Genomic DNA, 57,671 nt, shown 5'->3' on the forward strand with positions numbered 1-57,671 from the left:
GCAATATTAAAATATTACAGGGTAGGGCTTACCCGTAGAGCTTGGTAATAATAGTAACCATTAGGTTACTACGTCCCAAGAAGCCCCCTCAAAACCGTTTTATAGGTTTAGTGGGGGAGCATGTCACGTGCAAGTGCTACAAACTTGTTTTGCTAACTAATCTGACGCTGTAAACCTTTTGCATCAAATATTGCGTATGTTCTATTACTGTAACTATATATGATTTCATTGCCAGGGCTACCATCATAGTTACGAATACCTATTAAAGTCCAATTTGCATGTTTGGTGTTGTATAACTTCATAGAATCTTTGGCATCATGGATTATTTTGATATAAGAACCACAATTAATAATAATTTCATTGCCAGCAATACCATCAGTATCGGTAATTCCACCTTTTAATAAAGACCAATTTGCATGTTTGGTGTTGTATAATTTTATACTCTCTTTTTCATGTGTTGTACCTCCTTAAAAATAATTTATTCATAAAAATAATGTTCTGAAATTTCAAATCAAATAGTTATATCTCCTTTCAATTTTTTTTATATTTATTATTATACTCTTTATTGTATTTCATTTGCAATATATTTTATTAGTATTTATTTTATTAAAACACTTTAACTATTATACACATTATTATTTGATTATTAAAATTATATTTAATATTATAGAAAATATAAAATGCAGCAGTAATAATAATTGTAATAATAGAAATGGTAGTCAAAATTTACGATAACCTCTATTTTTATGTGTTATAAATTTTCATTAATCTTAGTTTAGGCTGATAGTATCTTTAATGTTGTTAGTATTAATATTGTTGGTAAATTGTAGAAAATAAGAATAAATGGTATAATATAATAAGTATTTGATGCAAATAACAATATATACAAGGGGGAAAACTATGAAAGATTATATGGAAATTGCTAATAGCAACATTATATTCATTCTAGCAGCAGTATTGATTTTGTTTGTACTGGTACAGTCTGTTTGTTTTCTAATTATGTCATGGAAAAGAGGAATAGCGATAGGAATATCTAAGGAAAAAATGCTAAATGCAGTTAAGTCAAGTGCTATATTTTCTATAGTGCCTTCAATACCAATAATAATTTCATTGATTGCTATTGCACCCGTCTTAGGTATTCCTTTTTCATGGATGAGATTATCAATAGTCGGCTCAGCACCTTATGAACTTATTTCAGCAGATATAGGAGCCAAGAGTATGGGCGTAACTAAACTTGGAGCAAAAGGTTATACTTCATTAGTTTTCGGTAACTCAATGTGGGTAATGAGTATTGGAATAATCTGGGGTTTATTATTTTGTATCGTAGGTTTGAAATGGTATCAAAATAAAATGAAGAATATAGAAAAAAAAGATTCCAATTGGTTGGCTATATTAATAAATGCACTATTCTTCGGAATGCTATCAGTATTCATTGGACCTCCTATTGTTGAAGGAGGAATTGCATTATTAGTGTTGTTAAGTAGCGGTGCTATAATGACCATATTAACATTTATAGCTAAGAAATTTAAGTTTGATTGGATTAACAATTTTTCGTTAGCTGTTAGTATGTTATGTGGAATGATACTTGCTGTAGTATATACAGGAATATAAGGAGGTCATATAGTTGAATTATAATGATAAAGTACATAGAATAGGAAGAATAACAGGTATTATCGTATTAATTATGATAGCTATGATACCAACGATAGTGTGTCTGAAATATAATATATTTCCACCATTCATGAATCTAGTAAAAGGAATAGGTATGGTTTGTATGATATATATACCTATGTGTGCAGCAGAATTTGTTACATATACACCAATGTTAGGAACTAGTGCATCATACTTAGCTTTTGTAACTGGGAATGTAACTAATCTAAAGATTCCATGTGCTCTCATGTGTATGGAAAATGTAGGAGTCAAACCACAAACAGAAGAAGGAGAGGTTATTGCGGGAATCTCAGTGGCAGTATCCGCTATAGTAACTGTTATTGTCGTATTTATTGGTATGCTTGCAGTAGTACCATTAGAGCCGGTTCTTAATTCACCAGTTCTAAAACCTGCTTTTGATAATATATTGCCAGCTCTTTTTGGTGCATTAGGTGCTTACTGGATTCAAAAACAATGGAAATTAGCAATTGTACCTTTAACATTTGTTGTTCTTGCATTTGCATTATTTAATATTCCATCAGGAGCTGAGGGTGTCATGATACCTATAATGGGAATAATATCAGTTATATCTGCAAGAATTATGTACAATAAAAGATTTATCAAGGAAGTCTAATTAACTGATTTTTTTATTCGGGAGGAATTGATTTTGTGGATTTTATATTTATTATTAATAGTAATTATTGTCTTGATTATTATTGTAACCATAAGAACTATAAGATTTAAGAATGATGATATTATCATAAAAAATGAAGTAGATCATATTGAATATGATAAAATGGCTTGTTCAAAAAAATTATCAGAAGCTGTTAAGATAAAAACAATATCCAATAGTGATTATTCAAAAACCGATTGGAATGAATTTATAAGATATCACAAATTATTAGAAGAATTATTTCCTTTGGTACATAAAAATATTGAAAGGAAAATCATTAATAATTATAGTTTATTATATCACTGGAAAAGTAGTAATACCTCTAAAAAACCAATAATAATTACTGCACATATGGATGTGGTTCCTGTAGAAGAATCTACTGTTAAAGATTGGAAACAAGAGCCATTCAGTGGGATCATTAAAGATGATATAGTATGGGGAAGAGGAACTATAGATACAAAAGTACATATGATAGCAGCTCTTGAAGCAGCGGAACTATTATTAAAAGAAGGTTATAAACCAGACAAAGATGTTTATTTTGCATTCGGTCATGATGAAGAAGTAGGAGGTAAGCAAGGTGCTGTTAAAATAGCTGAATATCTAAAAGAAAAAGGTATAGAATTTGACTATCTGATTGATGAAGGTGGATGTGTAACAGAAGGTGCAATAAAAGAAATCGCTAAACCTATTGCTTTGATTGGAATCGGTGAAAAAGGTTATTGTAATATCAAATTGGAAGTCAAGAGTAGTGGTGGACATGCATCTATGCCTCCACAACATACATCTTTAGGAATAATTGCACAAGCTATAAATAATCTTGAGAAAAAACAATGTAAATTGAAATTGATAAAACCTGTAGAAAAATTCTTATTGAAAATCGGACCTGAAATGAAGTTGACTAATAGAGTTGTTTTATCTAATTTATGGCTCTTCAAACCATTATTCATTAGAGGATTTTCTAAAATGCAGTCAGGTAATGCATTGTTGAGAACAACTACAGCGGTTACTATGGCAGAAGGTAGTATGGAACCTAATATACTGCCACAAAAAGCATCTGTAACATGTAATTACAGAGTACTTCCAGGAGAAACAAGTAATGATTTAATTGACCATATAAAAGAAATCAATAAGAAGTTGCCAATAGAAATTAAAACCTTAAGAATTGAAAATCCTTCACTTATTTCAAATACAGAAACAGAAGGGTTTCATAAAATAGAAGATATCACTAATAGAATTTATCAAAACGTGATAGTAGCACCATATATAGTGCTTGCTGGAACTGATGCAAGAAAATATGAACCGGTATGTAAAAACATATATAGATTCTCCCCATATAAATTACATAATGATGAATTAAGAAAAATACATGGTACTAATGAAAATTTGTCAGTAGCAAATATTAATAAATGCTTAGAATTTTTCTATTATCTATTAAAAGAATGCTAATTGACATTGTTACCAATATTTGCTAATATCAATCTATAAATCAAAATAACTAAGGGGACGAAAAAATGAATAAAAGAAGAATGATAGCATCACTATTTCTAAGCGTCTTATTGATTATAGTATCAAATATTTCAGTAAAAGCACAGGAAAATAATAATGATATAGTGTATAAAAGACTTGGGAACACTTCTATGAATGCAATTAATCTCAGTAAAATTGCTTATGAGAAAGGTATTGTATATTCTTCATTGAATATTGATGATAGACATAGTTTATATAAGCATACACTTAGTACAGGGAAAACAGAAAAAGTTCTAGATAATGAAATGTATTGTCTCAATGTTTTGGATGGAATAGTATATGGGTTCATAGATAATAGCTCATATGACGATAAAGCATCAGGCATCTATAAGATTAATACTACTAATAATAACGAATTAACTTTAGTATATGAAGTTGAAAGCGCTTATAATATTCTGGTAGTTGAAGATTATATATATTTCCTTACAGAAAATGAATATGGAGATACTGATCTCAAAAAAATCAAAGTTGATGGTAGCAATTATGAAGTTGTTTTGGAGAAACAGATTAATTCGTTTACGTTCTATAAAAATAACTTATATCTATTGACTAACGAGGGATTATTAAAAGCTGAATATAACGAGGGTAATACTAATTTTACATGTTTATCCACTAATCTGGATACCAACTATATAACAACATTTACTATTTGTGAGGATTATATATATCTAAAAGGTAATCAATATAAAAATAATGATAAAACAGGTATATATAAAATCTCAATTAATGATCCTAATGATATAATATACGTTGAAAATACTGAAAAAGTGTATGACTTTGAGATAACTGACAAGTACCTGATATGTTATGATTACGATGATGCTATATTCAGAATATCTCTAGACGGAAAAGAATGTAAGAAAATATTTCAAAGTTATGAGATATCACAATTGACTAGTTACAATAATTTAATCTATATCTTAACATATGAACATATTAATAATACATATGAAGATCAGTTGTGGAAAATTGATGTTGCAGGAAATAATGAGAAAATCATTATTCCTAAGATGGGTAATGATTATCATGAGGTAAAGAATATATTAACTAAAACATCTGAATCAATGAAAAATGTTGGTAGATATGATGCTGACTTCGTAATAACTGATAATAGGATTAATGAGCAAATAGAAATTACCAATACTATAAAATATCGAGTTGACAAGAAGAATAAAATCATGAATGAAAGATTTACTTCTGAGTATAGTAAGAATGATAAGTCTAAGAAAAGTACGTTCAATCAATGGGTAGATGACAAAAATATATATTATTCCAATAATAACAAGCCATGGAGATTTATAGATTATAAAAAGGAAGAGATTCCACTGTATAAAGACATATTTAATCTCTATAACTTTATTGATGATGGAAGTGATTTTTGTAGTAAACTTAAACTAGATGAAGATGATGAGAATTATATTTTACAAGGTGAAAATTCTTTTAGTAGACAACACATGAGTATAGAGAATAACTATTGGTTGAGATTTTTCGTCAGTAATCTATACTGTGTCGATACTTATAAATATACTGTACATATTAATAAAAAAAATTATAGGATTCAGCAGGTGGAAATATCTAGTACACAATACGAATATGGTGAACCTGTAGGAGATATTACCCTGAAAGCTACCAATAAATATATTGCATCTGGTAAATTACAAATAAGTAATAGTGTATTTGATTCATTAAAAAATTTAGCGAAGGCTAATGATTACATAGAAAAGGCATCAAAGGCAAACAAAGCAGAGAATTACAAGCAAGCCATCAAATATTGTGAAACTGCATTAGATATAGATGAAGTGGCAATTTATGCGTATAAAGAAAAAGCTTTAGCTCTATATAAACAAGGCAAAACAGAAGAAGCATTAGAGCAATTGCAGATTTTACTTGATAACCGTATGTTAGAAGATATTTATGATGTTTATCTTTTGTTCATTGAAATATATGATGAACAAAATGATACTAGTACAGCTTTAGAATATGTAAATTTACTAGAAGCTTTAGATTATTTTAATAAGATACCAGAAAAAGAAACAAGTGAATATGTAAATGATTTAATTACAATAAGTGAATGTTATATTGGTTGTGATATGTATTCTGATGCATTACCTTATATAGATAGAGCATTGGAGTTCGATAGTAATAATGCCCTTGTTAAATCCTATAAGATGGCAATACTACTAGGTAATGAAGAATATGAAAAATTATTAGATTACACTAATGAACAATTAGAAAAGGATGAAGAGAAAGATAATAGATATGTATACTATTATAATGGCAGAGCCAATCTTTTATTAGGGAACAATAATAAAGCTATATTGTCCTATAACAAAGCTAAAAAGTGTAAAGAAGATATGATAGATGATTATTGTTTGTTTTACGATTATGCATTGTATTATTTAGCCTTGGGAAAATATGATTTAGCTGAAATATATACAAATAAACTAGATGGAGATTATTATTATCATAGAGTAACACTTAATGCATACATAGAAGAAAAAGAGAAATCTACATCTAGAAAGACAGGACAATTCGTATTAGACAATTATTTATATATGAATGAAGATATTGAAAGTAAAACTATTGAATTTATGGGAAACCAATATACTGAAATAGAAGATATTGAGAATTATATTAACAATATTAAAAAAGATGATGACAAATTTACTTTCTTCGTTAAAGTTAATGATACTGATAATGATGAAGAAATGGATGAGGTTACTTACAAGAAAATTGATGATTCTACTGAATATATAAAGATCGCTACATTTGCAAATGAAACCAGTAGCAAATTCATCAATTATGTTGAACAGATAAAAAGACCTTATAGAAAAACACTTATTATCGACCTAAGAGGTAATATGGGAGGGTTGACATCTGCTGCAACAGAGATATTAGATATTTTTTTGGAAGATTGTTCACCTTGTTATTTTGTAAATAGATATGGATATACGACTAATATCTATTCTGATTACAATAAAATACCATTCAAAGAAATCAAAGTACTAGTGGATAACGATTCCGCTAGTTCATCAGAGCTATTAGCATTGGGACTTAGAAAATTTGCTGATAATGTTGAGTTATTAGGTAAAACAACTTATGGTAAAGGCGTTGCTCAAGATATATATTTTGATGATGAAAATAGATTTGTACTATTTCTAGTAAGTTCCTATTGGAATATATTAGAAGAAAATATTAATGGTATAGGCATAGAACCTGATATTATCGTTGAGGGAAATGATTTAGAAGACTTTCTAAAAGTAATAAGGGAAGAGAAGAAACCTGCTAACATAGGTTAGTAGTCGAACTGGATGTAATAGTATTTTTATGGTATAGACTAAATCATAATATTATAGACTCTATCGAGTATTATTTACTAGATAGAGTCTATTTTATAAATATGTAGTTAGATTTATTGAATAATTTTGTTAACATTTTTTATTAATATTGATATTTTACCATCTGGGTTAGTTACAAATTCAACATTATCAGGATCATTATATAATTCCATAGGAATTTTCAGCTCAATTCCATTATCAGTCTTGATTTTCTGTTTTTCGAATGAACGGGTAATAGTTTTTTCTGAAAGCTTTACTACTGGTTCTTCAAGACCTTTTTTTGAGAGGTTTTCAATAAATTCCTTTTTTACTTCAATATTATTTTTGAATGCATCATCAGCAAATTTATTTAAGTCGATTTCCCCTGTTTCTTCAATGTTGTTGTATAGTTCTTGCTTTATGTCCATTTTCTTTTCTACGTTTTCATCAAAGTATTTCTTTGTTATTGAATCAGTAGCTTTTTTGACAATATTATATTGTTGTTTTGAGGAAAGATTTGTTGTGCATTTTAATAAGTGCAAAGATAGATAATATTCTTTATTACCGTCTATCTCGTATTTTTTCTCTAATACTTTAAGGTGTAAATCAGACAGATTAATAATAACAGCTTCGTTTATTTTTTGCCCCATATTAGGAAGGGTAGTCCTATGTCTGATAATACTATTGATGTTAGATTCATTTTCTACTTCTGTATAGTGGATAAATGAATTGGTATAATTCATTTTCAATAATGCTAAATACTTTTGATTTCTGCACTTGAAATTAATAAAGGCTAAATCTCCTGACGGAATATCTAAATTAGAGGACATTATTGAGAATAATTGGTTAGCGATATTTATTGACATTTCAACAAATTTATCTTCTGAGTTGGCAAATTCTTTAATGTATGTATATACCATATTATAATCTGTATTGAATTCGCAGTCCTTTAAATTGTCATCGTTTAGTGTTTTTATGATATGATTAGCAAAGAATTCTTTTATTTCATAGTTACTTTCCATTTCATCCATGGATATGACTGGTACACTTATGTTAGTATCAAGTATATGTACTATCATATCTAAAATATCTATTTCTTCTATACTATACATAATATCTCCTTTAATAAGAAACTATAATTAAATTTTTATATAATAGTAAGTTCAACTTTCTATCAATAATTAATTATAATATATAATTAAAATAAGTCAATGAATATACATATATCCATTGACTTATTATCTTACATCTCTTTTATTATTATCATTCTGTTTTGATAGCTTCTAGAGCACTTAATTTCATAGCCTTACGTGCTGGTAGATAACCAGATACAAGACCTATGAAAGACGTAAACACTAGAGCTAATATAATTAACCATGGTGGTATTATGGATAGTTGAAACTGTTCTTCTCCTCTAGAATATATACCCATATAACTCATAAATTTTGCATTTTGCAAATTGTTAAGTGCATATGACAAAATAAGGCTTATTATTATTCCGAGTAACCCTCCTAAAAGACCGAGAGTAGCTGATTCGAAAAGAAATAGTTTCTTGATGTCCTTTATGGAAGCTCCAATAACTTTCATGACTCCGATTTCTTTTCTTCTTTCATATATAGCCATAACCATTGTATTGGTTATACCTATAGCGGCAACTAGAAGTGCAATACCTCCAATACCTCCAAATACCATTTTGATTGTATTGGTTATTGATTGTGTTTGATTCAACATTTCTATATTACTTCTAGCAGTAAAACCTAATTTCTCAATTTCTTTCTGTACGTTCTCAACATCACTTCTCTTTGGAACGTAAAGATAAACCTTTTCGTATCCTAGGTCTTTAGGTTTTCTTCCATCATATGCCTTGTATGCAGTCATTTTGTCATATTTATCTCTTAGTTCGGATAATTGATCAAAATCCATAAAAATATTATCGGCAAATCTCCAGTAATCATCTTTCTTTATAGAACCTATAGCAGTTACATTTATAGGTCTTCCCATTTTTTCATCTGAGTCGTTGTTGTATCGATATCTCCTATCAAAATTAAGTTTAATTCTATCTTCTAGGGGATTAACTTTTGGTGGCTTACGTTCTCCAGTAATTGGGTCATAATCATCATCCCATCTTGAAAAACGTTGATTAGGATTATAAAAACGATATGGTATTTCAGAACCATATATATAGCCATTTTTATCGTCTTTCGTTAACATTCTTCCTCCATCAATTTCGATACCATAAAGTTCCATAAAATCAACATTCATACCTACTATATTACAACTAGTTTCATATTTTTTACAAGTTAAGGATGCATCATATTCAATTATCGGTGTTGCATTTTCAACACCTTTAATTTGTTTGAAAGAAGCTAAATCTTCTTCTTTTATATTATTTTTTTCTTGTTCTTTAGTTGTACTAGTATTATCTGAGTATATGGACATGGACATACCTCCATAAAAACCATTGTCTGAATTACCATTGGAAGGATAAATTTCGACAATGTCTATATTACCCATATTACTTAACTGCTTATCCATACTTATCTGCATACCCAAACCAATAGATATCATTACCACGATTGAAATTGTACCTATAATAATACCAAGAGTTGTAAGAAAGGTTCGAAGTTTCCTTCGAAATAAATTCTTAAGTCCCATCCGTATTAAATCAATTCTATTCATCGAAGTTCAATTCCTTCTTCTTTTTTATTTTTTTTCTTACAATTATAACAACTACAACTACAGCTACAACTGCTACAGCAGCAATTATGATTATTAATTTGGTATTGGATTTTTTTGCTTCTTCTGGTGGCATGAAGTTGTCCATATTTCCTGCTTCCATACCTGCATTATTATCAATCTCCATTGCCATAACTGTTGTTTTGATTTCTTGTTTACGTGATTGTGGCTTACCATCTGGACCTGTATAAGAGAATATTATGTTACCAGTTATTTCGCCTTCCTCATTGGAAGATAAATCAGTGTCATAATAGGTTGTATTTCCTCTTTCAAGGTTACCTAAGTAGGCTCTATTATTGGTTGCTTCAAAACCTTCGATTTCAACAGTAAAGTTGTCTAGAGTAGTTTTACCAGTATTACTTATTTCTAAAGATATACTAAAAGGTTGTCCTACAAATGTTTGTTCAGGTATTTTGAACTCATTAGTGATAAAGTTAGAAGGTTGAACAACTGTTACAGGTATTGTATCTTTTATAGTTTCAGTTAGTGTTTCATCTTCGTTAGTATATTCATAATAAATATCAAGATTCAAATTATGTACTTTTGATGCTGCATAAGGTATAGTGAACATTGTTAATTTTTGACCTATTGATTGTTGTGGTTTTATTTCATCAATGAAAAATGTACTACTTGTGTCAACAGGAGTAAATACACTACCACTTTTTTCTTTATCAGTATCTTGATTTTCTTCTGCAGCTAAAGAAATTTTAATATTTTTAACTGTTTTGGTTTTATGAGTATTTTTGAATGATATATCTACATCGAAATTTTCGCCTGCATTACATATATCAGGATTTAAAGTGAAATTATCTATAATGATAATTGGTTTGCTTGTATTATTCTTATCATCTTTTTCTTCTTCTTTTGCTTTCACATATACACCAACATATTGACTCATAGTTGGAAATTCTTCTTCAGTTTTACCCTTTATTTCTATTTTGATTAGGTGATTTTTTGTTGTTGCTTCTTCTGTTGGTTTGAATTTATATGTTAAATGTTTAGTTGCTCCAACTTCAAGTTCATTGATAGTATTGATGTTTTGAGACATCGGTACTACTTCTTCATCCCCATTTACTGAGACATAGAAATTTTCAGCTTTTTCTTCACCAGTGTTAATAATATCAAAAGATATGTCAAAAGATTGATTATAATTTATTTGACCTGTTGGAGATACGATGTTCTTAACAGTCACTTCAGTATTTCCTTTATCTTCGTCTTCGCTACCTTCACTCATTAAATATAATTTCTTTTCAACAGTCTTTTCAGTATTAGAACTGTCTTTATATTTAAGAGCGATTGTTACGGGATAACTTCCTTTTTTAAGTTCTGATGATGCAAAAAGGTCAAAGGTAACTTTTTTTCCTTCTTTGTCAGGACTTAAATTAGTAATTTTACAGCTGTTGATACCATTCATTATTGTAAAATAATTTTTTGCATTTTCATCATCTTTTATTGAAACATCTACTGATTTAACATTAGATGAACCATAATTATTATTTACTGTAAAGCTGAGTTGAACTTTTTCTCCAGGTTTAACTACTGAAGGAGTATAGGCTATGTCTGTTAATTTAAGGTCTACATCAGGAATGCCTTTTCTGACTTTTATGAATAAATCTTGAGTTGTTGTTACTGGTTGTTTTGCATTTATAGGATAATATGAATATTTTATCTGGCATTTATAAGTTTTTGCAGGTGTAGAACCATTTAAATAAAAAGAATATTTTAATTTAGCTGTTTCATTTTTCCTTAGTTGTGGAATATTATTTACTAGGTTAAGTATTGAGTTTGTCTCAAAATCAATTTCTTCTGTTGGTAAAAATTCTACTTTTATATTTTTAGCTGTATAAAAACCAGCATTTTTTAATTCAAATGATAAATCTACATTACTACCAGCAGTAATAGTTGGTATTTTTTGATCTTCTACTACTAATTCAGTATTATATCTATCTGGATTGGAGTCAGTTCCACCGCCACCTCCGCCACTGCTACTAGTATTTGCTAAGTCAATTGAAATTGTATTAACAGATGTAATTGTATTAGTATCATCTTCTTTATCTGTATAGCTAAAAGTTATATTTATTGTCCCATCAGAGCCAGTACATTTCATTGGTATAGTGTATTTATCTCCTGTTGTACCTATATTAATTGGTAAACTTTTATTCATTACTATAAAACTACTTGATTGTACGTTTAGGAATATATTTTTTCCTTCTGCATTACTAGGTCTATTAAAATGAATAGTAAGATCAAATTCCTTACCACTGTATATCTCATCTTCGTCAGTATCATAATTATTTATTGTGATGTCAGTTGTTGGCGTTACTTCTTTGTCACCACTGGATTTTCCTTCATCGCTAGCTGATATATCAACTCCCACCACATTAAAACAAATCACCAGCGCACAAATATATACTAAAAATTTCTTCATTTTTTTATTAAGCCTCCTGTTTACTTTCTATTTCCTTATTTTCTATTTTTTCTACAAGTCCGTCTCTTACATGAATGATTCGGTTTGCATATACGGATGTTTCTACATCATGGGTAACAATTATTAACGTTTGATTATTATCTTTGGCAATATTTGTTATTAATTCCATGACTTCCATAGTTGTTTTTGTATCTAGATTTCCTGTAGGTTCATCAGCGAAAACAAGTTCTGGAGAACCAACAAATGCTCTTGCGATACTTACTCTTTGCTGTTGACCACCACTCATTTGAGAAGGTCTATGATGGAGTCTTTCGCCTAATCCAACAGCAGTTAACATTCTTTTTGCTTCTTGTTCTCTCTTTTTCTTAGATATGCCACCAAATATCATGGGCATAGCTACATTTTCAAGGGCTGTTAGATTAGGTAATAAATTATAAGATTGAAAAACAAAACCAACATATTTTTGACGAAATTTAGTTACTTGTTTTTCATTCATCTTTTCTATACGCTTGCCTTTGATTTTAATTTGTCCCTTAGTGGGTTTTTCAAGGCCAGCAATCATGTTAAGCAGAGTAGATTTTCCAGAACCTGAAGTTCCTAATATACAACAGCATTCACCTTTTTTTATATTGAGGCTAATATTGTCAAGGGCTATAACACGTTCGTTTCCCATTCTGTATATTTTCCTTAGGTCTTTAATTTCAATTAAGTCACTCATTATACTCCTCCTTTCCTATAACGTTTGATGTTGTTTTTGAGATTATATAACCCACTTATTTTATATATTTTTTATTAATTTATTACTTAATTTTCCACATGAATATTTCAATAGAACAAATAAGATCTACTAAAGATAGAAAAATATAGGTGTTTCTATATTCTATTCTAAAAGATAACCTATAATCTTTTATTTGCTACATTAATTAAAGGTAGTGGAAGTTAAGTTTATTAAAAATATATTACTCAAAAACATAAAATTCATTAAATTGTAATGTTACGGTAATTATAAGCTTTGAAAGAAAAACCTAAATAATAAATTAGATAAACAACATAATATGCATAATTTAGCCATTTATCCCTTTATTTTCCCTTAACACTAATCATTAAAAAGTATAGCACTTTTTATATAATATTACTATACTAAAAAAGTCATACAAACTAATGGGAAAACTAAATGTTAAATGAAATTAACATTTTTACCACTATATATTGATGAAAAATATGAATTATATACCATATAATGTATAATATGATAATCGACATAATTTTTTATGTGAAAGTAGTTAATGAAAAGTTAACAATTTATTTAAGATTTTATGTCGTAGGGTGTTTATAAACGTAACAAGAGATAATCAATAATTATGATAATCAAAAAGTAACATTATATTTCAATTTTTTTAAGTTTATTTATGATATAATTATTATATATAGCTTATAAGTTAATTCTAATAACAAAAAGGGGATTATTATATTTTGGAAAGGGTGAAATAATGGGAAAGGTAACTTGGTGTACAGATAAATATCTGGACGTTAAACCCATAGTGGCTTTATTAGAAACAGAATTATTTGAGATTAAGCTGTTCTACAAAACAGAGGATATTAGAGATTTAAAACCTAAATATCTCAAATACATGACTAAAGATGATAATTTCAATATAATCTATAGTCTGATAAAGACAAGAGAGACATTAGTAAAAAGTTATTTTTTCAAAATAATTGATTGGTTATGCGATAATTATGCTATAGATATAAGCGATTATGCTAAATATAAAGTATGTGAGAAGACTTTTTATTTCTCATATGAAGATTTAGTTATAGACATTGAAAAAACAGGTATACATTGTAAATATAAATTCGATAATCTATATTTATCAGATAAGAATTATTGGGACATGCTTGATTATATATTCATTGATAAAGGCTATAATCTAAAAAGTGGATAAATATATTAATTGATTTCTATAAAATATTAAGTTAAAATTACCTTATCAAGATATAGATATATAATGAAGTAATACATAAAAATACTAGTTAGAGGTGTTGAAATGATACATGCTTTTTCAAGAACAGAAATGTTGATTGGTAGAGAAGGATTAGAAAAAATAAAAAATAGTAAGGTAGCCGTGTTTGGAGTTGGCGGTGTCGGAACATTTGTTATTGAAGGATTAGCAAGGTGCGGAGTAGGAGAAATAATATTAATAGATGATGATGATATATGTGTAACCAATATTAATAGGCAGTTACATGCAACACTTGATACTGTAGGACAATCCAAAGTTGATGTCATGAAAAAAAGAATACTGTCTATAAATGATGAAGCTGTTGTTACAACCTATAAAGAGTTATACAATGCTAGTAGTGCAGATAGATTATTGTCGGATGAGTATTCATATGTTGTGGATGCTATTGATATGGTATCTTCTAAACTTGATTTGATTGAACGTTGTAAAAAAAGAAATATAGCTATTATTAGTAGTATGGGAGCAGGTAACAAACTTAATCCTGCCATGTTTGAAGTGGCAGATATATATGAAACTTCAGTATGTCCTCTAGCTAAGGTTATGAGAAAAGAATTGAAAAATAGAGGTATAGATGGCTTGAAGGTAGTTTATTCTAAAGAAAAACCATTGAAGCCTATTATTAATGAAGATATTGAAATTAATAATAACGAATCTGAGTCAACTAAGATCAAAAGACAGACTCCTGGAAGCATTTCATTTGTTCCTTCAGTTGTTGGATTGATTATTGCATCAGAGGTAATCAAAGATTTACTTAAGAATTAGCATAATAAGGAGATTGATATGAAAAAATTAATAGACGAACTTAAGGATAGTAATAATTTATCTCCTGATAAGTTATTACTATTACTCAATAATATGGATAATGAAAATAAGCAGTACTTACATACAAAAGCCGATGAAACAAGATTACATATCTATGGTGATAAGGTTTATATGCGTGGTCTTATAGAATTTACTAATTTCTGTAAGAACAATTGCAAATATTGTGGAATTAGAAAAGGTAATAGACAGGCACAACGTTACAGATTGAGTAAAGAGGAAATAATCGGGTGTTGTGCTGAAGGTTATAGACTGGGTTATAGGACTTTCGTTCTGCAAGGTGGTGAAGATAACTTCTATACAGATGAAAGAATTATGGATATAGTATCAACAATAAAATCATCCTTTGATGATGTTGCTGTTACATTATCTATAGGGGAAAAAACTTATGAAACCTATAAAAAGTATTTTGATGCAGGTGCAGATAGATATCTTTTAAGACATGAAACTAATTCTAGAGAACTGTATGATAGATTACATCCAAACATGAGCTATGATAATAGGATAAGATGCTTATATGATCTAAAAGATATAGGATACCAAATAGGAGCAGGATTCATGGTTGGACTTCCAGGTCAAACTAATGAAGATTTTGTAAAAGATCTTGTCTTTTTAAAAGAATTACAACCCCATATGGTAGGTATAGGACCCTTTATGCCTCAATCTGATACACCATTAGCTAATGAAAAAGCAGGGACAGCTGATAAAACATGTATATTATTATCGTTAATCAGACTTATACTTCCAGAAGTATTGTTACCAGCAACTACTGCATTAGGTTCAATTGATCCCAAAGGAAGGGAACAAGGACTAAAAGCAGGGGCAAATGTCGTTATGCCTAATTTATCACCAATTGGTGTAAGAGAAAAATATTCATTATATGATGGTAAAATATGTACTGGGGATGAAGCCGCTCAGTGTAGACATTGCATTGAAAATAGGATAAAATCAGCAGGATATCAGGTTGATATGTCAAAAGGAGATCATATATCTCTTCAGAACAATTGAATATATTAACTTATTATTGATGTATTGAATATAATTTATTAAGAGTAAAATAAGGAAAGATTATATGCAAATACATGTTGTAAGTCCTGGAGAATCCCTTTTCAGAATCGCAAGATTATATAATATACCTGTTAGTGATATTATTGAGATAAATCAGCTAGACAATCCAGCTAATCTTGTAGTAGGTCAGACATTATTAATACCCACAACGGGATTATTCTATACTATTAAACCGGGAGATAGCTTATATTCTATAAGTAAAAGGTATAATGTTACAGTATATATTATTCAAAGAGCTAATGATTATCTGGATCCATCTGATTTGAAAGTTGGTACTAGGATATTTATACCTAGTCCTGAGAAGCCTATAGTGGAAGTTGCAGCATATGTTGATCTTGAAATCACAGGTGAAGATTCGGCGGCATATGTGGAAGAGGTTGGGGATAGCCTAACATATATCAACGTATTCAGTTATCAGGTTAATGAAGATGGAATGTTGACACCTCTAGATGGTGTAGAACCAGTAATAAATGCAGCTTATAGTGAGAGAGTAGCACCACTGATGGTAATAACTAATATTGATGATGGTGGGTTCAGTATTGACACAGCGACAGCTATACTGAATGATGAAGAAGTACAAGATAAGTTATTGGATGAAATCATTGCCACTATGAAAGAAAAAGGTTATCTAGGAGTTGATTTTGATTTTGAATTCCTTGGAGCAGAAAATCGACAGCCATATATTGATTTTTTGAAGAAAGCCAAGAAAAGATTGAAAGATGAAGATGAAAAATATACTTTATCAGTTGCCTTAGCACCTAAAATTAGAGATGACCAAGTAGGTATATTGTACGAAGGGCATGACTATAAGGCTATTGGAGAAATAGTGGATTTCATATTTATTATGACCTATGAATGGGGATGGTCAGGAGGACCTCCAAGAGCGGTAGCTCCAATAAATGAAGTGAGAAGAGTTATGGAATATGCATTAGATAATATTGATGAAGACAAAATCATGATGGGTATACCTTTATATGGCTACGATTGGACACTGCCTTATGTTGAAGGAGGTAAATTTGCAAAAGCTATTGGATTTACCCAAGGACCAGAATTAGCAAATAAATATAATGTAGAGATTCAATATGATGAGAAATCACAATCACCGTTTTTAACATATACTGATGAAGAAGGAAAACAACATGAAGTATGGTTTGAAGATGCTAGAAGTCTTCAAGCTAAGTTTGATTTAGTTAAGGAATTAGGTTTAAGAGGTTTCTTCTATTGGGTGTTGGGAAGAGAAACTCCACAGAACTGGGAATTGGTAGAAGATAATTTCATAGTAAATAAAATCATATAAGATATAGCGGAATTCAATGTATTTTAAAAAGAGCATTACTAGGGGAGATAAAATGCTAACCTATGATGCTCTTAATATAGTAGAAACATTGTTGTTTATTTAATACAAATGTAGCTTTTTTGTTATCAGTTAATTGATGTATCTTGTTTAAAATAATCGTCAACTAGTTGAATGTATTCAATTGTAAAATTCTCGACGTTTTCATTTAAGTCAATATGTTCTTTTGATGATTCTTTTATAAGCCATTCTATATTTTCACTGGTAACTATTTTATGACTAATGGAGTAAAGGAAATTATTCATTTCTTTTAATAATTTCAATGCTTCATCAGTGTCTATCACTTCATCTTCATACGATAGATTTTTGAAAAGTGGGTCATAAGCTTCGATTAATAGACGGTTCATATTAACTGATAGGTCATCTGTAATAACAGTGGGAGTAAAATTATAACATAATTGATTAACGAACATTCTATATAAAGCAGCTTCTTTAGAGTTACTATTAATGTAATTCTTATCAATAATTTCACACATTCTATTCAATTGGTACCATTCATTATTAATATGGTCAAGTGTTTGGTTTTTTAATTTGTTATATCTGTTATGTAAGATTATAGTACTAGATATGAATATCAATAAGGTTATGATTAATAATAAGATAATTTTGTTTTTTGTAAATGAATTTTTAATATATTTCATAATAGCCTCCAAATAGAAATAGTATTTACCTGCATTAAATTAAAGGTGGGAAAGTTGAATCATCAATAAATATATTATAAAGATTTATTACAGTTTAATCAAATTAAGTGTATTATATACTGTTTAACATTATTAATCAATTAATGACTTAACAATACAATTATGTGAACAAAATTTAATTTTGGGTTTTATAGGAATAGAAAAAAAGTGTGCATTTGCACACTTTCTATGTCTCGATATAAGAGTTTCCATCCAATGGTATTAGAAGTTCAAGGTATGGATCACCTTCTACTAGACCAATTGCGTATAATGAGTAAAAAGCTTCAGGAAGTAATCGTATATTAGGTACGAATAGAACTGATTGTTTCGTTCCAGTAGGTACTATCTGAACGGTATAAGTGTTAGGTAATAAACTCATATAATCGGTAATACCTTTATAACTTACATCTTTAAATAGTATTGCTCCATCTTGATCTACAACATCAACTGCCGGAGCATCTGGTGAAAGGTGAATAAATCTTAGTTTGCTGGTATTTGGTTGTATAGATTCTTGTGGGTCTTCTACTACAAATAATTCTAGATTAGGTAATTCTCCAATAGCTGCAATGGTAGCTATTGTTTTTTCTGGAACATCTAATTCTTTAGTTAAAATTGGCATATCTGAATTATTAGCAGGATATACGTCGATAGTATAACTTCCAGGCATAACTGGAAGATATGGTGTGAATTCTCCATATGATAGATCATCTGCTAAAATATTGTCTCCATTTGCATAAATATCAACTGCTGGTGCTTTTGGGGACGCGTGAAGTAGTCTAATGTATGATGTTTTTTTGTTTTGCACAAAGTCACCACCTAATAATTAACTTAGTACAATATATGTCTATTTAGGACAAAGGGTTACTAGGTTAATAAAATAAAAATAATTTGAATTTATGTATTTCAATTATATTGAAATATATAATATATAAGTGTTATAATGACTACAGAATAGATAGTTGCGAAAGGAGAAAATAATCATGATTGAATACAGTGATAAATTATACAAAAAAGTTAGTGGTGCTGGAAAAGTTGGAATATGTTTAGGAATTATTTCAATAGTAACTGGTATAGCAGTTGGGATTATATCAATAATCTTTGGTTCAATACTTCTTAATGTTAGAAACCAGTTAATTGATTAATATTAAATTACTTTAACTATATCAACAACTTATAATCTATATAAGCATATAATATATAAAGTGCTGGAGGGGTGATAAGTTGGATAAGAAAGTAAGAGTATATAATTGTAATTTATCAATGAACCAAGGGTCAAGGATGGATGGTAGAGTCATCGGTAAAAATTTATCTAGAGACGAGATTAGTTGTGTATTAGAAAAAGAACCTCAAAACGGGAGAATTGAATTGACTACCAATGGTTATTGGTCTTATATACCTGATATCAATTTTATTGGTACAGAGGAATTTGTAATAAAGGTTTATATTCGGGGAGTAGGAGAAAAATATTCAACTGTTAAGATAGATGTTGAAGAGCAGGAAGTTAGTACTAAGATATCTAAGTTTTTACAGTTTGAAGATAAACTCAAAATAGATAATTATGAAGATGAAATCGTAGAAATTAAAAACATAGTCTTAGCTGTTTTTATAAATGATAAAAAATTAATAAAAAATGATTTTAATCACACTTCTAAATTAAGACTTGCTGGTACTCTTAAGTACCTAATTAATTATGATGTAGGTATAGTGCCTGTTAATAAGAAAGTATCGACAATTTGGTTTGATGAAGAAACAGAAGAGATAAGTGAATATGTACCAGAAAAAGAAATACACGTTGAGAAAGAAACTGATTTCAGAACAGAAATTTACTTGGGGGATTATGAAGTTGAAGATGATGTTATTATAGAATATGATATTAAGTACCAGAATTATAGATTGATTAATTATGATGTAATTAATCATTATTGTGCGATAGAACTTATTATTAATAAGTAAGGCACAGATATACTGTACCTTACTTATAATTCTGAGGAGGATTTTTCAGACAAGTCTTACTTGCCTGAGTAATTGATTAGCAATTAAGTCTAATATATGTTGTCCTAATTTAGTATATGTACTTGTCTATATAGGTGTTACAATAAATAATAAATTTATTTATAATTACAAATTTAATTTTATATAATATAGATTGTTATACATTAAAGACTGTTAAATAACTAATTATTGTTATTTAGCAGTTTTTTGATTTTTGGTTTTCTTATATGTCATATGGTTATATTGAAACATTTATATGGATATGATTTCATAATTAGTCAATATAGAATAATTGAAACAGATAATGGGATAATATTTAGTAAGTGTATAAAAGTTTATTCATATAAGGAATGAAATATGATGAAGAAATCGAGATTCGTTTTAGTATATATCATTACATGTATTATTCTTGTTGGATGTTGGGATTATAGAGAAATAGAAGAAGTAGAAATAGTATTAGGTCTAGCTATAGATTCGCATATCATTCCATCTGATGAAGTGGATCAACTCTCCCAGAGTCAATATCTTGTCACATATGAAATTGTAGATATTGAGAGTGAAGAGGGTCAATTAAAAAGTAGAGTCTTGCAAGATGATGGTAATACACTATTTAGAGCAATTAGGAAAATAATTGAAAAGAATGGTAAACAAACTTATTTAGCTCATAATCAAATACTTATTATCAGTCAAGAATTAGCATTAAACGGAATTACAGAAATATTGGATTACACTATGAGAGATGGTGAATATAGACCTGATGTTCATATTTTAATAACAGATGGTTGTGAAGCACAAGAAATGTTTTCTGATGAATCTACAGATGTTGCCAGTATGAGATTAAATGATTCATTCAGAAATCAAAAAGGAATAGGTACATTTGAATCTACTACTGTATGGAATGTCATTGATAAGTTGACTAAAAAAGGACTTGAACCTGCTATTCCACTAATTAGACTTGATGAATCCCATGATGACGGAAAATTGCAACATACAATTGGTGGAACTGCAGTCTTTAAAGGTTCTAAAATGGTAGGAAAATTAACGGAAGATGAAACATTGTATTATCTTTTTATTGATGATGAGATAAAAAATCAACCATTATCGATGGAGTATTTTTTTGAAGAAACACTTGGACATATATCTCTTGAAATATTATTTAATGAAACCAAGATTACTCCAATAGTAGATGGAGATGAAATAACAATGAAGATTGATGTTAATTGTAATGTTGCGATAAATGAAATGAGTAATTATCTAGATATTCTTAATGAACAAGATAGAAAAGATGTGGAAGACTATGCGAAGAAAACCATAGAAGAAGGTATACAAGAATTAATTACTCATGTCCAAAAAGATTATAAATCAGATATATTCGGTTTTGGTGATTTGCTAAAAAGGAAAAACAATAAAGAATGGAAAAAGGTTAAAGAAAATTGGGATGATATTTTTCCAAGTGTTTCAGTTGAAACTAATGTAGATGTTTATATAGAAAGATCAGCTTTATCATCTAAATCAATAGAAATAGATAAATACTAGAACTGGAGAATTGAATATGAATAATATAAGCAAAAATATAAGATATAATATTAAATGGTTTGAGAGAGAATTTAAAGACGATGATAGTATTGTATATAGATCATTTCAAAACAAAACAAGTAAAAGGGAAATGTGCATTATTTACATTAAGAATATGGTTAATGATGAGATAATGTCAGAAAACATATTAAGACCAATAATGAATGCTGAATTAGAAAAAATGGAAAATACTGAAGAATATATGGATTTTATCATTAATAAAGTAGTGAGTGTTAACGAAGTGGAAAAATCTACAGACTTTAATACTTTAGTTGAAAATTTATATATAGGCAAAAGTATATTCTTTATTGATGGGTTTGCAGTAGGAGCTATATTAAACACGCTTGATTGGTCAGCTAGAGCTATTAATGAACCAATTTCTGAAACAATAATCAAAGGTCCAAGAGAAGGATTCAATGAAGTTATTTATACTAATATTTCATTAATAAGAAGAAGAATAGTCTCAAAACAGTTGAAAGTGAAATTTTTCGAGATAGGAACTATAACTAAGACAAAAGTGTGTATATGTTATATAGAAGAAATTGCAAAAAAAGAGATTGTAGAGGAAATAGAAAAAAGACTAAATAAAATAGATATAGATGGTATATTAGATTCGGGATATATAGAGGAATTTTTAACTGATGAACCAATGTCTATTTTCAAAACATTATTTTCTACGGAGAAACCAGATACAGTATGTGGGAAATTACTGGAGGGAAGAGTTGCAATTGTATGTAATGGATCACCTTCTGTTATTACTACCCCATTTATTTTCTTAGAATATTTTCAAGTTGATGAGGATTATTATCAGAATTTTTATTATGCTACTTTTAACAGACTTCTTAGATATTTAGCTTTTTTCCTTACTACAAGTGTTCCTGCAATTTATATTGCTCTTACTAATTATCATCAGGAATTAATACCGACACCATTAATATTAAGTATTTATGAAGCTAGACAAGGTATACCTTTTCCTACATCTTTAGAGGCGTTTATTATGATTATAATTTTTGAACTGATAAGAGAATCAGGAATCAGAATTTCAAAATATAGTGGTTCTGCAATAAGTATAGTAGGTGCACTTGTAGTTGGAGAAGCAGCGGTAGAAGCGAGACTGGTAAGTCAGCCTATGATAATAGTAATAGGAATTACTGGTATATCTAATTTTTTACTACCCAAGATGGCTAATTCAACTATTTTGATTAGGATTGCATTTGTAATTCTAGCGTCTGTTTTAGGATTATATGGATATATTTTCGGAGTTATATTTTTAACATTACATCTTTTTTCTATAAGGAGTTTTGGAATTCCCTATATGCTTAGTGTTGAATCTATGCAAAGTATGAGTGGTATTAAGGATACTTATATCAGAGCTCCGTGGTGGTATATGGATATTAGAGGAAAATTAATATCAAAGAAGAGAAATAGAAAAAAGAATATAGCTAAGAGTTAAAAAAAGACAGGTGAGTTTATGTATTTAAATATTTTGATTGTCATTATAATTTTTACTGTAATTGGTATTACTGAAATTGTACCAATTAAAAAGAATAATACTAAGAAAGAGCTTACTATTTATGTTTTGTTCTTCACAACAGCTTTTGTATTGATGACTTTATATGGTGTGGGAGTAAAAATTCCTAAAATCTCTGAAGGATTAGATATGATTATTGAAAAAATAATATGATATCAAAAATAAAGGAATGCAATGGAAATGAGGATTTATAATGGAAGAAGTTATATCAAAACGACAATGCATATGTATGATTATATTAATAATGCTATCCGAGTCATTTGTCATAGGTCCTATAAAAGGAGCTAAATCTGACATATGGATAGCGATACTAGTAGCTATTGTGATTTCATGTTTAATTTCTCTTATATACGCTAGAATTATGGATAGATATCCAGATAAGAATTTATATGGAATTCTTATAGAAGTTTTTGGTAATATAATTGGTAATATCATAAGTATATTATATGTACTATATTGCTTTTACGTAGGGGCTCTAGTATTAAGTACTTTTATTTTATTTACTGGTGTTATTGGGTTACTCAACACACCTGTATCCGTAATAGCTTTTTGTGTAATAGTATTAGTTATTGCTGGTCTTAAGAGAGGGTTGGAGGTGTTAGGGAGATGGTCAGAATTTTTCACTAAAATCATATATCCTATAATATTAATAACAATACCTCTTATGTTATCAATGGTTGAATCATTTAACTTAGAACCTGTTTTAGCTAATGGCATTAAGCCAGTAGTACAAGGAGCTTTTGAGATGATAACTTTTCCATTTGCAGAGATTTTTACCTTTATGTTCATAATAAATGTTAAAAGTATTAGTAAAACCAAAAATATCTATAGAATATTTTTGATAGGGATACTATTGGGCGGAGTGATAATGTTTAGTTCTCATGTAAGTGCATATCTATGTCTGGGAGAATTTGCTTATACTAGTAGTTATTTTCCTATATATAGTGCAGTGAGCAGGATAAATATAAGAGATATATTGCAGAGAATCGAATCTGTAATAGCAATAATTTTTATTTTGGCTGGTTTCATAAAGATATGTATCTATTTATTGGCTGGATGTAAAGGGGTTGCATCCATATTGAAATTGAAAGACTATAGGTTTATTGTTACTCCATTATGTATTATAACTTTTATAATATCTCTTACTACTGTTACAAGTATAATTGAAATGGAAAATCATGTTCATTATTACAATTATTTGGCAATTCTAATGCAGTTTATTTTACCGGTTTTTATTTTAATAGGTGTAGAGATAAAATCAAGAGTGGTAAAAAAGAGTAAGTAACTAATAAGTAACCAATTATGTAAAAATTACCTAGTTTATAGTGCATGTATGTGATATAATAAAATTTGAATGACTACTGACCAGAATATTTTTAGGGGGTTATGATGAGTAATAATGCTTCAGAAGATTTTAAGAGATTTTTTAGAATAATTAGCTTTATTCTTTTTATTATATATTTGATGTTTTTAATCAATGTACTTTTTTTAGATGAAAAGTATGGTAGAGTTACAGGTGTTAAAGGTTATAATCTAGAGTTTTTTAAAACTATCAAAAATTATATTAAGTATAGTGGAACTAATACCATAATGAGAAATATTTTCGGTAATATAGTAGCTTTTATGCCTTTCGGGTTTTTTATACCTGTTTTACTTAGGAAAACAAGACATTTGATTATCATGATTTTGTTAAGTGGATTAATGAGTCTATTGGTAGAAGTTCTTCAGTATCATTTTGCTGTTGGAAGTTTTGATGTAGATGATATTATACTTAATACTGTTGGAGGATTTCTAGGATATTTAATTTATAAAATATGTTATTATATTTATTATGGATTCAAATATTTACATATTCAAAAATAATCATGATAGAGCAATAATATTAGTTTATGGATTAAAGGAATGATAGTATGGAAGATAAGAAAATCACATTAAGATTAAATAATAGAAAACAGACTGGACTTGGAATAGTTTCCTTTATTTTAGGGCTTGTATCGTTAGTTTTGTTTTTAGGTGCTGTTGGTATATCGGCTTTCGCTGATAGGACTTATAACATAGTTTTGGCAATAGGACTTATGGAAATGATAGGATTTATTGCTTGTATAGTGGGTGTTATATATGGAATTATGGGAGAAATGAAAAAAGATACTTTTAAAACTTTCGCACATATAGGCATGGTAATAAATTTAATATTAATGTTATTTCATGTAATGGTTATTATATATGGATTTAGTGGATAGGTTACATAATTATATGCAATTCAAAAACTGTCTTGTAATAAAGTTGATTAGGCGATTATAGTCTGAATCAGATTATTACAAGGCAGTTTTTCTTATTCTAAAAACATTGTAAAGGAATTGATAATTTACTTTTATTAAGTCCCATGACAATAAGTTGAGCGATAACAAGACCAACTATAAATTGTATCATGTTCAATGGTATGGAGAATATTGGTACTATATAATTGCCGGTCAATATATAAGATGCTATATAGTAGCAGAATACCATGAAAGTACCAGATATTACAAATCCGAAAGTATAAGCGGGTTTGAATTTTATTTTATTTAGTTTTGATATTAACAAAGATAAGACTAAAATTATTATTGGTATTAAGATAGTTATTACAAAAAGTGTTGTTTCAACTCTGCTGGAAAGATTAATTAATTCTTCTGTAGAATTTAATTCTAATTCAGTTAGAAGATTGCTAGTGATATTAGATGAATCTAATATTATTTTGTTTGTTAGTATATTTTTTAGTATTAGATTAAATACTGCAAAACCACCTGCAAAAATTATAGTTAAAATGATATACATTTTTTTCCTGTATTTTTCACTTGCACATATTCCAATTATTATAGCCATTAAAGCTTTTATTATTAAAGTAGGTACAGCCCAATGAGCATATCCTCCTATTACATCTGCTAAAGCAGATCCAACTCCGGCAGCAAATGCTCCATATTTCCATCCTAATAGAATAGCTGCTAAAAATACCATGCTGTCTCCAAGATGAATGTATCCGTTAGTGAATGATACAGGGATTTTTATTACCAGTGTCGCTAGTAGAACGATAGCAGTCATTAAGCCTGTATAAGTTAATTTCCTGATATCATCATTTCCTAGATATGTATTTTTCATATTGTCACCTTGCCTTTTTTCTAATTTTATATATACTATATAGTATGGGTGTATATTTTGAAAGTGACAGTTTTAAGTAAAACAAAAGGGACAGTTATTGAAAGGGTGGTTATATGATAGATTTAGTTCCCAATTTAGATATTGATTCAAACAGACCATTGTATGTACAGTTATATGAATATATCAGGGATGAAATACTTAATGAACGAATTGCTAAAAATGAAAAGCTTCCATCTATAAGGCAATTAGCAAATAGTCTTGATATAAGTAAAACTACTATAGAAAACGCATATCAGCAATTATCGGTAGAAGGGTATCTATATAGTTTGCCTCAAAAAGGATACTATGCAAGTTCTTTTGATAAGACTTTTGTTACAAGTAAAAAGGATACATATGAATCAGTGAGAGAACAAAGAGTTAAAAAAATGATTAAATATGATTTTAAAAATGAATATGTGGAAGAAAATAACTTCGATTTTAATTTATGGAGAAAATATATGAACAGAGTACTTAGTTATGATTACAAAAAATTGTATACAGTAACTGATGTGCAAGGGGAGTTAGAATTAAGAGATGAGATTGTTAAATATGTCAGGAGATCAAGAGGGGTATCTGCTAATACCAATAGAGTGATTATTGGTGGTGGTGTACAGTATTTACTTAATATTCTTAGCACGTTAATGAAAAAAATTAATATTAATGAATGTGCTTTTGAAGACCCTGGATTTAATAGAGCCAAAAATATTTTTATGCATAATAGTTTTAATATAATTCCTATACCAGTAAGAGAAGATGGAATTGATCTGAATGTTTTAAAAAAATCTAATACAAAATTATGTTACGTCAGCCCATCTCATCAATTTCCTACTGGTACTGTTATGAGTGTAGATCAGAGGATTAAACTTCTAAAATGGGCGAGCGAAAATAAAGGTTATATCATTGAAGACGATTATAATAGTGAGTTGCGTTATTCGGGTAAACCTATTCCTTCTATGCAGAGTTTCGATAAAAATGAAAATGTCATTTACTTAGGTTCATTTTCTACAATATTGGTACCTTCAATAAGAATAAGTTACATGATTTTACCTGATAAGTTAATTAACCTTTATAATGAAAGCAAAAACAGATATATACAGACAACATCTAAAACAGAGCAATTAGCTTTAGCGTCATTTATGAAAGAAGGCATGTTTGAAAAACATATAAGAAAGCTCAAAAAAAATTATGCCAAAAAAAATCAACTATTAATTCAAGCTATAAAGAATTACATGGGAGATAAAGTAGATATCGGTGGAATTGACTCAGGTCTTCATATGGTGCTTAACATAAATACTGATTTATCAGAGAAACAAATAATAGAAAAAGCATTGCACAATGAAATATTGCTATCTGGTATTGCAGAATATACAATTGTAAAAAGATGTAAAGACAAACCTATTATTATTTTATCATATAGAGGAATCGATTATGATAATATTGAAAAAGCTGTAAATCTGCTTAGTAAAATTGTTTAAATCAAATAAATTTATAATAAAAATAAGCTATCTGTGATATACTATAAGTATGTGAGTATTAATAGTAGTTATTATATTTTTTGAATCAAACAGGAGCTGATTGATGTGAAAAAAAGAGCACTACTTGTCAATGATTCTAGATTTGAAAGTCTTATAATGAAAGATATGTTGAATAATCTAGGTTATGATGTTGAACTTGCTGATGAGTTTGATGCGTTGTACGAAGCTGAACAGTTTGAACCTAATATTGTTATAGTCAATTATATTATGAGGAAAACAAAGGGTGATAAGTTAATTAAAGATATAAAAGATAGTTTGCCAGAAAGCAAATGTCTACTATCTTCAAGTAATTCTATTAGATACGAAAAAATAGAAGATAGTGTAGATGGTATTTTGCATACACCATTATCAATGTTTACATTGAAAGATAGTCTGAAAAGAATAGGGGAAACAGAAGATATTATCCGTTTTATGGGAAAAGAAGATAAAGCCAGTACAAATCTAAATTATTGTCCTTATTGTGCGAGTAATTTAAGTGAATTTGATAAAGGTATAATCTTTTGCCCATACTGCGGTCATACCATAAAACAAAAAGCAAAATGAATCAATGGGGACGGACCTTTTTGATTCATTTTTTTACGATTGACAATATTTTTGAAGGTTATTTAATTAATAAATTAGGATGAGCCATTTGAAAAAGGTAACTAAATATTTATTATAAATTTGAATCAAAAAGGTCCGTCCCCAATGATTCACAAATGGGGGTTGACAATATGGATTTATTGCTATATAATTAATACTAATTTAATAATAAAATTCGATGATTGAAAGTAGTAGGAATTGTTTGTAATTATAGAGAATCGGGGATGGTGGAATCCTGATATTAACAATGATTCTGAATGGATTCATGAGAAGTATGGTGAACGTTTGTTGCAAGTAGCTAATACCGTTTTTCCTACGTTATAAGGATAGGATATGTTAGTATCTGAAAAAGTTAAGCACATAATAGGTGGCATAGCGAAATGTAACTTCGTCCTAATAAAGACGGGGATTTTTTGTTTTTTAGGAACATTTTTTGAGTATAGCTACAAAACCTATTAATATGTGTTTGAAGTTGGGTGGTACCGCGAGTAACACTTCGTCCCAATAATGGATGAAGTGTTTTTTTATTGCCTTTTTAGATACATCTCATCGAATAAAAGTTAGATGCATTATATTAAATTCAAAAATTATTAGAAGGGATGATGAATTATGAAACATCAATTTGGAAAATTTGGAGGACAATATGTACCAGAACCAGTAATCAATGCTTTAAATGAATTGGAGACAGCTTTTAATGAAGCTATGAAAGATGAAGAATTCAAAAAAGAATATATGTATTATATGAAAGATTATGTTGGAAGAGAATCTCCATTATATTATGCAGAAAACATGACTAAAAAACTAGGTGGAGCTAAAATCTATCTGAAAAGAGAAGATCTTAATCATACAGGAGCACATAAGATAAATAATGCCATAGGACAGATATTGCTTGCCAAAAGAATGGGTAAGAAAAAAATAATTGCTGAAACTGGAGCAGGACAACATGGAGTTGCAACAGCTACAGCAGCAGCTATGTTCAATATGGAATGCGAAATCTTCATGGGAGAAGAAGATACTAGGAGACAGAAACTTAATGTATTCCGAATGCAATTATTAGGTGCAAAAGTCACACCAGTCACAAGAGGTACAAGAACTCTAAGTGATGCGGTTGATGAGGCAATTGAAAAATGGGTTGAAAGAATAGAAGATACTTTTTATTTATTAGGTTCAGCAGTCGGACCACACCCATATCCAACTATGGTTCGTGAATTTCAAAAAATAATAGGCGAAGAAGCATTAAGACAGATTAAAGAAAAAGAAGGACGACTTCCTGATTATTGTATTGCTTGTATAGGAGGAGGAAGTAATGCAATAGGTTTATTCCATGAGTTCAATCAATATGAAGAAGTTAATCTTATAGGTGTTGAAGCTGCTGGAAAAGGGATTGATACAAATTATCATGCTGCGACTATGGCTCTTGGAAAAGAAGGGGTTGCTCATGGTATGAATACTCTTTATATTCAAGATGAGCAAGGTAATATGTGTCCAGTTTATTCTATATCAGCAGGACTTGATTATCCAGGAGTCGGACCTGAACATGCTTATCTAAAAGAAACAGGTAGAGCTAAATATGTATCTATCACAGATGATGAAGCAGTCAATGCATTTTTATATCTATCTCAAACAGAAGGAATAATACCTGCTATTGAGAGTTCACATGCACTTGCATACACTATGAAATTTGCACCGACTCTTGATGACGATAAAATTATTATAGTGAATTTGTCAGGTAGAGGAGATAAGGACGTTGAAGCAATAGAAGATTATTTGAAAGCAAATAACAAGCCAATCAATCTATAAATTATATGTTTTAAAAAGGTGGGAAATTATTATGGATATTATTCTAACAGGAGACAGACCCACAGGTAAACTTCACATAGGACATTATGTTGGATCATTAAAGACAAGAGTCTCCATACAAGGGAAATATGATAAAAGTTTTATTATGATAGCAGATACACAAGCATTATCAGATAATGCACTTAATCCGGGAAAAGTAAGAGATAATGTTATAGAAGTAATGCTAGATTATCTATCTATTGGTTTGAAACCAGAATTAAATACTTTTTTCATACAATCTCTAGTACCAGAATTAGCAGAGCTTACTATGTATTATATGAATTTCGTTAATCTTGGAAGGTTATCAAGGAATCCAACGGTAAAAGCGGAAATGAAGCAAAAAGGATACAATGATAAGATTCCCGTTGGATTTTTATGTTATCCGATTAGTCAGGCAGCGGATATAACCGCTTTCAAAGCTAATTTAATCCCAGTTGGGGATGATCAGCTTCCAATGATTGAACAGACGAATGAAATAGTAAGGCGAATAAACAATCATTTTAATAAAGATATCCTAAAAGAATGCAAACCATTACTTTCAGGTGTTCAAAGATTACCAGGAATTGATGGAAGAGCTAAGATGAGTAAATCTCTTAATAACGCAATATATCTTAGTGATAGCAGAGAATGTATAATAAAAAAAGTAATGAGTATGTATACTGATCCTAATCATATCAGAGTAGAAGATAAAGGTAATGTGGAAGGAAATGTCGTATTCAAATATTTAGATGCATTTGATACTAGAAAAGATGAGGTAGAGAAGCTGAAACAGCATTATGAAAAAGGCGGTTTAGGTGATATTACAATTAAGAAAAGATTAATTGAAGTCTTAGATGAAGAATTAAGTCCAATAAGATTAAGAAGAAAGCAATTAGAAAAGAATAAAGAAGAATTATTGATTATGTTGAAAACAGGAAGTGAACATGCACGAAATATAGCAGCAGACACTTTAACCGAATTAAAAAAAGTATTCTGTCTGGATTATTGATAATAATAATTAAATAATAATAAGTATTTAATACATTATGCCTAGATGTCTTGTAAAATCTAGGCATAAACTTTATAATGATATTATTATGTTGTTATAGGGAGAATGTCTATGGAATGGTGTAAAATTATGATTGTAGATGATGAATACCTATTAAGGCAAGGTATCATACATATGCTAGAATGGGAAAAGTATGGGTTTAAAGTTGTGGGGGAAGCAACTAATGCTACACAAACATTAGAACTGATAGAAAAAATACATCCACATATAATTCTATGTGATATAGTTATGCCTAATATTGATGGTATAGAGCTGTCTAAGATTATTAAGAAACGTTATCCTAATATTGAAATTGTTATATTAAGCGGTTATGATAACTTTGAGTATGTTAAAACTGCATTTAAACATGGGGTTGCAGATTATGTTTTGAAACCAACTTTAACAGCAAATCAATTATTAGATATATTGATACCACTACAGAAAAAGTTTGTTAAACCTGTTTGTCCTGTTGAAGAAAAAAACAGTATGGATGAACAACTTCTTAAAATGTTGGAAGATAAGGTAATAGATGAACATATATTGAATGATTGTTTCAATAAATCAGAGTTCACTATAATAGGATATCAGCAATTAAAGAGTGATTCAGTTGATAATAATCTAGTTAATGATAAGATAAAACAAATCTTCTCAAATTTTTTTTGTATATACATAGGTAAATCACAAGATATACATATTTTTATAATTAATCATGATAAAGAAGATATAAATGAAATCAATGACAAATGGGATTTATTGACTAACAGCTTGAAACCCGAGATAATAACAGTTTTTTTAATGAAGATAGAAGAAATAGGTTCTTATGCTAGTTTACTGATAGCTTATGATGAAATTAAGAATTTATCACAATATCATTTTTATGGTTATGAACAGTCACATATCAGTATTTCATTTAAAACATATAAAACAAGAAATAAAATAAAGTTTGATACTAAACAATTTATGCAATTGGCTTCTTCCGAACCAGTTAATGCTCTTGAATATCTAGAAGATTATCTAGAAAAATTGACGTTTCAAAATGGATTAAAAGGTAGTGAAATAAAAGCTATAGTACAAAATGTAATATATAATCTTTTTAACATTATCTTAATCAACGAAGAGAAATATGAAGAAGTAAATACTAAAAAAATAATTTTTTTCAATAATATATCTAACGCTACAACTCTAGAAGACATAATAGAATATTTCAATGACATTAAAAAATATATTGAATCATTAATTGAAGTAGGAACAACAGATAAAATGATGAAACAGATTCTGGATTATATTAATATTAATTATGAGAAACAAATTAATCTACAAGAAATTGCTAATGAATTTCATATAAGTTATTCATATCTGTCAGCCTATTTCAATAATAATTATAAAGAAAGCTTCAATGATTACCTTAATAGAGTGAGAATACAAAAAGCTAAAGAATTCCTTGTAAACCCTTCTATTCAGATATCCTATGTAAGTGAATTAGTTGGATATTCTTCCCCTAATTACTTTACTAAAGTTTTCAAGAAATTAACAGGTTATACACCTACGACATATAGAAGGATGTATATGAAATGAAGCTAAAGAGAAAAATAGGTGATACATTTAAGCTGACTTTATTTACTAAGATTGTATTCGTAACTTTATGTAGTCTAATAATATCTACTATTTTGGTAGCTACAGTAACAATAAGTACAGGAGAAAAATTATACATCAATACATATAATACATCTAATCAAAAAATAGGAGATAGGATAGTTGATGAACTTGAAAATCTTAATTATAGAGCATACAATTTAATGGAAGAATATAGCCAGAACAATAACTTGAAGGTGTATTGTACTGAGCATTTACCTTCCTCAGAAATTTTTTATAAAAAATATAGTTTACAGAATGAACTTCAAAGGATTAATTACAATTATGGAATGACCATGTTCAATATTTTTGTCATAGGAAATAATTTTAACTACTATACAGATAATTATATAGGGGTTACTTCAAAAACAAAAGAAAAAATAATGTCAATGGATTTCTATCAATTATATAAAAAAAATCCATCCAATACTTATCACTATATTTCTAGTGGATTTAATGGATATGCTTCATCTGAACCATCTATTGTAATTACCAAGGGGTTGGTAGATCCCATAGACAATACTTTTTTTGGAGATATGTTCATTAGTATTACAGAAGAAAATTATAGCACATTATATAAAAAATATATGGTAAGGGGTAACGATGTAATAATATTAAGTAAAACGGGACGAGTTTTATCAGGTAGCATGAAAAATTACATTGGCAAAGATTGTGATGATATACTTTTAATGGTTAAAGAGTCAATTAAAAGCTCTAAATATGTACGAACTCAATTTAACGAAAAACCTTATCTACTGACAGCTAGATACTTACAGGATATGGACTTTTATCTAGTCATATTAAGTGATACGAGTATTGTATCAAAAGTCTATCTAGAATCAACACATCGTATTATACTTTTGGCAATAATTATTGCACTACTTACTTGTTTTATAATACTCATAATAACTAAGAGAACTACTAGTAAGTTAACTAAATTGGTTGATACAATGGAAGTAGCAACAGAATCTAATTTTAAGCAACAAGTTCCAATAGATGGAGGATATGAAGTTAGAAGGTTAAGTACTGCTTACAATCAGATGGTTTTGGAGCTTCAATCCTATATTGATAAATTGATGAAAGAACAGGAGCAACGAAGAGTTGCAGAATTATCTGCCCTACAGATGCAGATAAATCCCCATTTCATGTATAATACTCTGGCATCAATTAAATATCTGGCATGGCAGGGAGATAATAATAAAGTAGATGAAATGATAAATGCTTTTATTGCTCTATTACAAAATACAATATCCAAGACAGATGAAATGGTAACGGTTCAAGATGAAATAAATAATCTTAAGAATTATGCCAAAATAAATAGTATGCGTTATGGAGAAAGGATACAGGTATCTTATTACATAGACGAAAAAGCATTAGAGGTATTGATACCTAAACTATTGCTACAGCCACTAGTAGAGAATGCATTCTTTCATGCATTTTCAAATAAACAAAAAGGTGAAATTAAGATATTTATTTCTTTATTCAATGATATATTAACATGTGAGATTATTGACAACGGTGATGGTATAAATAAAATATCTAGTGAAAAGACTAATTTTAAAACATATTGTAAAAGTATAGGACTAGATAATACAAGACAAAGATTAAAACTAGTGTATGATGATAAAGCAAAATTATATGTGCAAAGTACACCTAATATTGGAACATCAGTTAAAATAGTAATAGCTGTCAAATAAATGACAGCTTTTTTTCTACTTTCAATTTTCTTGAAAATCTTTTATGAGTCTTTGTTCTTAATCTATCAAACATAAATATTTACTAATATTATAAAAATATTACTATAATAACCATTAAATTACAATAAAATAGTAAAAGATTACTAAACTACAATAAAAAATTACTAAAACAGCTATAAAAAAGGTGGTAAAATACTAATTACAAAACAAATAATTTATTAGAAATTAACAATAAGGAGGAAGTTTTATGAAAAAGATTATGGGATTATTGTTGACAGTTGTATTAGTCATGGGTTTATTTGTAGGATGTGGTTCTAAAAATAAAGAAACTGAACCTACAGGAGGTAAAGATAATAATCAAGTCAGTGATGAAGGTAAAGATTCTACTGAAGATGTCTCAACAGATAAACCAAAAGTAGGAGTAACAATCTATAAGTTTGATGATAACTTCATGACTTACACAAGAAATGCTATGACATCAGCAGCAGAAGGTAATGCAGAGCTTATTATGAATGATTCACAAAATAACCAATCAGTTCAAAATGATCAGGTTGATGTAATGATCAGTAAAGGCGTGGATTCTTTGGTTATCAATCTAGTTGACCCAGGAGCTGCACCAACAATTGCAGACAAGGCAAAGGCTGCTGGTATACCAGTAATATTCATTAATAAAGAATATCCTGATGGAACAGATAAAATAGATTATGATAAATCTTGGTATGTAGGAACACAATCAAAAGAATCAGGAGATATTCAAGGAAAATTAGTAGCAGAGGCATGGAAAGAGCATCCTGAATGGGATCGTAATGGTGATGGAAAGATGCAATATGTAATGATTATGGGTGAACCAGGACATCCTGATGCAGAAGCTCGTACTAAATATTCTGTAGAATATATTAAGAGTGAAGGTATTGAAGTAGATGAACTAGAAAAGCAAACAGGTATGTGGGATGCAACCAAAGGAAAAGAATTAATGACAACTTGGTTAGGAAAAGAAGGAGACAAAATAGAAATGGTTCTATGTAACAATGACGGTATGGCACTAGGTGTAGTAGAAGCATTAAAAGCTGATGGATATTTCTCAGATGATAAGTTCATGCCTGTTGTTGGAGTCGATGCTATACCTGAAGCTCTTGATCTAATACAAGGGGATATTATGCTTGGAACTGTACTTAATGACCCATTAAATCAAGGAAGAGTTTCTATTGAAATGGCAATAAATGCCGCTCTAGATAAAGATGTTTTAGAAGGATTAGATTTTCAACTTGATGAAACAAAAGCAGTTAGAATACCATATCAACCTATAACAAAAGATAATTTAGGAATAGCAAAAGAAGCATATGGAATGGAATAGATAATAAATTAATCAAAAAAGCAGGTAAGGTTATTGATAACCTGCCTGCTAATCTTTTAGGTGCGGTGATGAATATGAATGAGCAAAATAAATATGTTTTAGAAATGAAAGGTATCACTAAAGAATTCCCAGGAGTAAAAGCTCTAGACAATGTAGATTTTGCTTTGAAAGAAGGTACTGTCCATGCATTAATGGGTGAAAATGGTGCTGGTAAATCTACTTTGATGAAATGTTTGTTTGGTATATTTATAAAAGATTCTGGATTAATTAAAGTATCAGGTAAAGAAATAAATTACAAAAATCCAAAAGAAGCCCTTGAAAATGGAGTTTCAATGGTTCATCAAGAGCTTAATCAAGTCATACAGACTAGAGTTGTAGATAATATCTGGTTGGGACGTTTTCCAATGCAGGGATTAGTAGTTAATGAGAGATATATGTATAAAAAAACCAAAGAGATATTTGAAGAATTAAATATCGATATTGATCCAAGAGAGAAAATCGAGAATTTATCAGTTTCACAAGCACAGATGGTTGAAATAGCAAAAGCTGTTTCCTATAATGCTAAGATTGTAGTTATGGATGAACCTACTTCTTCTCTCACAGAAAAAGAGGTACACCATCTATTTAAAATAATAAATAATTTGAAGTCTAGAGGTGTAGGCATAATATACATTTCCCATAAAATGGAAGAAATATTGGAAATAGCTGATGAAGTAACTGTTATGAGGGATGGGAAATATATCGCTACAGAGTTAGCCACTAATCTTACTACAGATACAATCATAAAGTTGATGGTAGGGAGAGATCTGACTAACCGTTTTCCAGAAAAGAAAAATAAGCCAAGTGAAATTGTTCTACAAGTCAAAGATCTGAAATCTTTCTATTCACCAAAAGTAAAAGGAGTCAGTTTTGAACTCAGGACTGGTGAGATATTAGGAGTTGCAGGACTCATGGGTTCTAGAAGAACAGAATTACTGGAAACCATATTCGGTATACGTAAAAAAGAATCAGGTGAGATATTTCTGCATGGTAAAAGAGTCAAGAATAATAATGCTAGAGAAGCAATAAAAAATGGATTTGCACTAGTAACTGAAGAAAGAAGAAAAACAGGGTTGTTCGGAGGTCTATCAGTTTATTTTAATAGTATTATTTCCAATATAGATAGGTATTGCAGAGCGGGTGTCATTAGAGAAGCGAAAGCAAGAAAGGATACCAAATGGGTTATAGAGAGCCTAAGTGTAAAAACGCCATCTGAAAAAACCAAGATTGGTACTCTGTCAGGAGGAAATCAGCAAAAGGTAGTAATAGGAAAGTGGCTATTGACTAATCCAGAAATATTACTACTTGATGAGCCTACAAGAGGTATTGATGTTGGTGCTAAATATGAGATTTATCAACTTATCAACGAATTAGCTTGTAATGGTAAAAGCGTTATAGTTATTTCATCTGAAATGCCGGAGTTGTTCGGTATAACAGATAGAATACTTGTTATGAGCAATGGGTATCTGGCAGGTTGTGTCGAAACAGCTAATACTTCACAAGAAGAAGTACTTGCACTTGCAGCAAAATATATATAGAAAGGATATAATTTCATGGATATAAAATTAAAAAAAATCAAGATAGATAAGAAAAAAGTAAGTGAAATACTTCTTAAATATGCAATATATTTTGTACTACTTATAATGATAATAGTAATTATTATAAAAGACAGTTCAATAGTATCATGGCGCAGCTTGGCAACAATACTTACTCAAGCCTCAACAAGATGTATGCTTGCACTTGGTGTAGGTGGTATTATTGTTCTAGCAGGAACTGATCTATCTATTGGTAGAATGGTAGGATTGGCAGGAGTACTAGGAGCTAGTTTGATGCAGGCTCCTGAATTCTCCAGAAGGATATTTCCTAACCTACCTTCCTCTGGATGGTTTATAGCACTTATTATTTTATTTATAGTTCTAGTAATAACTTTTATGTCTTTTATAAATGGATGGTTGACTGCCAAATTACATATCACTCCATTTATTGCAACGCTGGGTATGCAGTTGGTACTATATGGAATTGCTTCCAGTTACTATAATGCTTTAGGTGGTTCACCGATTACTAGCTTGAATGAAGATTTCAAGTACATAGCGCAAGGTAAATTGTTAAGTATTCAATTTGGAAAAGACGAGTTCTATATTTCTTTCCTTATGTTATTTGCAATAGTATCCATAATATTCATCTGGTTCATATGGAACAAGACCAGGATAGGTAAAAACATGTTTGCAGTAGGCGGAAATGCTGAAGCGGCAGCTGTTTCAGGTGTAAGCATTGTCAAGACAACTCTAATAATATACATAGTAGCAGGGGTACTATATGGTATGGCTGGTCTCCTTGAATTAGGTCGTACAGGGTCAGCTACTAACAACTTAGGTCTAGGTTATGAATTAGATGCAATCTCTGCTTGTGTAGTTGGTGGTGTGTCACTAATGGGTGGAGTCGGTTCAGTAGCAGGTATAGTCACAGGTGTTATCATTTTCCAAGTAATCAATTTCGGTTTGGCCTATGTTAGTGTAGATCCATACCTTCAATACATAGTTAAAGGTATGATTATACTTATTGCTGTAGCTATAGACACTAGAAAATATATTAAGAAAAAATAATATAATAATCATGTAAACTGGAGAGTGTTTATATATGATAGAGAATTATGATATCAAAACAATTATTGCATGTGGATTTTATATAATTTGTGTAATAATAGGAGTAGTATACTTATATAAAAAAAGACGGTATATTAAAGAGGGGACATTAAATAAATCACATGAAGAAATTTATAATAATAATAAATGATAATATATATTAGTTGTAAATGAATATAAAAATAAGGTATAATATAAGAGTTAACTGTTAGAGGGTTAACTCTTATATTTTTAAGTTTCTATAGATATATACTTATTGGCATATGGTATATTATAATAATAATTCCATATGAATCAAGATAGGTAGTTAAGATAATTCAAATATGTATTTTAGTATCAGTACAACATGAAATACATAATAATATATGAATAAATAGCCCCGAAAGCTTATATTTACTTTAGAAGATTATAACAATAAATACGGTGGTTAATTAGCGACCATGAATGATTGAAAGATATATTCAGTCATAATGGTATTTACATTAAAAGGAGAGTGATGATTATAATTAATGTTATTAATCAAGTTGACCAGAATATCATACTATATATATTTAACCATTTAAGGACACCGATACTCGATGACATAATGACTTTTTTCTCTAGCATAGGTGATTATTTCTCCATTTGGATAATTATATGCATCCTATTGATGATTAGTAAAAAATATAGGACAGTCGGCTTCATAGTAGCTATGGTATTACTCACAAACACTATTATAGGAGAACTGATATTAAAAAATGCCATAGGGAGAGTAAGACCCTACGATGCGCTTAATCTGGATATTGTTATTAAACAGCTAAGTAGTTATTCTATGCCATCGGGGCATGCGCTTAGTAGCTTTTCTGTTGCATTTGTAGTATTATATCTGGTGAAGCAATGGAAAATATATGTTCCAGTTCTAATACTTGCTATTGCTATAACATTATCAAGAGTTTATTTATCAGTACATTATCCTACAGATGTTTTATTAAGTGTACTCATAGCATTTATAGTATCTACTGTAGCGATAAAAATCGGTAAGAAAAAAGGACTAATCAATGGGAAATATTAGAATGATTCATTAGCAATCATAGATTAAAATATTTATAGAAGGAGTAGTAATATGTTTGATTATAATGAGTATTATTTAAAAGAAAATGAACCTATTTTAAGTGACTATGAAAAATCAATAGAAGTTATTAAAAATATAATGTTTGACACTGAAAGTAAAGAAGATTATGGGAAGTATTTCAATACATTGAGTAAATTCATAATCATGGTATCTGACCATGAAAAAGAATTGAATGATGAGTATTTCAAAAATAATACATTCCAACAATTAAAAGAAAACAACTATAAGATGTATGTGGATATATTACCTAGCAATTATGATACATGCTATGGTAATCCTAGTTACGCAGTTAATCAATTTGGTGAAGACTTAGGTGAAGTCTTGACATATTTATATACAAGGGTTTTTGAATACATAAGATTCGCTTACCAACATAAAATTTTCATGATGAATAGAGTAAACCAGTTATTCATCAAATTCTATAATCACATGATGAATAATGATAATGTATCAATTGATGAACTTAAGAAATATATATCAGATGATTCAAAAGAATTTGTAGAAAAAGAAGTTGATATGTATATCAATGAAATGGCCAATCCAGAAAGAGCATATCTGGTGGATATGATAGAATGTGATGACCTCACAGACTTAAGATATTTATTCAAATACGGACTCTACATTAGTGACAATGAAATCAAGATTGCAGAATATCTTAATAGTATACCAAAAGAAAAAGTCAAATATATGGCTGATGTAATGTCAGAAGGCTATCGTGTTGGATTCATAAGAGACAATAAAGACATTTCAATAAAATCATCAGTAAGCTTAAGATATTTTGTGGGTTTTGAACGTGTAATGAAAGAAGTAATGACCAATTTTGAAAAATTGAATCTCAAGTCAATCATAAGTATAGAGACAAGTACCAATATTGAATATGGTCATACTCTAACGAAGTTACAATCCACTAGTCCTAATAAACAGTATTATTATGACCATAGATATGATTATGCTTTATATTTGAATGAGGAATATTGTGAGTTGAAGACTAAGGTATACGAAAAATACGTTGAGAAAAATGGAAAAATATTATATGCTCAAGGAGGACCTGCATTACTTGAGGGGTTTGGTGAAAAACCATTTTATCCTAAGTCCAAAAAAGAATGCATCAGACTCAATGATGAGCAAACTAAATTAGAAAGAGTTTACTTGTTGAAAAACAAAAAAATACTTAGTAAATATTTTTCAAATGAAACTTATAGTTTTACATATATATCCTATCCAATTCCAGAAATAGGAGACCAATTCGAAGATATATTCGATGCTACTATAGATGTCAATACTCTTGATGTGGACTTATATGAAAAAATACAACAGAAAATCATAGATACATTGGACCAAGGTGAGTACGTTCATGTAAAAGGAAAAGGTACTAATAAAACAGATATATTAGTCAAATTACATGAATTGAAAAATCCAGAAAAAGAAACTAATTTCCATAACTGTCTGGCTGATGTCAACATACCTCTTGGTGAAGTATATACATCACCAACATTAAAAGGCACTAACGGTACACTCTTCGTTGAGGAAGTTTTCCTTGCTGGATATAAATACAATAACTTAGAAATAACATTCAAAGATGGTTTTATAGATACTTATACTTGCACTAATTTCGATGATCCTGAAGCAAATAAGAAATATATGTATGAGAATCTTATATTCCCTAATGAAACACTACCTATTGGAGAATTTGCTATAGGAACCAATACAACAGCTTATGTGATGGCTCACAAATATAATATTGAAAACATTCTACCGATATTGATTACTGAAAAAACAGGACCTCACTTTGCAATAGGGGATACTTGTTTCTCATGGGGAGAAGATATTCCAGTATTCAATGACGATGGAAAAGAAATAATTGCAAGAGACAACGAGAAATCAATATTGAGGAAAACAAATATTAATGAAGCCTATACAGGTAAACATACTGATATAACAATACCATATAGCGGACTTGCTTCAATTGATGTTATAACAAAAGATAAAGAACGTATTGGTATAATTAAAGATGGAAGATTTATACTTCAAGGAACTGAAGAATTGAATAAAGCACTTGATGAAGCTTAAAATTAACATCGTAAAAGATTTTTGTTTGTAGAATAATAAGAAATAGTCATATGCAATATTTATTGGATGTGATTATTTCTTATAAATAAGTTTCAATATATTTTACATAGCTTATATAAAAAGAAATTATATATGGGATAATCGGGAAAATATAGCCAGATGATTTCTATGAAATTCATAATAAATATGTTGTTATAATAATCTCATAGCAATACTTCCAAAATCAAAACATATATGAAAGGAGAATGATATGTTCGATTATAAAGAATATTATATGAAAGAAAATGAACTTGTAAAAAAAGAATATGCAAAATCACTTGAAATTATCAATGACATAATAAACAAGACAGAAAGTAAAGAAGGATATAATCAATATTTCAATCATCTAAGTAAATTGATTATTATGATAGCGAACCATGAAGAAAAACTCGATGATGATTACTTCAAAAATAATTCATTCCAACAATTAAAAGTTGATAATGAAAGATTATATGAGGATATCCTACCTAGTAGATATAATACTTGTTATGGTAATCCATCCTATGCCATATCTGAGTTCGGATTGGAAATTGGACAAGTTCTATCATATCTACATACAATAGTTATTGAATGTATACAGTTCGCTTATCAGCATAGAATCATTATGTTAAACAGAGTTAATCAATTAATTATAAAATTTTACAATCACTTGCTTGGCAACGAAAACATTTCCACCCATGAATTAATAAAATATCTTAAAGACGATGCAATGAAATATTGTGACGTGAAAACTGAATTTAAGATAGAATCCGTATCTAATCCTCAGGTGAATTATCTTGGAAATATGATTAAATATGAGAATCTAGATGATTTGAGGTATTTATTTAAATATGGAGTTTACATTGGTGATAATGAAATAAAAATAGCAGAATACCTAAAGAGCATTCCAAAAGAAAAAATCAAGTATATGGGTGATATTATTACAGAAGCTTTTCAAAGAGGTTTCATAGTAGACAATAAAGATATTACTATTAAATCGTCAGTATTACTAAGATATTTTATTGGTTTTGAAAGAATTATAAAAGAAGTAATAGCTAACTTTGAAAAAATTAAGTTGAATTCAATCATTAGTCATTCATTTCATTTGTTAATTTCTACCAAAATAAATAAACAGTATTATTATGATCATAGATATGATTATGGATTATACTATGATGAAGAATACAGCAATCATAAAGTTAATATTTATGAAAAAAATGTTGAAAAACATAGTGATATATTATCTGTATTTGGAGGAACTATTCTCTTTGAAGGATTTGGAGAAAAACCTTTTAACCCAAGAACTAAGAAAGACTGTATAAGACTTGACGAAGAACAAACTAAAATAGATAAACTGGAAAAACTTAAAACCAATAAGATTATTAACAAGTATGTATCCAGAGAAACAACTAGTTTTACAATAGTATCATATCCTATTCCAGAAATAGGTGAACACTTTGAAGATATATTCAATGAAACCATAAGAGTCAACACTCTTGATGTGGATATATATGAAAAAATTCAGCAAAAAATCATTGATACACTAGACAAAGGTGAATATGTTCATGTAAGAGGAAAAGGAAAAAACAAAACTGATTTATTAGTTAAATTACATGAAATCGATAATCCTGAAAAAGAAACCAATTTCCATAATTGTCTAGCTGATGTTAATATACCACTTGGTGAAGTATATACATCACCAGTATTAAAAGGTACTAATGGAACACTTTTTGTGGAAGAGGTTTTCTTATGGGGATTGAAATACAATAATATGGAAATAACATTCAAAGATGGATATGTTGATTCATATACTTGTACCAACTTTGATAAACCAGAAGACAATAAGAATTACATATATGAAAATATATTGCTTCCTAATAAGACATTGCCTATGGGAGAATTTGCTATAGGAACCAATACAACAGCTTATGTTATGGCTAACAAATATAAGATCAATGATATCCTACCAACATTGATTGGAGAAAAAACCGGACCTCATTTCGCAATAGGAGATACATGTTTCATGTGGAGTGAAGACAATCCTGTATACAACTCAGATGGAAAAGAAGTAATAGCAAGAGACAATGAAAAATCAATACTCAGAAAAACGAATATTGAAGAGGCTTATACAGGTAAACATACAGATATTACATTACCATACAGTGAACTTGGTTGTATAGAGGTTATTACAAAAGATAAAAAACGTATACCTATAATAGAAGATGAAAGATTTGTTCTTCCTGGAACAGAAGAATTGAATAAAGCCCTTGATGAAGCGTAGATTTGTGTTATAATAGTTGTTAATATTAAATTACAAAAAATAGACTCAATAGGTGATAGGTAAAATGAAAAAAACTAACAAACAAAAATTTCAAGAGTTATCACGAAAAGAGAAAGTAGATTATATTTGGGAATATTACAAGTTACATATTATTGGAGGTATTATTGTAATAGGTATAATTGCAAGCTTTCTCAATATATGGGTTTTCAATCCACCTCCAAAACCCGCGGTCAGTGTTAACTTTATGAGTACCAACATTATGACAAATGTTACAGAAGAATTGGAAAAAGAACTTGACGATTTGATTGTAACCGAAGAAATGGGCAACAAAAAAGTTTTTGTAAATACTTTTGTTCTCGGTAGTCCCGACCCTCAAATGGAAATGGCTACTCAAACCAAATTTGCAGCGAGTGTTCAAGCTCAAGAACTTGATGTAATGATTATGGACAAAGATAAGTTTGAAGAATTAGCTAAACAAGGTAATATGTTACCTCTAGAAGAAATCTTAGCCCAACAAGATTTGGATATGCTATCTGAAAAACTGATAAGCCTAAAAAGCGAAGAAGATAATAAAGAAAAAATCTATGGAATCGATGTATCTGATAATGACAAGATAAATGAAATTATGGTAGGAGATTCTCCTAAAGTAATGAGTATTATCGTTAATAGTCAAAAATTAGGAAAAAGTAAAGAAGTTATTAAATGGTTTTTGGATATACAATAATAGAAAGAGTATCATGAACTACTATAAAAAAGTGGTTTACGATACTCTTTCTTAATAAATAATAAATATACACCATTAAAATCATCATCAATATAGTTGAAATCCTAATAAAGTGAATGTTTTTTATAAAAAATTAAAAAATGTTCGGAAAATCTATTGACTTATTCCCGTTTTATTTGTAAAATAATTTTATGCTTATAAAAAACTATAAGGAGTTGTTCGTAATGGATAATCTTTCTAAAAAGATTGGTATTATCGGCGGAGGGCAATTGGGAAAGATGATGATTTTAGAAGCTAAACGGTTAGGGTTTTATGTAATAACACTTGACCCTTCAGAGTCTTGCCCATCACATAGTATATCGGATAAACAGATATTGGCTTCTTTTGATGATAAGAAGGCAATACGAACAATGGCAGAAAAAGTTGATGTAATGACATACGAATTCGAACATATCAATGTTGATATTCTAAAAGAATTAGAAAATGAAGGGTATACCATATACCCTACTGCAAAAAGCTTAGAAATAATTCAGAACAAGTACAATCAAAAGGTAACACTTCTTAACAATAATATAGCAGTTCCAGAGTTTCAATCAGTAAAATCCATAGAAGACATACAAAAAGCAGGTCATCAATTCTCGTATCCAATGATGTTAAAAACATGTACAGGCGGTTATGATGGTAAAGGCAATTATGTAATAGAAAATGAAGAATCAATAAAAGAATCTTATAAGCAGTTAGGAAACGGAACATTACCTTTGATGGTAGAAAAATTTGTTGATCTGAAAAAAGAAATATCCGTACTTGCATGTAGAGGAATAGATGGAGAAATATCAGTCTATCCAGTAGGGGAAAACATCCATAAAGATAGTATATTAGATGAAACAAGAGTTCCAGCTTCTATATCTATGGAGTGTACTGAAAAAGCAATGGATATGGCTCACCAAGTAATGGAAATTTTCTCTGGCGTAGGTATGTTTTGCGTTGAAATGTTTGTAACACAAGATGATGACATATTAATAAATGAAGTAGCACCTAGACCACATAATTCAGGACATTATACTATAGAAGGATGTTTCACCTCACAATTCGAACAGCATATCAGGGCTATAACCGGTTTACCACTTGGAGATGTGAGCCTTAGATGTCCTACGGTAATGAGAAATATCATAGGAGAAAATGGAGAATCTGGAAAAGCTAATTATGAAGGAATAGATAAAGTCTATAAGGATGGAAATGTTAAAGTTCATATATATGGAAAAGAAGAAGTAAGACCAAAAAGGAAAATGGGACATATTACAGTTATTGGAAGAACACTTGATGAAGTAGTAAAAAAAGCAGAAACAGCTAAAAACGAGATAAAAGTAGTTGGTGAAAAATAATTTTGAGGAGGTTAATAACATGAATCCTATGGTTGGAATAATAATGGGAAGTGATTCTGATTTACCTGTTATGAAAGAGGCAGCTATGATACTAGACGAATTTGAAATATCTTATGAACTTACTGTAGTATCTGCTCATAGAACACCAGAAAGACTATATGATTATGCAAAAACAGCTAAAGTAAAAGGACTGAAAATAATAATTGCAGGAGCAGGAGGAGCAGCTCATCTGCCAGGTATGGTAGCATCACTTACTACACTTCCTGTTATTGGAGTTCCTGTTAAAACTAGAACATTGAACGGTATAGATTCATTATATTCAATTGTTCAGATGCCTCCAGGAATACCCGTGGCTACAGTTGCAATAAATGGAGCTAAAAATGCAGGAATATTAGCAGCATCCATTATAGGTAGTTTTGATGAAATAGTGAATAAGAAAGTAGAGACATACAAAAAAAATCTAAAAGAAATTGTGGAACATAAAGCTGAGAAATTAGAAGATATTGGATATAATAAGTATTTGCAAGGTATGAATTAAATAAAATTAGGAGGATTTTAGATGAAAAAAACAGAATTATTATACGAAGGCAAAGCAAAGAAAGTATTTAAAACTGATGATGAAAATTTATTGATAGTATCATATAAAGATGATGCAACAGCATTTAATGGTGTTAAAAAAGGTCAAATACAAGAAAAAGGTAGTATCAACAATAGAGTATCTAATTATTTAATGGGATTATTAGAAAAAGAAGATATACCTACTCACATAGTTGAAGAAGTAAACGATCGTGAAACAATAGTCAAAAAAGTTGAAATCGTACCTTTGGAAGTAATAGTCAGAAATATCGCAGCTGGAAGCTTAAGTAAAAGATTAGGTCTAGAAGAAGGAACAAAACTTGATAAAACAGTTCTTGAATATTGTTATAAAAATGATGATCTAGGTGATCCTATGGTAAATGATTATCATATATACTCCCTTTCATTAGCGACAAAAGAGGAACTTGAACTAATATCATCTATGTCATTTAAAATCAATAATATACTTTCAAAATATTTTGCATCCATAAATATAGAATTAATTGATTTCAAAATAGAATTCGGTAGAACTTCTGATGGGGATATCATATTAGCTGATGAAATATCACCTGATACTTGCCGTTTCTGGGATAAGACTACAGGAGAAAAACTAGATAAAGACCGTTTCAGAAGAGATCTTGGAAATGTAGAAGGTGCTTATCAAGAAATATTAAAAAGAACATTAGGAAATAACTAAACCTAATGAAAGTAGAAGGGAGATACCATGTTTGATGATAAATTAAAAGAAGAATGCGGCGTGTTCGGAGTATATAATAATAATGAATTTGATACATCTAGACTTACTTATTATGGACTTTTTGCACTTCAACATAGAGGCCAAGAAAGTGCTGGTATAGCAGTTAATAATAAAGGAACTATTCTTTACAGAAAAGAAATGGGTATGGTATCAGAAATATTTGATGATGTAGTTCTTGATTATTTAAAAGGTCATTCAGCTATTGGACATGTAAGATATTCTACAACAGGTGAAAGTTATGCGGAAAATGCACAACCATTAGTAATTAAATATACAAAAGGACATATGGCTATCGCACATAATGGTAATATAACCAATGCGAGTGAGATAAAAAAAGAATTAGAGGAACAAGGTACTATCTTTCAAACAACATCAGATACAGAAATCATAGCCGCATTATTATCAAGAATCAGAATTAAATATAATGCAATAGAAGATGCTTTGAATGAAGTCATGAGAAAAATCAAAGGAGCTTATTCACTTCTTATCATGACTCCTAACAAACTTATTGCAGTAAGAGACCCATTAGGAATGAGACCTCTTGTCATTGGGAAAAAAGAGGATTCCTACGTATTTTCTTCAGAATCATGTGCATTTGATTCTCTAGGGATAAAATTCGTTAGAGATGTAGAGCCAGGAGAGATTATCGTTGTTAACAAAGATAACATAAGGTCCATTCAAACAGAGGTACCTAAAAAATCTGCTGCATGTATATTTGAATACATTTATTTTGCTAGACCTGACAGTATAATGGATGGTATAGAAGTTTTCAGTGCCAGATATAAAGCAGGAATCGTATTGGCTAAAGAACATCCTGTAGATGCTGATGTAGTAGTGGGAGTACCAGACTCAGGGCTTGCAGCTGCTCATGGTTTTTCAGATGCATCAGGAATTAAGTATGTGGGTGGATTCATGAAAAACAGATATGTGGGAAGAACATTTATCCAACCAAGTCAGGAAATGAGAGAATTAGGAGTACACATGAAATTGAATCCCATAAGGAGTCAGATTGAAGGTAAAAGAGTAGTAATGATTGATGACTCTCTTGTAAGAGGGACAACAAGTAAAAAGATTGTAAACTTATTAAAAGAAGCTGGAGCAAAAGAAGTTCATGTCAGAATAAGTTCACCACCAGTTAAGTATTCATGCTATTTCGGAATAGATACTCCAGAGAGGAAGAATCTCATAGCTGGAAATATGTCTATAGAAGAAATTAGAGATATAATTGGTGCTGATAGTTTAGGATATATAAGTAACGAAGGTCTTCTAAGCACATGTAAAAATGGCAAAAGAGACTATTGTATGGCTTGCTTTAATGGTAAATATCCAATGGATGTTGATGATAAGGAGGATAACTAATGATAGATTACAAGGCTTCTGGTGTAGACGTTGAAGCAGGATATAAGGCAGTAGAGTTAATGAAAAAACATGTTAAAACAACTTTCAACGAAGGAGTTGTAACTGATCTTGGAGGATTCGGAGGACTATATTCTTTAGCTAAACATAAGATGGAAGAACCAGTTCTAGTGTCAGGTACAGATGGTGTGGGGACTAAGTTGAAAATAGCTTTTCTTCAGGATAAACATAGTACAGTTGGAATAGATTTAGTTGCCATGTGTGTCAATGATATCATTTGTTCTGGTGCAGAACCTCTATTCTTCTTAGATTATATAGCATGTGGCAAAAATGTACCTGAAAAAATAGCGGATATGGTAAGTGGAGTCGCAGAAGGATGTAGACAATCTGGAGCTGCTCTTATTGGTGGTGAGACTGCTGAAATGCCAGGATTCTACCCAACAGATGAATATGACATGGCAGGTTTTGCAGTTGGTATAGTTGATAAAAGTAAAATTATAGATGGTTCTACCATAAAAGAGGGGGATGTATTACTAGGGTTACCATCTTCAGGTATACATAGTAATGGATATTCTCTTGTCAGAAAACTCTTTAATCCTACTAAGGAAAAATTGAATGAATATATTGATGAATTAGGTTGTACTTTGGGAGAAGAGTTACTGAAGCCTACTAAGATATATGTAAAAGCAATAAATGAGTTAAAAGATAAAGTAGCGATGAAATCAATTAGTCATATTACAGGTGGAGGTTTCATAGAAAATATTCCAAGAGCATTGAAAGATGGATATAGTGCGAGAATCAATAAAGATTCATGGCCAATTCATAATATATTCAAGTTAATGAAGAATATTGGAAAAATGGATGAAAGAAGTATTTATAATACTTTCAACATGGGAATAGGTATGGTTATAGTTATAGATAAAGAAGAAGCAGAAAAAGCTATAGATGTTTTGGATAATATAGGTGAAAAGGGTTATATAATAGGTTCGGTTGAGAAAAGCAATGAAGGGGTAATATTATGCTAAAAATTGGAGTCCTTGTTTCTGGAGGAGGTACTAATTTACAGGCTATAATAGACAGGATTAATGATGGTACCATAACTGATACTGAGATTGTATCTGTTGTTAGTAATAAAGAAAATGCATATGCGCTAGAGAGAATAAAAAAATATAATATAAAGGGTAAATGCATAAAGCCTAGAGATTATACTACAAGACAAGAATTTAATTTTGCTCTTAGAGATCATTTCATATCATTAGGAGTTGATTTGATATTACTTGCAGGGTATTTGGTAGTATTATCAGAAGACTTTGTCAGAGCTTTTCCTAATAGAATAATGAATATTCACCCATCTTTGATTCCAGCTTTTTGCGGTAACGGATACTATGGACTGAAAGTGCATCAGGGGGTAATTGATCGTGGAATAAAAGTTACAGGTGCTACAGTCCATTTTGTAGATGAAGGTACAGACACAGGTCCTATCATATTACAGAAAGCTGTTGAAGTTGAAGATAATGATACACCAGAAATTCTGCAACGCAGAGTAATGGAAGAAGCTGAATGGACAATTTATCCAGAAGCAGTAAGATTATATGCAGAAGATAGAATCAAAATACAAGGTAACAGAGTAATAATTACATAATTGACTAAATACATTTGTAAGTAGTATAGTTGATTAGTGAACGGACAGTTATGATTAAGCAAATAGTATAGTTGATTGGTTAATCATGTTTGAAATGTTAAATGGCATACAAATATGAAGGGATGGAATAAATGAATATACTTGTTGTTGGTAGTGGTGGAAGAGAACATGCTATAATCTGGAAATTATCCAAAAGCAAAAGAGTAGATAAAATATACTGTGCACCTGGAAATGCAGGAATCTCCGAATTAGCTGAATGTGTAAATGTTGGAGCAACAGATATAGAGGGCTTATTGAATTTTGCTCTATGTAATTCTATTGATTTGACAGTTGTAGGTATGGATGATCCTTTAATGCTTGGAATAGTAGACGCTTTTCAAAATAAAGGTTTAAAGATATTCGGACCTAGACAAAATGCTGCTATGATAGAAGGAAGTAAAATATTTTCCAAACATCTAATGAAAAAATATAATATTCCCACAGCTGAATATATTGTCATGGATGATGTTGATTCTGCAAATGACTATATTAAAGAGTGTCAATATCCTATCGTCATTAAAGCAGATGGACTTGCTCTTGGCAAAGGTGTATTGATATGCTCCAACTACAATGAAGCACAAGATGCAGTTAATACTATAATGATAGACAAGAAATTTGGTAAAGCAGGAAATAAAATTGTAATTGAAGAATTTTTGACAGGTCCAGAGGTGTCAGTTCTATCATTCTGTGATGGTGAACATATAATTCCTATGGTTAGTGCACAAGACCATAAAAGAGCATTTGATAATGATGAAGGTCTCAACACTGGTGGAATGGGAACATTTTCACCTAGTAAATATTATACAGAAGAAATACATAACAAATGTGTTGAAACTATTTATGAACCTTCATTGAAAGCTATGAAAGCTGAAGGAAGAACTTTTACAGGAATTATGTTTTTTGGACTCATGTTAACTGAAAATGGTCCAAAATTATTAGAATACAATGCCAGATTTGGTGACCCTGAAGCACAAGTAGTATTACCAAGACTACAAACAGACCTTGTAGATATATTTGAATATGCTATTGATGGAAGATTGAATGAAATAAATGTACAATGGGACGATAACGCTGCTGTTTGCGTAATATTAGCTTCAGGAGGATATCCTGTTAAATATGAAAAAGGTTATGAGATAAAAGGACTTGACTTACAAAAGAACAAAGATGACCTTGTTGTTTTTCATGCAGGAACTAAGAAAGTAGATAATAAGATAATTACCAATGGTGGTAGAGTACTTGGACTAACAGCTATAGGTAAAGACATAGATGAAGCTAGAGATAAAGCATATCAAGCTGTAGACGAGGTTGATTTCACTAATAAACATTATAGAAGAGATATTGGAATAAAGTAATATTGTATTTAATGATTATAAAATAATTGTGATTATAAATCTTATAATAAGTGATTAAAATTCATCCTAACTATAATAGTTGGGATTTTTTTTACTATAAAAAGTTCTAGAAACAGCATAGCCTTTTTCTATTCTATTGAAAATATTGTCTAATATTATAGAAAAAAGAATATCTAAGTTATCTATTAACTTATTATAAATTTGTAATTAAAAAAATAGTGTGTATATATTGACAAATCGGTATGGATTGATATAATTTAAATATATATAAGTAAAAATATATCTATTATGGAGATGTCTATTATGTGTGGCATTGCGGGGATAGTTTCGCTAGGTAATGATATACCTAATGATTTTATTAAAAAGATGGTTGGCTGTCTAGTTCATAGAGGACCAGATGCTGAAGGTTATTATTGTAATAAAGATGTACAGTTAGGTTCAAGAAGATTAAAAATCATTGATTGTGAAAAAGGAGGACAACCTTTAATTAATGAGGATGGTACTGTGATTGCTATGTTTAATGGTGAAATCTATAATTATCGGAAATTAACCAATCAATTAATTAATAAGGGTCATATATTTAAGTCGCATTCTGATTCTGAAGTATTAGTACATTTATATGAGGAATATGGAATTGAACTACTAGATAAGATTGATGGACAGTTTGCATTTGCTATTTATGACAAGAATAATGAAAAAGTATTTATAGCAAGAGATAGAATTGGCATATGTCCATTATTTTATTCAGTAGTAGATGGCATTGTTTATTTTGCTTCCGAGATTAAGGCAATAGCCAGTACAGATGTAGTGGATTTACGTCCAAGTATTACTGGATTGTATGAACAGTTTGTGTATTGGTCGCCTATGCAAAGTAGAACTATATATGAAAACATTAATCAGATTCCGTTATCAGGTTATGCTGTTATTGATAAAAAGAATAGCATCAACATTAAGATATATCATCACTTTTCTGATTATCGGGAAGATATCGGATTCAATAATATTACTGAATTAAAAGATAAAATACGCTCAACGCTCATTAAATCCATCATGGAGAGATTAAATTGCGATTCCAATATAAAATGGGGATTATATTTAAGTGGCGGTTTAGATTCAACGATATTAATAAAACTATTGAAAGAGTTAGGTTATGATGATTTCCCAACTTTTTCTTTGGGATTCAAGGATTATAAATTAGATGAATCCGCATATCAGTTGTTGGGATTAAAGGGAAACAAAGGGCAGCATATTAAGATAACAGTAAGTGATGAGGATATTATTTCACATCTTCCTGATGTGATAAAGCATTGTGAAGTACCTTTATATAAATTGGGTGCAGTTCCTATGTATATGCTTTCAAATGCAGTAAATGAATATGGTGCTAAATTTGTTCTAAGTGGTGAAGGCGCAGATGAGCTTTTTTATGGATATGATGTATATAAGGAAACGTTATTTCGAAAGTATTGTTCACTCAATCCTAATTCTAATGTTAGATTTAACGGAGTTAAGAACTTCATTCAATTCAACAATAATAGTCATGTATTAAAAGGGTATAAAGAATATTATTCAAGATTTTATAGTGGAAGTGAAGACTTTCTATATTCTATGAAATCACGCATCTTCGGAAGTTCTTCCATAATAAATTATTTTAATCGGGAAAATAAAGCTAGTATTGATATCAAAAAGATTGACAATGAAATACAGGAACAATTTTTTGATGAGGAGTGTAATTTGTCTTTACTTAAGAAGTGCCAAGCTGTTCAAATGAAAATATTATTATCAGGTTATCTTTTATCAACTCAAGGTGATAGAGTACTGATGGCGAATTCCATTGAGGGGAGATATCCATTTTTGGATCGTGATCTAATAAAACTAGCATATGCTATTCCAGATAACTATAAATTATCAGGCTATGATGAAAAACATATTTTAAAAGAAACTTTCGCTGATATAATTCCAAAAGCAATTCTCAAAAGAACTAAATATCAATATTCTACACCAGGTTCAAGACTTTTTATTAATAACATGGAACAATTTGAATCTTATTTGTCAAAAGATGTATTTTATAAATATAGTATTTTTGATTACCATAAAACCATGTCATTAATTGAGAAACTGAAAAATAATAAACAATATCCTCAGAAAAATATTATTGATGATATGATACTTATTTATATCATCACGACTCATATGTTGTTGGAGATGGTACATTAAACTACATAAAAATTCCTTTCTGTTAAATAGTGTAGTTTTATTATGATTTAATTATTAATCAAAAGAATATATTTTTTATTATGAAAGGAGGTGAAAACTATGTTAAAACATAGGAGTTACAATTGCGCAACTAGTATTGTTAAGGGAACAGTTCAAGTAAGTCCAGGAGCATCATCAACATGCACTGGTTCATCTTGTTGTTGTACAAGTTGTTGCTGTTGCTAACACAAATAAATGATATTCAAAGGAGGTGAAAGAGTGTTAAAACATAGAAGTTATAACTGTGCAACTAGTATTGTTACAGGGACAGTTCAAGTAAGTCCAGGGGCATCTTCAACATGTACAGGTTCATCCTGCTGTTGTTCGAGCTGTTGTTGTTGTTAATAAGAACAGATTAAATGTACGTGATAGATATATTTAATTATAAAAGTTATAACTTTGTAGTAGCATTGTTAGATATATATATTAATATCTGAAGTATTTATATCTTATATCAATGTAATATAATTTATTTTTATATGTAGCAATAATATAGTACATATATTTGTTAAGCTAGAAAAGGTGGGTTGGAATCTTGGAATCAAGGTTCTGACCACCCATTTATGATATATATATTGATTATTATTGTAGATTAAACAAAACATAAGGAGATATTAAATTGGATAATAAAGGGAAAAAATATTTGTCTAACCACGCTCATTATCGTGAAACCATAAATATGAGTTCGCAATATGCATTAATCTCACCATATGTTGATACTACAGTAGTTCGTACACCAGAGGTTACATTAAAAGGAATCTATCATTCTAGATCCAATCGTTTTGCAGGTGAAGAGTATTTGCTTAATTTTCGTACATTCAGTGCAAGGCTGGATTTCAGAATTGGAATCAGTCGTTTTCAAGCTAGGGATGCTATGCTCTCTTTTGCAATGCGTGACAAGAAAGAGAATGCTTCAGAATTAATTAAACTTCCAATAGCGAAAAAAATAAGAGCTTCTTTTAGTAGTGTTTTACAAGCTAGAAGAAGTGTAAGAGTTTTTAATGGTTCTATTCCACTTAATGATTTTGCAACTATTTTATATTATTCTCAAGGTATAACAGGATATATTACATTACGTGATAAAGAGGAGGATGCTGAACGTATAATGCTCCATGCAACACCTTCTGGAGGAGGTTTCTATCCAGTAAGATTGTATATAGTTGTTTGGAATGTTGATAAGTTGCCTAAAGGTATTTATGAATATTGTCCTCATCATCATTCACTTAGATTGGTAGAAAAAGGATATAGTGAAGATGATTTGAAAGCACTTGCTGGCTTTGGAAATATAAAAGTAGAAACATGTGCATTCTGTATGGCATATGTATATGAGCTATATGTCAATTCACATAAATATGGTGATGCTGGTGCAGCATATGGATTTATAGAAGCTGGTGAAATTGCAGAAAATGCTCAGTTAACTACAACAGCCCTTGGATATGGTTCATGTGATATCGGAGGATACAATAAACAATTTATCGAAAAGCGTTTTGGACTTGATGGAATTAGTAAACAGGTTATACATTTTACGATATTTGGAAACGGAGGAGTTATCTAATGAATGATAATACTAATAACATGGTCTTTCGTGATAATGTAAGAGTCTATGATAACGGTAAGGATGAAATTCGTTTGCGTATGGGTGTTTTTAATTATGAAGAAGCTGAATTGGATATGTCAGACTTATCTGAACAACTGACTTCCTTCACTAGGGATATGGTTAAACTTTTGCAGAGTGAAGAAGGATATAACGAAGAAATAATCAATGATTATATTCTTGAACCTTACGAGAAAGAAATTATTGAGTCTCTATTAAATGAACTAAGAGCAACAAATTATATAACAACATGTGAATGTAAGAGCATTGATGAAGAGATTACACTAGCATTATTAGGATATTTGGAACATGATAATCTTGAATCAGAAGAAGATGCTGCCAAAAAGAAAGTTCTATTTTTTGCAGATGATGAGTATTCAATAGGAACAGCTAAGAAATTGGCTGATGAAATGAGATTTAAGATAGATATTATGGAAATGGAAACATTCGCAGAACTAAAAAGTGCAGATTTGACTACTAATATGGATGGTTTATCAACTGTACAGCAAATGAGTCATTTTGAAAAGATATTCAAAGAATATGATGCTATGGTTGGTTGTCTGAAAAACCTTTCTGTAATATTTATGAGAAACCTTAACAGAATTTCTATCAAATTAGAGATCCCTGTAGTATTCTCATTTATTGATGGGCCTGTAATATGTGCATTGGCTACTAATCCTTATACTACAGGCTGCCTAGAATGTTTTGAATTAAGAGCTCTGTCAAGGTTAGAAGACCATGTTCAATATCATAATTTTATAAATATCGAAAGAGATAGTAATAAATATACTTCAGGTAGTAAGGGATTGATTCCATTACTGAATATGTTAGTTAATCTGGCTATATCAGAGTCTTTTATGATTAGAAAGATTGGAGCATCTAAATTTACAGGGCGTTTATTGACAATATATCTGCCAACACTTGAGATACAAGCACAAGATATTTTACGTGTACCATTCTGTCCTGCATGTGGTGCTGTGGCAAAAGTTAAATTGGAAGAGAAAAATATTTCATCACGTGCTTTAGTGGATGAGATAGTTGCAAATACATTAAAAATAAAATAATTATATAGATATGGAGAGAAAATGATGATAAGATTTTATCCAACATATGAGCATATAATGAATCAGTATAGATATATTGGTGGGAATCAAACGGGTATCATGCATGGTGTTTTGGCTCCTATGGTTCATATGCCACCAGAACCTTGTCTGAAATCTATAACCGGTAGAATGCCTAATTATCATAAAATTACATACAATGACCCTCAAAAGCATGTAGAATATCATTTGAGTGGTTATGGAATATATAATGAAGAAGCTCTAATTAAATTGATAGGTGAGAGTGTAGAACGTTACGCGCCCATTTGTACAGAAAAAATTATGAGAGATAGGATTGTCTACAGCAGTTATAGAGAGATGACTAAAATTGGTAAAGTTATGCCATTAAAATATCTTAATATTTTTTCTGGAGAACAGCAAAAGATTTTATCGAAGATTATGCCAGTCTATTCACCACAGTCAGCAACTGAAGATGATATAATAGGATGGATAAAATGTGCTTCACTAGTTCATCCGAATGAGGATGTTTGGGTTCCGATGCAGTTATTATCAGTTGGATTCGT

The 57,671-nt window shown here is 29.7% G+C and carries 50 protein-coding genes and 1 other annotated feature (1 of these 51 running past the window's edge); of the genes, 42 read left to right on the forward strand and 8 right to left on the reverse strand.

Translation table 11 applies throughout. The features are described 5' to 3' along the window. Positions 1–152: 152 nt before the first annotated feature. Positions 153–302: a hypothetical protein gene (locus tag QMG30_RS22470; RefSeq protein ID WP_281819318.1), complete on the reverse strand. Its 150-nt coding sequence runs from the start codon at positions 300–302 to the stop codon at positions 153–155. A gap of 598 nt (positions 303–900) precedes the next feature. On the opposite strand from QMG30_RS22470, the gene QMG30_RS22475 reads away from it, so the two are divergent. The 4 genes from QMG30_RS22475 to QMG30_RS22490 all read left to right on the forward strand — a co-directional run bounded on the left by QMG30_RS22475 (position 901) and on the right by QMG30_RS22490 (position 7,149). Further along, positions 901–1,611, forward strand: a complete 711-nt coding sequence (locus tag QMG30_RS22475) for a DUF5058 family protein (RefSeq protein ID WP_281819319.1) — start codon at positions 901–903, stop codon at positions 1,609–1,611. Between the two features lie 13 nt (positions 1,612–1,624). Further along, positions 1,625–2,284 (forward strand): hypothetical protein, encoded by a 660-nt coding sequence (locus QMG30_RS22480; protein WP_281819321.1) that lies wholly within the window; start codon positions 1,625–1,627, stop codon positions 2,282–2,284. Positions 2,285–2,317: 33 nt separating this feature from the next. Then, positions 2,318–3,769, forward strand: a complete 1,452-nt coding sequence (locus QMG30_RS22485; protein ID WP_281819322.1) for a M20/M25/M40 family metallo-hydrolase — start codon at positions 2,318–2,320, stop codon at positions 3,767–3,769. Between the two features lie 65 nt (positions 3,770–3,834). Continuing rightward, on the forward strand, positions 3,835–7,149 hold the full coding sequence (locus QMG30_RS22490) for a S41 family peptidase (RefSeq protein WP_281819323.1): 3,315 nt from the start codon (positions 3,835–3,837) through the stop codon (positions 7,147–7,149). Between the two features lie 113 nt (positions 7,150–7,262). Here the strand turns inward: QMG30_RS22490 and QMG30_RS22495 are convergent, their stop codons facing one another. The 4 genes from QMG30_RS22495 to QMG30_RS22510 all read right to left on the reverse strand — a co-directional run bounded on the left by QMG30_RS22495 (position 7,263) and on the right by QMG30_RS22510 (position 13,049). Then, the gene (locus QMG30_RS22495) at positions 7,263–8,279 is read right to left on the reverse strand and encodes a nucleoid-associated protein (protein WP_281819324.1); all 1,017 of its coding nucleotides are present in this window, start codon (positions 8,277–8,279) and stop codon (positions 7,263–7,265) included. 151 nt (positions 8,280–8,430) lie between these two features. Further along, positions 8,431–9,846, reverse strand: a complete 1,416-nt coding sequence (locus QMG30_RS22500) for an ABC transporter permease (RefSeq protein ID WP_281819325.1) — start codon at positions 9,844–9,846, stop codon at positions 8,431–8,433. Further along, a complete protein-coding gene (locus QMG30_RS22505) occupies positions 9,839–12,331 on the reverse strand; it encodes a COG1361 S-layer family protein (RefSeq protein ID WP_281819326.1) in 2,493 nt (830 codons plus the stop codon). Before QMG30_RS22505 ends, QMG30_RS22500 begins: the two co-directional genes overlap by 8 nt. A gap of 7 nt (positions 12,332–12,338) precedes the next feature. Next, complete coding sequence (locus tag QMG30_RS22510) at positions 12,339–13,049, reverse strand: ABC transporter ATP-binding protein (protein WP_281819327.1); 711 nt, start codon at positions 13,047–13,049, stop codon at positions 12,339–12,341. 772 nt (positions 13,050–13,821) lie between these two features. On the opposite strand from QMG30_RS22510, the gene QMG30_RS22515 reads away from it, so the two are divergent. From QMG30_RS22515 to QMG30_RS22530, 4 genes are all read left to right on the forward strand, one after another. Next, on the forward strand, positions 13,822–14,274 hold the full coding sequence (locus tag QMG30_RS22515; protein WP_281819328.1) for a hypothetical protein: 453 nt from the start codon (positions 13,822–13,824) through the stop codon (positions 14,272–14,274). A gap of 102 nt (positions 14,275–14,376) precedes the next feature. Then, entirely contained in the window at positions 14,377–15,114 is a 738-nt protein-coding gene (locus tag QMG30_RS22520; protein WP_281819330.1) for a tRNA threonylcarbamoyladenosine dehydratase, read from the forward strand. Between the two features lie 18 nt (positions 15,115–15,132). Then, positions 15,133–16,179 (forward strand): [FeFe] hydrogenase H-cluster radical SAM maturase HydE, encoded by a 1,047-nt coding sequence (gene hydE / locus QMG30_RS22525; protein WP_281819332.1) that lies wholly within the window; start codon positions 15,133–15,135, stop codon positions 16,177–16,179. 64 nt (positions 16,180–16,243) lie between these two features. After that, on the forward strand, positions 16,244–17,536 hold the full coding sequence (locus QMG30_RS22530) for a glycoside hydrolase family 18 protein (RefSeq protein ID WP_281819334.1): 1,293 nt from the start codon (positions 16,244–16,246) through the stop codon (positions 17,534–17,536). 125 nt (positions 17,537–17,661) lie between these two features. Here the strand turns inward: QMG30_RS22530 and QMG30_RS22535 are convergent, their stop codons facing one another. After that, a complete protein-coding gene (locus QMG30_RS22535; RefSeq protein WP_281819336.1) occupies positions 17,662–18,234 on the reverse strand; it encodes a hypothetical protein in 573 nt (190 codons plus the stop codon). Positions 18,235–18,460: 226 nt separating this feature from the next. Further along, entirely contained in the window at positions 18,461–19,078 is a 618-nt protein-coding gene (locus QMG30_RS22540; RefSeq protein WP_281819337.1) for a DUF4397 domain-containing protein, read from the reverse strand. A gap of 175 nt (positions 19,079–19,253) precedes the next feature. Between QMG30_RS22540 and QMG30_RS22545 the strand changes: the two genes are divergently transcribed. The 8 genes from QMG30_RS22545 to QMG30_RS22580 all read left to right on the forward strand — a co-directional run bounded on the left by QMG30_RS22545 (position 19,254) and on the right by QMG30_RS22580 (position 25,611). Further along, a complete protein-coding gene (locus QMG30_RS22545) occupies positions 19,254–19,415 on the forward strand; it encodes a hypothetical protein (protein ID WP_281819339.1) in 162 nt (53 codons plus the stop codon). A gap of 79 nt (positions 19,416–19,494) precedes the next feature. Then, positions 19,495–20,226 (forward strand): hypothetical protein, encoded by a 732-nt coding sequence (locus tag QMG30_RS22550; RefSeq protein WP_281819340.1) that lies wholly within the window; start codon positions 19,495–19,497, stop codon positions 20,224–20,226. Positions 20,227–20,625: 399 nt separating this feature from the next. After that, complete coding sequence (locus tag QMG30_RS22555) at positions 20,626–21,801, forward strand: Ger(x)C family spore germination protein (RefSeq protein ID WP_281819341.1); 1,176 nt, start codon at positions 20,626–20,628, stop codon at positions 21,799–21,801. Positions 21,802–21,817: 16 nt separating this feature from the next. Further along, complete coding sequence (locus QMG30_RS22560) at positions 21,818–23,293, forward strand: spore germination protein (protein ID WP_281819342.1); 1,476 nt, start codon at positions 21,818–21,820, stop codon at positions 23,291–23,293. Between the two features lie 18 nt (positions 23,294–23,311). After that, positions 23,312–23,524, forward strand: a complete 213-nt coding sequence (locus QMG30_RS22565; protein WP_281819343.1) for a hypothetical protein — start codon at positions 23,312–23,314, stop codon at positions 23,522–23,524. 40 nt (positions 23,525–23,564) lie between these two features. Continuing rightward, entirely contained in the window at positions 23,565–24,656 is a 1,092-nt protein-coding gene (locus QMG30_RS22570; protein ID WP_281819344.1) for a GerAB/ArcD/ProY family transporter, read from the forward strand. Between the two features lie 104 nt (positions 24,657–24,760). Further along, the gene (locus tag QMG30_RS22575; protein WP_281819345.1) at positions 24,761–25,234 is read left to right on the forward strand and encodes a VanZ family protein; all 474 of its coding nucleotides are present in this window, start codon (positions 24,761–24,763) and stop codon (positions 25,232–25,234) included. A gap of 47 nt (positions 25,235–25,281) precedes the next feature. Continuing rightward, a complete protein-coding gene (locus tag QMG30_RS22580; protein ID WP_281819346.1) occupies positions 25,282–25,611 on the forward strand; it encodes a DUF6142 family protein in 330 nt (109 codons plus the stop codon). Between the two features lie 97 nt (positions 25,612–25,708). Here the strand turns inward: QMG30_RS22580 and QMG30_RS22585 are convergent, their stop codons facing one another. After that, a complete protein-coding gene (locus tag QMG30_RS22585) occupies positions 25,709–26,506 on the reverse strand; it encodes an ECF transporter S component (RefSeq protein ID WP_281819347.1) in 798 nt (265 codons plus the stop codon). Between the two features lie 113 nt (positions 26,507–26,619). Between QMG30_RS22585 and pdxR the strand changes: the two genes are divergently transcribed. The 26 genes from pdxR to QMG30_RS22715 all read left to right on the forward strand — a co-directional run. Then, complete coding sequence (gene pdxR, locus QMG30_RS22590) at positions 26,620–28,020, forward strand: MocR-like pyridoxine biosynthesis transcription factor PdxR (RefSeq protein ID WP_281819348.1); 1,401 nt, start codon at positions 26,620–26,622, stop codon at positions 28,018–28,020. A gap of 105 nt (positions 28,021–28,125) precedes the next feature. Further along, entirely contained in the window at positions 28,126–28,623 is a 498-nt protein-coding gene (locus QMG30_RS22595; protein WP_281819349.1) for a response regulator, read from the forward strand. Positions 28,624–28,831: 208 nt separating this feature from the next. Next, positions 28,832–29,169: a binding site (T-box leader), on the forward strand. Positions 29,170–29,271: 102 nt separating this feature from the next. Continuing rightward, positions 29,272–30,462, forward strand: coding sequence for a tryptophan synthase subunit beta (gene trpB / locus QMG30_RS22600; RefSeq protein WP_281819350.1), 1,191 nt, complete (start codon positions 29,272–29,274; stop codon positions 30,460–30,462). A 31-nt stretch (positions 30,463–30,493) separates the two neighbouring features. Continuing rightward, positions 30,494–31,489, forward strand: a complete 996-nt coding sequence (trpS, locus tag QMG30_RS22605; RefSeq protein ID WP_330680827.1) for a tryptophan--tRNA ligase — start codon at positions 30,494–30,496, stop codon at positions 31,487–31,489. Positions 31,490–31,600: 111 nt separating this feature from the next. Then, on the forward strand, positions 31,601–33,103 hold the full coding sequence (locus QMG30_RS22610; RefSeq protein WP_281819351.1) for a response regulator transcription factor: 1,503 nt from the start codon (positions 31,601–31,603) through the stop codon (positions 33,101–33,103). Further along, complete coding sequence (locus QMG30_RS22615) at positions 33,100–34,857, forward strand: sensor histidine kinase (protein ID WP_281819352.1); 1,758 nt, start codon at positions 33,100–33,102, stop codon at positions 34,855–34,857. Before QMG30_RS22610 ends, QMG30_RS22615 begins: the two co-directional genes overlap by 4 nt. 247 nt (positions 34,858–35,104) lie before the next feature. Continuing rightward, positions 35,105–36,211: a galactose ABC transporter substrate-binding protein gene (locus QMG30_RS22620; RefSeq protein ID WP_281819353.1), complete on the forward strand. Its 1,107-nt coding sequence runs from the start codon at positions 35,105–35,107 to the stop codon at positions 36,209–36,211. Between the two features lie 68 nt (positions 36,212–36,279). Beyond that, positions 36,280–37,788, forward strand: coding sequence for a galactose/methyl galactoside ABC transporter ATP-binding protein MglA (mglA, locus tag QMG30_RS22625; protein WP_434784584.1), 1,509 nt, complete (start codon positions 36,280–36,282; stop codon positions 37,786–37,788). A gap of 15 nt (positions 37,789–37,803) precedes the next feature. Next, entirely contained in the window at positions 37,804–38,853 is a 1,050-nt protein-coding gene (gene mglC / locus QMG30_RS22630) for a galactose/methyl galactoside ABC transporter permease MglC (protein WP_281819357.1), read from the forward strand. Positions 38,854–39,388: 535 nt separating this feature from the next. After that, a complete protein-coding gene (locus QMG30_RS22635) occupies positions 39,389–39,943 on the forward strand; it encodes a phosphatase PAP2 family protein (protein WP_281819359.1) in 555 nt (184 codons plus the stop codon). 51 nt (positions 39,944–39,994) lie between these two features. Further along, positions 39,995–42,073, forward strand: coding sequence for an aminopeptidase (locus QMG30_RS22640; protein ID WP_281819362.1), 2,079 nt, complete (start codon positions 39,995–39,997; stop codon positions 42,071–42,073). Positions 42,074–42,323: 250 nt separating this feature from the next. Beyond that, a complete protein-coding gene (locus QMG30_RS22645) occupies positions 42,324–44,372 on the forward strand; it encodes an aminopeptidase (protein ID WP_281819364.1) in 2,049 nt (682 codons plus the stop codon). 64 nt (positions 44,373–44,436) lie between these two features. Then, a complete protein-coding gene (locus tag QMG30_RS22650) occupies positions 44,437–45,096 on the forward strand; it encodes a hypothetical protein (protein ID WP_281819365.1) in 660 nt (219 codons plus the stop codon). Positions 45,097–45,320: 224 nt separating this feature from the next. Further along, complete coding sequence (locus tag QMG30_RS22655; protein ID WP_281819366.1) at positions 45,321–46,478, forward strand: 5-(carboxyamino)imidazole ribonucleotide synthase; 1,158 nt, start codon at positions 45,321–45,323, stop codon at positions 46,476–46,478. Between the two features lie 19 nt (positions 46,479–46,497). Next, positions 46,498–47,016: a 5-(carboxyamino)imidazole ribonucleotide mutase gene (gene purE / locus QMG30_RS22660; RefSeq protein ID WP_281819368.1), complete on the forward strand. Its 519-nt coding sequence runs from the start codon at positions 46,498–46,500 to the stop codon at positions 47,014–47,016. 21 nt (positions 47,017–47,037) lie between these two features. Then, positions 47,038–47,751, forward strand: coding sequence for a phosphoribosylaminoimidazolesuccinocarboxamide synthase (gene purC, locus QMG30_RS22665; RefSeq protein WP_281819370.1), 714 nt, complete (start codon positions 47,038–47,040; stop codon positions 47,749–47,751). Positions 47,752–47,778: 27 nt separating this feature from the next. Continuing rightward, positions 47,779–49,170: an amidophosphoribosyltransferase gene (gene purF, locus QMG30_RS22670; protein WP_281819371.1), complete on the forward strand. Its 1,392-nt coding sequence runs from the start codon at positions 47,779–47,781 to the stop codon at positions 49,168–49,170. Continuing rightward, positions 49,170–50,192, forward strand: a complete 1,023-nt coding sequence (purM, locus tag QMG30_RS22675) for a phosphoribosylformylglycinamidine cyclo-ligase (protein ID WP_281819372.1) — start codon at positions 49,170–49,172, stop codon at positions 50,190–50,192. The genes purF and purM overlap by 1 nt, the downstream gene beginning before the upstream one ends. Beyond that, the gene (gene purN / locus QMG30_RS22680) at positions 50,186–50,809 is read left to right on the forward strand and encodes a phosphoribosylglycinamide formyltransferase (protein ID WP_281819373.1); all 624 of its coding nucleotides are present in this window, start codon (positions 50,186–50,188) and stop codon (positions 50,807–50,809) included. The genes purM and purN overlap by 7 nt, the downstream gene beginning before the upstream one ends. A gap of 131 nt (positions 50,810–50,940) precedes the next feature. After that, a complete protein-coding gene (purD, locus tag QMG30_RS22685; protein ID WP_281819374.1) occupies positions 50,941–52,200 on the forward strand; it encodes a phosphoribosylamine--glycine ligase in 1,260 nt (419 codons plus the stop codon). 303 nt (positions 52,201–52,503) lie between these two features. Continuing rightward, positions 52,504–54,414: an asparagine synthase (glutamine-hydrolyzing) gene (gene asnB / locus QMG30_RS22690; protein ID WP_281819376.1), complete on the forward strand. Its 1,911-nt coding sequence runs from the start codon at positions 52,504–52,506 to the stop codon at positions 54,412–54,414. A gap of 99 nt (positions 54,415–54,513) precedes the next feature. Next, complete coding sequence (locus QMG30_RS22695; protein WP_281819378.1) at positions 54,514–54,639, forward strand: hypothetical protein; 126 nt, start codon at positions 54,514–54,516, stop codon at positions 54,637–54,639. 33 nt (positions 54,640–54,672) lie between these two features. Beyond that, positions 54,673–54,798: a hypothetical protein gene (locus tag QMG30_RS22700; RefSeq protein WP_281819380.1), complete on the forward strand. Its 126-nt coding sequence runs from the start codon at positions 54,673–54,675 to the stop codon at positions 54,796–54,798. A gap of 274 nt (positions 54,799–55,072) precedes the next feature. Continuing rightward, complete coding sequence (locus QMG30_RS22705) at positions 55,073–56,008, forward strand: SagB family peptide dehydrogenase (protein WP_281819381.1); 936 nt, start codon at positions 55,073–55,075, stop codon at positions 56,006–56,008. Next, entirely contained in the window at positions 56,008–57,111 is a 1,104-nt protein-coding gene (locus tag QMG30_RS22710; RefSeq protein ID WP_281819382.1) for a streptolysin associated protein SagC, read from the forward strand. Before QMG30_RS22705 ends, QMG30_RS22710 begins: the two co-directional genes overlap by 1 nt. Before the next feature lie 24 nt (positions 57,112–57,135). Further along, a protein-coding gene (locus QMG30_RS22715) for a YcaO-like family protein (RefSeq protein WP_281819383.1) crosses the window boundary here: on the forward strand, positions 57,136–57,671 show its 5' end (the start). 823 nt of this gene lie beyond the right edge of the window; only the first 536 of its 1,359 coding nucleotides appear in the window; its start codon is at positions 57,136–57,138; its stop codon lies off the right edge, out of view.

The organism is Vallitalea longa (genome assembly GCF_027923465.1).
Classification (GTDB): domain Bacteria; phylum Bacillota; class Clostridia; order Lachnospirales; family Vallitaleaceae; genus Vallitalea; species Vallitalea longa.

What these genes read in the sequence shown, in the direction of transcription:
- purC (WP_281819370.1), top strand. Translation starts at nt 47,038, where the DNA reads ATGAAAAAAACAGAATTATTATACGAAGGCAAAGCAAAGAAAGTATTT.
- QMG30_RS22610 (WP_281819351.1), top strand. Translation starts at nt 31,601, where the DNA reads ATGGAATGGTGTAAAATTATGATTGTAGATGATGAATACCTATTAAGG.
- QMG30_RS22575 (WP_281819345.1), top strand. Translation starts at nt 24,761, where the DNA reads ATGAGTAATAATGCTTCAGAAGATTTTAAGAGATTTTTTAGAATAATT.
- mglC (WP_281819357.1), top strand. Translation starts at nt 37,804, where the DNA reads ATGGATATAAAATTAAAAAAAATCAAGATAGATAAGAAAAAAGTAAGT.
- QMG30_RS22565 (WP_281819343.1), top strand. Translation starts at nt 23,312, where the DNA reads ATGTATTTAAATATTTTGATTGTCATTATAATTTTTACTGTAATTGGT.
- purE (WP_281819368.1), top strand. Translation starts at nt 46,498, where the DNA reads ATGAATCCTATGGTTGGAATAATAATGGGAAGTGATTCTGATTTACCT.
- asnB (WP_281819376.1), top strand. Translation starts at nt 52,504, where the DNA reads ATGTGTGGCATTGCGGGGATAGTTTCGCTAGGTAATGATATACCTAAT.
- purN (WP_281819373.1), top strand. Translation starts at nt 50,186, where the DNA reads ATGCTAAAAATTGGAGTCCTTGTTTCTGGAGGAGGTACTAATTTACAG.
- trpS (WP_330680827.1), top strand. Translation starts at nt 30,494, where the DNA reads ATGGATATTATTCTAACAGGAGACAGACCCACAGGTAAACTTCACATA.
- QMG30_RS22515 (WP_281819328.1), top strand. Translation starts at nt 13,822, where the DNA reads ATGGGAAAGGTAACTTGGTGTACAGATAAATATCTGGACGTTAAACCC.
- QMG30_RS22695 (WP_281819378.1), top strand. Translation starts at nt 54,514, where the DNA reads ATGTTAAAACATAGGAGTTACAATTGCGCAACTAGTATTGTTAAGGGA.
- QMG30_RS22475 (WP_281819319.1), top strand. Translation starts at nt 901, where the DNA reads ATGAAAGATTATATGGAAATTGCTAATAGCAACATTATATTCATTCTA.
- QMG30_RS22650 (WP_281819365.1), top strand. Translation starts at nt 44,437, where the DNA reads ATGAAAAAAACTAACAAACAAAAATTTCAAGAGTTATCACGAAAAGAG.
- QMG30_RS22645 (WP_281819364.1), top strand. Translation starts at nt 42,324, where the DNA reads ATGTTCGATTATAAAGAATATTATATGAAAGAAAATGAACTTGTAAAA.
- QMG30_RS22470 (WP_281819318.1), bottom strand. Translation starts at nt 302, where the DNA reads ATGAAGTTATACAACACCAAACATGCAAATTGGACTTTAATAGGTATT.
- pdxR (WP_281819348.1), top strand. Translation starts at nt 26,620, where the DNA reads ATGATAGATTTAGTTCCCAATTTAGATATTGATTCAAACAGACCATTG.
- QMG30_RS22570 (WP_281819344.1), top strand. Translation starts at nt 23,565, where the DNA reads ATGGAAGAAGTTATATCAAAACGACAATGCATATGTATGATTATATTA.
- QMG30_RS22710 (WP_281819382.1), top strand. Translation starts at nt 56,008, where the DNA reads ATGAATGATAATACTAATAACATGGTCTTTCGTGATAATGTAAGAGTC.
- purM (WP_281819372.1), top strand. Translation starts at nt 49,170, where the DNA reads ATGATAGATTACAAGGCTTCTGGTGTAGACGTTGAAGCAGGATATAAG.
- QMG30_RS22620 (WP_281819353.1), top strand. Translation starts at nt 35,105, where the DNA reads ATGAAAAAGATTATGGGATTATTGTTGACAGTTGTATTAGTCATGGGT.
- QMG30_RS22510 (WP_281819327.1), bottom strand. Translation starts at nt 13,049, where the DNA reads ATGAGTGACTTAATTGAAATTAAAGACCTAAGGAAAATATACAGAATG.
- hydE (WP_281819332.1), top strand. Translation starts at nt 15,133, where the DNA reads ATGAAAAAATTAATAGACGAACTTAAGGATAGTAATAATTTATCTCCT.
- QMG30_RS22615 (WP_281819352.1), top strand. Translation starts at nt 33,100, where the DNA reads ATGAAGCTAAAGAGAAAAATAGGTGATACATTTAAGCTGACTTTATTT.
- QMG30_RS22560 (WP_281819342.1), top strand. Translation starts at nt 21,818, where the DNA reads ATGAATAATATAAGCAAAAATATAAGATATAATATTAAATGGTTTGAG.
- QMG30_RS22655 (WP_281819366.1), top strand. Translation starts at nt 45,321, where the DNA reads ATGGATAATCTTTCTAAAAAGATTGGTATTATCGGCGGAGGGCAATTG.
- QMG30_RS22635 (WP_281819359.1), top strand. Translation starts at nt 39,389, where the DNA reads ATGATTATAATTAATGTTATTAATCAAGTTGACCAGAATATCATACTA.
- QMG30_RS22580 (WP_281819346.1), top strand. Translation starts at nt 25,282, where the DNA reads ATGGAAGATAAGAAAATCACATTAAGATTAAATAATAGAAAACAGACT.
- QMG30_RS22535 (WP_281819336.1), bottom strand. Translation starts at nt 18,234, where the DNA reads ATGAAATATATTAAAAATTCATTTACAAAAAACAAAATTATCTTATTA.
- QMG30_RS22545 (WP_281819339.1), top strand. Translation starts at nt 19,254, where the DNA reads ATGATTGAATACAGTGATAAATTATACAAAAAAGTTAGTGGTGCTGGA.
- purD (WP_281819374.1), top strand. Translation starts at nt 50,941, where the DNA reads ATGAATATACTTGTTGTTGGTAGTGGTGGAAGAGAACATGCTATAATC.
- purF (WP_281819371.1), top strand. Translation starts at nt 47,779, where the DNA reads ATGTTTGATGATAAATTAAAAGAAGAATGCGGCGTGTTCGGAGTATAT.
- QMG30_RS22640 (WP_281819362.1), top strand. Translation starts at nt 39,995, where the DNA reads ATGTTTGATTATAATGAGTATTATTTAAAAGAAAATGAACCTATTTTA.
- QMG30_RS22520 (WP_281819330.1), top strand. Translation starts at nt 14,377, where the DNA reads ATGATACATGCTTTTTCAAGAACAGAAATGTTGATTGGTAGAGAAGGA.
- QMG30_RS22555 (WP_281819341.1), top strand. Translation starts at nt 20,626, where the DNA reads ATGAAGAAATCGAGATTCGTTTTAGTATATATCATTACATGTATTATT.
- QMG30_RS22500 (WP_281819325.1), bottom strand. Translation starts at nt 9,846, where the DNA reads ATGAATAGAATTGATTTAATACGGATGGGACTTAAGAATTTATTTCGA.
- QMG30_RS22490 (WP_281819323.1), top strand. Translation starts at nt 3,835, where the DNA reads ATGAATAAAAGAAGAATGATAGCATCACTATTTCTAAGCGTCTTATTG.
- QMG30_RS22505 (WP_281819326.1), bottom strand. Translation starts at nt 12,331, where the DNA reads ATGAAGAAATTTTTAGTATATATTTGTGCGCTGGTGATTTGTTTTAAT.
- mglA (WP_434784584.1), top strand. Translation starts at nt 36,280, where the DNA reads ATGAATATGAATGAGCAAAATAAATATGTTTTAGAAATGAAAGGTATC.
- QMG30_RS22585 (WP_281819347.1), bottom strand. Translation starts at nt 26,506, where the DNA reads ATGAAAAATACATATCTAGGAAATGATGATATCAGGAAATTAACTTAT.
- QMG30_RS22530 (WP_281819334.1), top strand. Translation starts at nt 16,244, where the DNA reads ATGCAAATACATGTTGTAAGTCCTGGAGAATCCCTTTTCAGAATCGCA.
- trpB (WP_281819350.1), top strand. Translation starts at nt 29,272, where the DNA reads ATGAAACATCAATTTGGAAAATTTGGAGGACAATATGTACCAGAACCA.
- QMG30_RS22495 (WP_281819324.1), bottom strand. Translation starts at nt 8,279, where the DNA reads ATGTATAGTATAGAAGAAATAGATATTTTAGATATGATAGTACATATA.